49 protein-coding genes and 3 tRNA genes (1 of these 52 running past the window's edge) are annotated in these 57,671 nt (G+C 39.0%); 4 read left to right on the forward strand and 48 right to left on the reverse strand.

Going from position 1 to position 57,671, the window contains the following annotated elements:
- Positions 1 to 277 precede the first annotated feature (277 nt).
- The 15 genes from ACLRYO_RS03395 to ACLRYO_RS03465 all read right to left on the reverse strand — a co-directional run bounded on the left by ACLRYO_RS03395 (position 278) and on the right by ACLRYO_RS03465 (position 13,313).
- Positions 278 to 353 (reverse strand) — tRNA-Lys (locus ACLRYO_RS03395).
- Positions 354 to 357: 4 nt separating this feature from the next.
- Positions 358 to 432: transfer RNA gene (locus tag ACLRYO_RS03400), tRNA-Gln, on the reverse strand.
- 24 nt (positions 433 to 456) lie between these two features.
- Positions 457 to 532, reverse strand: a tRNA-His gene (locus ACLRYO_RS03405).
- A gap of 218 nt (positions 533 to 750) precedes the next feature.
- Positions 751 to 1,590 carry a polyamine aminopropyltransferase gene (gene speE, locus ACLRYO_RS03410; protein ID WP_004695340.1) on the reverse strand — a complete coding sequence of 280 codons (840 nt, stop codon included), beginning with the start codon at positions 1,588 to 1,590 and terminating at the stop codon, positions 751 to 753.
- 83 nt (positions 1,591 to 1,673) lie between these two features.
- Complete coding sequence (locus ACLRYO_RS03415) at positions 1,674 to 2,303, reverse strand: hypothetical protein (protein ID WP_004695338.1); 630 nt, start codon at positions 2,301 to 2,303, stop codon at positions 1,674 to 1,676.
- Positions 2,304 to 2,307: 4 nt separating this feature from the next.
- Positions 2,308 to 2,742 carry a peptidylprolyl isomerase gene (locus ACLRYO_RS03420; RefSeq protein WP_004695336.1) on the reverse strand — a complete coding sequence of 145 codons (435 nt, stop codon included), beginning with the start codon at positions 2,740 to 2,742 and terminating at the stop codon, positions 2,308 to 2,310.
- Positions 2,739 to 3,446 (reverse strand): ThiF family adenylyltransferase, encoded by a 708-nt coding sequence (locus tag ACLRYO_RS03425; RefSeq protein ID WP_060919884.1) that lies wholly within the window; start codon positions 3,444 to 3,446, stop codon positions 2,739 to 2,741. The genes ACLRYO_RS03420 and ACLRYO_RS03425 overlap by 4 nt, the downstream gene beginning before the upstream one ends.
- Positions 3,446 to 3,820: a VOC family protein gene (locus tag ACLRYO_RS03430; protein WP_004696890.1), complete on the reverse strand. Its 375-nt coding sequence runs from the start codon at positions 3,818 to 3,820 to the stop codon at positions 3,446 to 3,448. The genes ACLRYO_RS03425 and ACLRYO_RS03430 overlap by 1 nt, the downstream gene beginning before the upstream one ends.
- Before the next feature lie 92 nt (positions 3,821 to 3,912).
- Positions 3,913 to 6,996: an AAA family ATPase gene (locus tag ACLRYO_RS03435; RefSeq protein ID WP_156696940.1), complete on the reverse strand. Its 3,084-nt coding sequence runs from the start codon at positions 6,994 to 6,996 to the stop codon at positions 3,913 to 3,915.
- On the reverse strand, positions 6,997 to 8,229 hold the full coding sequence (locus ACLRYO_RS03440) for an exonuclease SbcCD subunit D (RefSeq protein WP_156696939.1): 1,233 nt from the start codon (positions 8,227 to 8,229) through the stop codon (positions 6,997 to 6,999).
- A gap of 265 nt (positions 8,230 to 8,494) precedes the next feature.
- Positions 8,495 to 9,331 carry a deoxyribonuclease IV gene (locus ACLRYO_RS03445; RefSeq protein ID WP_024061601.1) on the reverse strand — a complete coding sequence of 279 codons (837 nt, stop codon included), beginning with the start codon at positions 9,329 to 9,331 and terminating at the stop codon, positions 8,495 to 8,497.
- A 193-nt stretch (positions 9,332 to 9,524) separates the two neighbouring features.
- The gene (locus ACLRYO_RS03450; RefSeq protein WP_004695325.1) at positions 9,525 to 9,944 is read right to left on the reverse strand and encodes a Fur family transcriptional regulator; all 420 of its coding nucleotides are present in this window, start codon (positions 9,942 to 9,944) and stop codon (positions 9,525 to 9,527) included.
- 171 nt (positions 9,945 to 10,115) lie between these two features.
- On the reverse strand, positions 10,116 to 11,663 hold the full coding sequence (locus ACLRYO_RS03455) for a DEAD/DEAH box helicase (RefSeq protein ID WP_024061602.1): 1,548 nt from the start codon (positions 11,661 to 11,663) through the stop codon (positions 10,116 to 10,118).
- A gap of 97 nt (positions 11,664 to 11,760) precedes the next feature.
- Positions 11,761 to 12,189, reverse strand: a complete 429-nt coding sequence (locus ACLRYO_RS03460) for a phosphatase (protein ID WP_278457978.1) — start codon at positions 12,187 to 12,189, stop codon at positions 11,761 to 11,763.
- A 173-nt stretch (positions 12,190 to 12,362) separates the two neighbouring features.
- Positions 12,363 to 13,313 carry a hypothetical protein gene (locus ACLRYO_RS03465; protein WP_278457979.1) on the reverse strand — a complete coding sequence of 317 codons (951 nt, stop codon included), beginning with the start codon at positions 13,311 to 13,313 and terminating at the stop codon, positions 12,363 to 12,365.
- 305 nt (positions 13,314 to 13,618) lie between these two features.
- Between ACLRYO_RS03465 and ACLRYO_RS03470 the strand changes: the two genes are divergently transcribed.
- Positions 13,619 to 14,194 carry a hypothetical protein gene (locus ACLRYO_RS03470; RefSeq protein ID WP_278457980.1) on the forward strand — a complete coding sequence of 192 codons (576 nt, stop codon included), beginning with the start codon at positions 13,619 to 13,621 and terminating at the stop codon, positions 14,192 to 14,194.
- A gap of 63 nt (positions 14,195 to 14,257) precedes the next feature.
- Here ACLRYO_RS03470 and ACLRYO_RS03475 read toward each other — a convergent pair whose 3' ends face one another.
- The 5 genes from ACLRYO_RS03475 to recQ all read right to left on the reverse strand — a co-directional run bounded on the left by ACLRYO_RS03475 (position 14,258) and on the right by recQ (position 21,613).
- Positions 14,258 to 15,742, reverse strand: coding sequence for an aldehyde dehydrogenase family protein (locus tag ACLRYO_RS03475; protein ID WP_278457981.1), 1,485 nt, complete (start codon positions 15,740 to 15,742; stop codon positions 14,258 to 14,260).
- Positions 15,743 to 16,003: 261 nt separating this feature from the next.
- On the reverse strand, positions 16,004 to 18,316 hold the full coding sequence (locus ACLRYO_RS03480) for a Tex family protein (RefSeq protein ID WP_413084678.1): 2,313 nt from the start codon (positions 18,314 to 18,316) through the stop codon (positions 16,004 to 16,006).
- Positions 18,313 to 18,807, reverse strand: coding sequence for a dihydrofolate reductase (locus ACLRYO_RS03485; RefSeq protein ID WP_077707591.1), 495 nt, complete (start codon positions 18,805 to 18,807; stop codon positions 18,313 to 18,315). Before ACLRYO_RS03485 ends, ACLRYO_RS03480 begins: the two co-directional genes overlap by 4 nt.
- A 21-nt stretch (positions 18,808 to 18,828) precedes the next feature.
- Positions 18,829 to 19,620 (reverse strand): thymidylate synthase, encoded by a 792-nt coding sequence (locus ACLRYO_RS03490; protein WP_278618674.1) that lies wholly within the window; start codon positions 19,618 to 19,620, stop codon positions 18,829 to 18,831.
- A gap of 124 nt (positions 19,621 to 19,744) precedes the next feature.
- Positions 19,745 to 21,613, reverse strand: coding sequence for a DNA helicase RecQ (gene recQ / locus ACLRYO_RS03495; RefSeq protein WP_077707592.1), 1,869 nt, complete (start codon positions 21,611 to 21,613; stop codon positions 19,745 to 19,747).
- Between the two features lie 316 nt (positions 21,614 to 21,929).
- Here recQ and putP point away from each other — a divergent pair, with 316 nt between their 5' ends.
- Complete coding sequence (gene putP / locus ACLRYO_RS03500; RefSeq protein ID WP_105086975.1) at positions 21,930 to 23,417, forward strand: sodium/proline symporter PutP; 1,488 nt, start codon at positions 21,930 to 21,932, stop codon at positions 23,415 to 23,417.
- Between the two features lie 47 nt (positions 23,418 to 23,464).
- On the opposite strand, the gene ACLRYO_RS03505 is transcribed toward putP, so the two are convergent.
- The 3 genes from ACLRYO_RS03505 to nifJ form a co-directional block, all read right to left on the reverse strand.
- On the reverse strand, positions 23,465 to 24,493 hold the full coding sequence (locus ACLRYO_RS03505) for a helix-turn-helix transcriptional regulator (RefSeq protein ID WP_077707594.1): 1,029 nt from the start codon (positions 24,491 to 24,493) through the stop codon (positions 23,465 to 23,467).
- A 360-nt stretch (positions 24,494 to 24,853) separates the two neighbouring features.
- A complete protein-coding gene (locus ACLRYO_RS03510) occupies positions 24,854 to 26,470 on the reverse strand; it encodes a methyltransferase regulatory domain-containing protein (RefSeq protein WP_413084679.1) in 1,617 nt (538 codons plus the stop codon).
- 196 nt (positions 26,471 to 26,666) lie between these two features.
- Entirely contained in the window at positions 26,667 to 30,203 is a 3,537-nt protein-coding gene (gene nifJ, locus ACLRYO_RS03515) for a pyruvate:ferredoxin (flavodoxin) oxidoreductase (RefSeq protein ID WP_004696929.1), read from the reverse strand.
- Between the two features lie 386 nt (positions 30,204 to 30,589).
- Here nifJ and ACLRYO_RS03520 point away from each other — a divergent pair, with 386 nt between their 5' ends.
- The gene (locus tag ACLRYO_RS03520) at positions 30,590 to 31,513 is read left to right on the forward strand and encodes a LysR family transcriptional regulator (RefSeq protein ID WP_008602616.1); all 924 of its coding nucleotides are present in this window, start codon (positions 30,590 to 30,592) and stop codon (positions 31,511 to 31,513) included.
- Positions 31,513 to 31,941, forward strand: a complete 429-nt coding sequence (locus tag ACLRYO_RS03525) for a hypothetical protein (protein WP_038125714.1) — start codon at positions 31,513 to 31,515, stop codon at positions 31,939 to 31,941. Before ACLRYO_RS03520 ends, ACLRYO_RS03525 begins: the two co-directional genes overlap by 1 nt.
- Before the next feature lie 152 nt (positions 31,942 to 32,093).
- Here the strand turns inward: ACLRYO_RS03525 and ACLRYO_RS03530 are convergent, their stop codons facing one another.
- The 25 genes from ACLRYO_RS03530 to cobA all read right to left on the reverse strand — a co-directional run.
- Positions 32,094 to 32,711, reverse strand: coding sequence for an SAP domain-containing protein (locus ACLRYO_RS03530; protein ID WP_120055969.1), 618 nt, complete (start codon positions 32,709 to 32,711; stop codon positions 32,094 to 32,096).
- A 145-nt stretch (positions 32,712 to 32,856) separates the two neighbouring features.
- Positions 32,857 to 34,170 carry an MFS transporter gene (locus ACLRYO_RS03535; RefSeq protein ID WP_120055971.1) on the reverse strand — a complete coding sequence of 438 codons (1,314 nt, stop codon included), beginning with the start codon at positions 34,168 to 34,170 and terminating at the stop codon, positions 32,857 to 32,859.
- Positions 34,171 to 34,411: 241 nt separating this feature from the next.
- Positions 34,412 to 34,768, reverse strand: a complete 357-nt coding sequence (locus ACLRYO_RS03540; RefSeq protein WP_024066296.1) for a cupin domain-containing protein — start codon at positions 34,766 to 34,768, stop codon at positions 34,412 to 34,414.
- A 28-nt stretch (positions 34,769 to 34,796) separates the two neighbouring features.
- On the reverse strand, positions 34,797 to 35,672 hold the full coding sequence (locus ACLRYO_RS03545; protein WP_278618681.1) for a DUF4261 domain-containing protein: 876 nt from the start codon (positions 35,670 to 35,672) through the stop codon (positions 34,797 to 34,799).
- A 159-nt stretch (positions 35,673 to 35,831) separates the two neighbouring features.
- Positions 35,832 to 36,338, reverse strand: coding sequence for a hypothetical protein (locus ACLRYO_RS03550; RefSeq protein WP_278605153.1), 507 nt, complete (start codon positions 36,336 to 36,338; stop codon positions 35,832 to 35,834).
- Between the two features lie 249 nt (positions 36,339 to 36,587).
- Positions 36,588 to 38,135 (reverse strand): citrate lyase subunit alpha, encoded by a 1,548-nt coding sequence (gene citF / locus ACLRYO_RS03555; RefSeq protein ID WP_024061618.1) that lies wholly within the window; start codon positions 38,133 to 38,135, stop codon positions 36,588 to 36,590.
- Positions 38,125 to 39,090, reverse strand: coding sequence for an HpcH/HpaI aldolase/citrate lyase family protein (locus ACLRYO_RS03560; protein WP_004695279.1), 966 nt, complete (start codon positions 39,088 to 39,090; stop codon positions 38,125 to 38,127). The genes citF and ACLRYO_RS03560 overlap by 11 nt, the downstream gene beginning before the upstream one ends.
- Positions 39,090 to 39,359, reverse strand: a complete 270-nt coding sequence (gene citD / locus ACLRYO_RS03565) for a citrate lyase acyl carrier protein (RefSeq protein WP_008715023.1) — start codon at positions 39,357 to 39,359, stop codon at positions 39,090 to 39,092. The genes ACLRYO_RS03560 and citD overlap by 1 nt, the downstream gene beginning before the upstream one ends.
- Positions 39,360 to 39,481: 122 nt before the next feature.
- Positions 39,482 to 40,885, reverse strand: coding sequence for an anion permease (locus ACLRYO_RS03570; RefSeq protein WP_413084680.1), 1,404 nt, complete (start codon positions 40,883 to 40,885; stop codon positions 39,482 to 39,484).
- Positions 40,886 to 41,270: 385 nt separating this feature from the next.
- A complete protein-coding gene (locus tag ACLRYO_RS03575) occupies positions 41,271 to 42,182 on the reverse strand; it encodes a LysR family transcriptional regulator (protein ID WP_060919687.1) in 912 nt (303 codons plus the stop codon).
- Between the two features lie 13 nt (positions 42,183 to 42,195).
- On the reverse strand, positions 42,196 to 42,939 hold the full coding sequence (locus tag ACLRYO_RS03580; protein ID WP_004695271.1) for a Bax inhibitor-1 family protein: 744 nt from the start codon (positions 42,937 to 42,939) through the stop codon (positions 42,196 to 42,198).
- A 35-nt stretch (positions 42,940 to 42,974) separates the two neighbouring features.
- Positions 42,975 to 44,723: a pyruvate kinase gene (gene pyk / locus ACLRYO_RS03585; protein ID WP_008715016.1), complete on the reverse strand. Its 1,749-nt coding sequence runs from the start codon at positions 44,721 to 44,723 to the stop codon at positions 42,975 to 42,977.
- A gap of 93 nt (positions 44,724 to 44,816) precedes the next feature.
- Entirely contained in the window at positions 44,817 to 48,224 is a 3,408-nt protein-coding gene (locus ACLRYO_RS03590; protein ID WP_195213287.1) for a DNA polymerase III subunit alpha, read from the reverse strand.
- Positions 48,225 to 48,236: 12 nt separating this feature from the next.
- Positions 48,237 to 49,004: a M48 family metallopeptidase gene (locus ACLRYO_RS03595; RefSeq protein ID WP_077707603.1), complete on the reverse strand. Its 768-nt coding sequence runs from the start codon at positions 49,002 to 49,004 to the stop codon at positions 48,237 to 48,239.
- A 234-nt stretch (positions 49,005 to 49,238) separates the two neighbouring features.
- A complete protein-coding gene (locus ACLRYO_RS03600; protein ID WP_077707604.1) occupies positions 49,239 to 49,718 on the reverse strand; it encodes a hypothetical protein in 480 nt (159 codons plus the stop codon).
- Positions 49,719 to 49,741: 23 nt separating this feature from the next.
- Positions 49,742 to 50,086, reverse strand: coding sequence for a hypothetical protein (locus tag ACLRYO_RS03605; protein ID WP_229039603.1), 345 nt, complete (start codon positions 50,084 to 50,086; stop codon positions 49,742 to 49,744).
- A gap of 181 nt (positions 50,087 to 50,267) precedes the next feature.
- Positions 50,268 to 50,735: a hypothetical protein gene (locus ACLRYO_RS03610; RefSeq protein ID WP_077707605.1), complete on the reverse strand. Its 468-nt coding sequence runs from the start codon at positions 50,733 to 50,735 to the stop codon at positions 50,268 to 50,270.
- 274 nt (positions 50,736 to 51,009) lie between these two features.
- Complete coding sequence (locus tag ACLRYO_RS03615) at positions 51,010 to 51,894, reverse strand: immunity protein YezG family protein (protein ID WP_077707606.1); 885 nt, start codon at positions 51,892 to 51,894, stop codon at positions 51,010 to 51,012.
- A gap of 270 nt (positions 51,895 to 52,164) precedes the next feature.
- Positions 52,165 to 52,929, reverse strand: coding sequence for a DUF3969 family protein (locus tag ACLRYO_RS03620; RefSeq protein ID WP_077707607.1), 765 nt, complete (start codon positions 52,927 to 52,929; stop codon positions 52,165 to 52,167).
- Between the two features lie 75 nt (positions 52,930 to 53,004).
- Positions 53,005 to 53,253, reverse strand: a complete 249-nt coding sequence (locus ACLRYO_RS03625) for a hypothetical protein (protein ID WP_012864733.1) — start codon at positions 53,251 to 53,253, stop codon at positions 53,005 to 53,007.
- Positions 53,254 to 53,408: 155 nt separating this feature from the next.
- A complete protein-coding gene (locus ACLRYO_RS03630; RefSeq protein WP_012864734.1) occupies positions 53,409 to 54,161 on the reverse strand; it encodes a hypothetical protein in 753 nt (250 codons plus the stop codon).
- Between the two features lie 301 nt (positions 54,162 to 54,462).
- Positions 54,463 to 54,924 carry a helix-turn-helix domain-containing protein gene (locus tag ACLRYO_RS03635; RefSeq protein ID WP_077707608.1) on the reverse strand — a complete coding sequence of 154 codons (462 nt, stop codon included), beginning with the start codon at positions 54,922 to 54,924 and terminating at the stop codon, positions 54,463 to 54,465.
- 46 nt (positions 54,925 to 54,970) lie between these two features.
- Positions 54,971 to 56,275, reverse strand: a complete 1,305-nt coding sequence (gene hemL / locus ACLRYO_RS03640) for a glutamate-1-semialdehyde 2,1-aminomutase (protein ID WP_278618686.1) — start codon at positions 56,273 to 56,275, stop codon at positions 54,971 to 54,973.
- A gap of 9 nt (positions 56,276 to 56,284) precedes the next feature.
- Positions 56,285 to 57,259, reverse strand: a complete 975-nt coding sequence (hemB, locus tag ACLRYO_RS03645; protein WP_077707610.1) for a porphobilinogen synthase — start codon at positions 57,257 to 57,259, stop codon at positions 56,285 to 56,287.
- 9 nt (positions 57,260 to 57,268) lie between these two features.
- On the reverse strand, positions 57,269 to 57,671 hold the 3' end of the coding sequence (gene cobA / locus ACLRYO_RS03650; RefSeq protein ID WP_413084681.1) for a uroporphyrinogen-III C-methyltransferase. 1,106 nt of this gene lie beyond the right edge of the window; 403 of the gene's 1,509 nt are visible here — the last part of the coding sequence; its start codon lies off the right edge, out of view; its stop codon occupies positions 57,269 to 57,271.

Consider the following 57,671-nt stretch of genomic DNA (forward strand, 5'->3'; position numbering starts at 1 on the left):
GAATTATGGTTGGTTTTGACTTTGTCAAAACCCGCACTCTGGCATATGTTCAATCGTTTTGATTGATTACCTATCATTGTTCAGTTTTCAAAGATCTGTTACGTTAGTTCTGCGCCCTAACGACTTGTATAGTATATCAATCTAACCTTAAATCGTCAACCTCTTTTCCAAAGATTTTTTCAACCGATTTTTGATTAAATTTATACTCACAATCATAACCAAAATCTCTAAAAATAGAGATAGAAAACTCACAAACCGAAGTTTGTGAGTTTTAATTTGGTGACTCACCCGCGACTCGAACGCGGGACACCCTGATTAAAAGTCAGGTGCTCTGCCAACTGAGCTAGTGAGTCATGTTGGCAGGGGTGGCTGGGATCGAACCAGCGCATAACGGAGTCAAAGTCCGTTGCCTTACCACTTGGCGACACCCCTACAGTGATTACGATGTGTAGGTTATGGGGTGAGTAGTGGGGATCGAACCCACGCGTAACGGAGCCACAATCCGCCGTGTTAACCGCTTCACCATACCCACCACCTTGTAGGTATCGAAGACATTGTCTTCGTAACAAAGAGAATTATATCTTTTCTAGAGATTTGTGTCAACACCTTTTTCTCAATTTCATTAATTTTTACAAACGAAACTTTTAATTGTGTTATCTCTAATATAAGCCCTTTAATCCCCATATAAATAAGGAAGCACTATCGGAAACTTTCGTTTCACAAATGGTGCTTCCCCATTATACATATTATTTACTTAGTTGGCAAATAATTTTTTACAAAATTTGGCAATGCAAAAGCAGCTTTTTGAATATCTGCATTATAATACTTAGTTTCAAAGTTTTGTTCACGGTTTGGAGTCCATGTTAGAGGATCAAATGTTTTGGAACCCAATGTAAAACAATGCATTCCTGCAGGATAGATTGGAATAAAAGCTGTATATAAGCGAGCAATTGGGAAATGGCTATTAACGTAACCAAAAACTTTTTCCACTAATGGTTGATGTAACATCGGAGATTCTGTTTGTTGTACAAACAAGCCATCAGCTTTCAAAGCTTTTAATGTATTCTTATAGAATTCTTCTGTAAATAAGCCTTCACCAGGACCGATTGGATCGGAACAATCCACGATAATTACATCATAGTAATCTTCTGCTTCTGCCATGAAACCAATACCATCACCAATTTTTACAGTCAATTTAGGGTGGTTTTCAATCATAGCTTTAGCAATAGTTGGTAGATATTGTTTTGCCAACTCTACAACCTTACCATCGATTTCAACCATTGTTACTTCTTTTACACAATCATGACGTACACATTCTCTAGCTACGCCACCATCACCACCACCGATAATCAAAACGCGCTCAGGATTAGGATGTAAGAACAAAGGGATATGGCTCATCATTTCATGATAGATAAACTCTTCACGCTCAGATGTTTGGAACACGCCATCTAAAGCGAGCATCATACCATACTCTTTTGATTTAAAAACCTCAATTTTCTGGAACTCAGATTCCCCAGAGTAAAGCACTTCTTCCGCTTCAGCGCTTAGACGTAAGTGAGGTGTTTGTTCCTCAGTAATCCATTGACTCATGTAGTACCTCCTACTATTTATACTACAATACGCATCGCAAATCACTGCGATGCGTATGTATATTACTTTAATTGCTCTATTACTTACTCTTTGCGACTAATGTAACAGAATCCACCACCTAAAATAGTGTCTTTCATCCAATTCGCCAAAGAGAAATCACGAATTTCACCTTCATCAAAGATGCCACAGCGGATATCATCGCCGTCCATAAACATCTTGTGAATCGGAACCCAATGCCAGGTATAGAGAGCCTTCTCTTTTCCTTTATGACGATTTAAAAATGCTACAGGCACATCCTGTGCCAATGCATCATGTATAAACTGAGCTGCAGCCTCCACCTCTACGCGTGATGCACAGAACGGAGATACATTCAACATATGTACATCATAAGATAGGCTTTTATCCTCGAGTAAGCGAGTAAGACCACGTTCCATCCATTGAGTTTTATAAACACCACCACCAAAACGTGGCTTTACATATTTCCAAACTAAGTTCATCCGTTCTAAAGCAAGCGTTTGGTCGGATGTGGTTTCTAGATCTAATAAGCCATCCCTAAATAGCGAATAGCCCAATACTTGTGATGCCGATGTAGGCCCACAACCAGACAAGCGTTGCCACTCATCAGTGAACCACTCTTGGTCATACCCATATGATGTTTTACCATTTACATCGATATATAGCCATTCTGGATGTTTAATAGATACTTCATTCATGAGATTAACCTTCGATTACTTCTACAGTTTCCATGATAGCACCTTGTTGGATACCATCAACTACATCCATACCTTCAATGACTTTACCAAATACAGTATGTACACCATCTAAATGAGGTTGTGGCTCATATACAATAAAGAACTGACTACCACCAGTATTAGGGCCACGGTGAGCCATAGATAAAGCACCGCGCTCATGTTTATGCGGATTGCCAACTAATTCATCTTTAATTGTATAGCCAGGACCACCTGTACCGTTGCCATTAGGACAACCACCTTGTGCTACGAAACCAGGAATTACACGGTGAAAACGAAGGCCATTGTAGAAGCCTTTGTTAATCAAGTCGATAAAGTTTTGTACTGTGCCAGGCGCTTCTTTTTCAAATAATTCAATTACGATATCGCCGCCGTCAGCCATATGGATTTTCGCTTTTTTCATTGTTCAGGTACCTCCAAAATTGTACGCAACACATGTGCTGCTAATATAAAACCTGCCACTGGTGGCACAAAACTACATGTCCCAGGACTTGTGGCATCACCACGGAACTGTGGTTTTGTCGGTTTTTCAGTAGAAAATAAAACTAATTGTTTTTTTATACCCCGTTTTTTGAGTTCCCGACGCATAACGCGTGCCAAAGGACATGTATGAGACTTATTGATATCTGCAATCATAAGTTTTTCTGGGTAAAAGCGATTACCTCCGCCCATACAAGAAATAACAGGGATGCTTTCACGTTGACAAACCTCAATGATATTAAGTTTCGCCGTTACCATATCGATGGCGTCAATAACATAATCAACGTTCAAGCTTTGAATAAATCCAGGATAGATTTCCTCAGTATACATAATATCATGGGTTTCTATCACCACATCAGGATTAATGGAAAGAGCTCGCGCCTTTGCCACCTCTACCTTACGTGCCCCAATCGTATCATGAGTCGTAATCATTTGGCGGTTCAAATTGCTAGGCGCTACGGAGTCACCATCAATAATGACGATGCGCCCCACACCAGCTCGCACTAACGCCTCAAGGGCACCACCACCTACGCCACCGACACCAAAGAGTGCAATAGACGTGTCCTTTAATGTTTGGATTTTATTGGGACCAACCAACCACTCTAAACGAGTTAACATATATTCCATTAATATTTCCCCGTCGGAATGATTTCGGTCCAATATCCATCTGGATCCGCTATGAAATAAATGCCCATATCAGCATTTTCATAAGCAACAACGCCCATTTCTTTATGCTTTTTAAGAGCCGCTTCATAGTCATCTACATAGAATGCTAAGTGGAATTCATTATCCCCTAAATTATAAGGGCGATCCCAGTCACGCAACCATGTAAGTTCTAATTCATGTGCTGTATAAGGACTTTTTAAATACACGAGAGTGAAAGCACCGCTTGGGTCTTCCAAACGACGAGACTCCTCGAGCAATAACGCCTCTTTATAGAATGCTAGACTTTTATCAAGGTCTTTAACATTTATATTATTATGAGCAAACGAAAACTTCATAGAACCCCCTTCGTAAATACAGGATGTTTTTGTAGGAATTCTCCTCTTTTTATAGTAACACATTTGGCAAATCTATATCTAGTTAATGATATCTAGTTAATAACAAATTTTGCCGTACTACCATCGTCACCGCGAATAACTTCTAAATGAGCAGGTATGCGCGATTTTAACTCAGGTACATGGGAAATCATACCGATAAGGCGCCCAGAAGATTGCAATTGTACCAATGTTTCCATAGCTAGTTCCAATGTATCTGGGTCAAGCGTGCCAAAGCCTTCATCGATGAACATCGTATCCATATGGATACCACCAGCATAGCTTTGAATAACATCCGCTAATCCCAAGGCAAGCGCCATAGAGGCCAAGAATGTTTCGCCACCCGACAAGGTATTTGCCGGTCTAGATTGCCCCGTGAAAGCATCCATAACTGCCAAATCAAGGCCTTGCTTGCCACGACCACCACCTGTATAGTCAGATCTTTCCAAGGAATATCTGTTGCGACTCATCTTCTGAAGTCGTAAATTGGCTGCATATACGACCTCATCTAAGATAGCCCCCAATACATAACGCTCAAAGGTAACATTTTTAAAGCCTTGCTCCCCACCATTAGCGAGATCATTTAATCGGCTTAAGAACTTCACCTTTTCCCGAGCCTCGCCCATAGCAGTTTCAAGTGTTTCTAATGAGGTGAGCGTAGTTTCGATATGCTTTGTTTCTTTATCCCATGCCGCAAGATTACCTACTAGTGTATCTCGATGCGCTACTGCTGTAGCATAGATTTCATCGGAAACAGTCTCACTTGGCTTAACCACAGTTTCTGCTACCTTTAACGCTGCATCATATACAGCTTGTGCTTTATTAAAGGCTTCATCCAAAGCATGCAGCTGTGTTCTATAGGTCTCTATCTCTTTAATATCACGTAAAGCCTCTACAAAATCATCCTCTCCTAAAGAAATGGCTTGTAATGACTTTGTATAGTTCTCATACATCAAATTAAGATTTTTTGTTTCTTCTTTTACTTGAGAGGACAAAGTTTCTAAGCGTCCGCGTTTGGCATTCAACTGTTCTCGAGCAGCATCTAAATTAGTTTTACCAACTTTCACCTGCTCATCGTAAACCGTAATCTCACTATCTAACGACTCTAGCTGTTTTTGCCACGCAGCTATATCCGTGGTTGGTAAAGTTTTAGATAGAGCATCAATGTTAGCCTGTACTGAGCTAATCCGAATCTCTAGATCGTGTAGATTTTTAAGTAATTCATTATGGGCAAGCTCTAAAGTTGCTAACTTATCTCTAGCTACTTTTAACTTATGCTCCTTGTCAGCTATAGTTTTACTTAACAATTCAGTCTCACCACGTAAAGCTGTGAGTTGATCCATTTTAGCCAACAAATCCTGTTGAACAGATGCAAAGTTTTTCTCAGAAAAACCGTCCATAGATAACTTTAGCGTAGAAACTTGTGCCTCTACTTGCTTAGTTAACTCATCAAGACGAGTAACTAAGGTTTTCTGTTGTCCCACTTCGCTAGCTTGCTTTTGTAGTGCTACGTCACGGGCTTTACGAGCCTCTTCAATTTCATCCTTAGTCGGATAAATCTCTGGCTTCGCCGCTAACTGTGGATGATCTGTAGAGCCACAGACCGGACAAGGCTCATTAGCTACAACTAGATGAACTAGCTCAAAGGCACGCCCTTCTTGCATTAGATGCTCTAATCGTTCAAGATGTACCTTTACAACCTGCACTGTTTCACCTAAAGACGCTAACGTTTGACCTTTATCATCGATTTCTTTTTGTACCTTACTAATTTCCTCTATTAATTCAGAATATCTATGTAAATCATTTAGTTGCCCTTGAATAACAGTAATATTCTCTAAGGATTTGTTATTATCTTGTAACTGTTTACGCAAACTTCCTAAGTCGTTTTCTAAAGTTTTTACAAGCTCCCGTTGTTTAGCTAAGGCATCTTCGCTTTTTTTACTATCTAATTCTTCTAAACTACTATGCAGTGTAGAGAATTTCTTTTTCAATACATCTAACTCGTCAAACTTCTCTGCTTGTTGTTGAAATTGAGCTAAGGTAGTTCTCTTAGCTTGTATACTTTCAGATTGACCTTCTAAGCCACTGTAAACCTCTAAACATTTAGCCTCATGTTGAGTTGCTAGTTCCACATGTTTTTTCGCATCTGAAAGGGCCTGTTCTAAAGTTTTTAATATAGCTTGTTTCTCAATATATTGTTTATATAATTCATGAGTTGGTGCCAAAGAGTTAAGGAACTGGACCTTTTCGCTTAGATTTACACGCTCAGTTTCCCTTGCTTTCATGAGTTCAAGTTTCGAAGTAGCCTCAGCAAGAGATTGTTGAGCCTGATTATATAACGACCATTGATTTCGGAGCACATTAAACTGTTCTACCACGGTTACTGCCTCATCTCGATCTATAGCAAGAGCTTCTCGATGTGGGCCCCGATTTGCTAGTAACTCACGCACATGCTCAATGGTTACCATTGGAGTTGCTCCATCATGAGGGATGGACTGTATGAAGGCAGTTTGCTTTGTTAGATTTTCTTCAATACCTGCCTTTGCTTCATCATAGGCAGTCTTGAGTGCTTCTTGTAATTTCCTATATAGTTCCGTTCTAAAGAGTGTATGTAGTAATTCCTCACGTTCACTCGTAGAGGCCACTAGTAACTTTCGGAATTCCCCTTGAGGTAATAGCACAACTTGTAAGAACTGATCCTTGCGAAAGCCTATAATTTGCTGAATGGTATCGCGAATGGCGGCAGCCGAGGTGGCAATAACCTTCCACTCACCATCTTTCTTTTCATATACAGTAGCGCTAGCATTCTGCTCACGCATCCCTGTACCACGTTTCTTTGCTACCATCTGTTTCGGTAACCGTTCAACACGATATTGTGCATCGCCAATAGCAAAGGAGAAATCAACACGAGTCATTCGATGAGGTTCTGCAAAGTCACTGCGAATAGCATCTATTTTACGTACTTCCCCACTCGGCTCACCATACAAGGCATACACCATGGCATCTAAGATTGATGTTTTCCCTGCCCCTGTAGGGCCAGCGATGAGAAACATGGAATGGTCTTGGAGCTCGTTAAAGTCCAATGTGACCGAATCACGATACGGACCAAAGGCTTCTATAGTTAATGATATAGGCTTCATTTAGTCCTCCTTAAGAATTCGGTCCCATACAGAGTTGATATATTGCTGTTCTTGCTCTGTTAAAGGTTCCTTCCACACAGTTTCTGCAAATTGATTAAATAGATCCCGTTCATTTAATTCTTTGAAAATTGCCTCACCCATATCTGCTATAGGCCCTGCCATGCGACCAACTAGATCAATGGTCATACAACGATGATATACCTGGCGCAGTTTAGCCATTCCATCCATAATCGGCATCGTATCAAGTAAACGAGCTTGCACATAATCATCCCTATGTTTAGCCTGTAATACTTTATCATTTAACAGGTCTTCAAAATATCCTTCCAAAATGACTACATCTCGCTTCACCTCTACAGGAATTGTACTAATATCTACGGTCCCCTTTGTATCCATATCAATGATGGTGAAAGACTTCTTTTGCATATGTTCATCAAAGGAATACTTTAATGGAGAGCCACTATAGCGAATACAATCTGCACCCATTCGTTGAGACCCATGCAAATGTCCCAAGGCAGTATAGTGAAAATCTTTAAAGGCTTGAGGATTTACCTGTTCACTGCCACCTACAGACAAGGTACGCTCTGAGCCCCCTACTTCACCGCCCATAACAAAGGCATGGCTAATGGCGATACTGCGCATCCCCTTAGGCACTTGTTTATACAAGTAATTACTCCAAGCCTGATACATTTGGTCATAATTGTGCAGATTCAAAGCGCTTTCGCAATTTTGTTCATAACACGGTGTTACTATGTCAGCAATTTCAATATTGGCAGTTTCTGTATTAGTAGACTCTACATCAGCAAATAAAGCCTCCCCTATGCGCCGGGGTTCACTAAAAGGCATAGGACAAATTGCCACCTTGCCATCTGTCCCTTCAAATTCAAAAGGCTTCAACGCGTGATGAGGAGAGCCCCAAATATGGATACCCGATTGGCCCAACATAGAGCGCCCCACTTCAAGACGTTCTGCCCCATCGTGATTACCGCTCACCACAAAGAGAGGCACCTTGTAGTCCATAGCTAGACGAGTGATGATGGAGTCCCACAATTCGATAGCTTCAATGGGTGGCACCGCTCTATCAAAAATATCCCCTGCAAGCAATATGCCATCGATGTTTTCATCTTTCAAAATATTAAAAAACTGATGTTCCAACACATGAGCTTGGTCCCCTGTTAAGTACTGGCCATAAAAAATACGCCCTAAATGCCAATCGGCAGTATGTAAAAAACGCATTTTGTCCCCCTTTCCAGTTCTCCCTATACCTTACACAATGTATGTATTCAAATGCCAAAACGATCTCTTAGTCCCATAAGTTTATGGAAATTCAATAACTTTATATAACTTTATATAGCTTTATATAACTTTATATAGCTTTATATAGCTTTAATAGCTTTAACAGCTTTAATAGTTTTAATAACTTTATGAGTTTGCAATAACTAGTATAGCATCAGGTATTCTACATATTTATTATATAACTAAATTAACATCTGTATTTTAATTATTTATTTTCTACGATAGAGCGTAGCATAGCAATTTCCTTTGCGTAACCGTCCAATTCATTTGGTGTTTCCAAGTAGAATGGCAAGTTCGTCAATTTAGGATGTGTTACAACGCGAGCAATAGCATCGATACCAATATGTCCTTCCCCAATTTTTTCATGACGATCTTTATGGGCCCCCATAGGATTTTTAGAGTCATTCAAATGAATGGCTTTCAAACGATCAAGACCTACAATTCGATCGAACTCGTCAATAACGCCATCGAGATTATTTACGATATCATAACCCCCTTCGTGAATATGGCAAGTATCAACGCACACACCCATGTACTCTTTTAGTTTTACGCCATCGATGATGCGTGCAATTTCTTCAAAACGAGAGCCAATTTCTGTACCCTTACCAGCCATTACTTCCAAGAGGACTGTTGTCTTCATACCTGGAAATAAGATTTCATTCAAACACTCTACAATGTATTCAATACCTTGATCTACGCCTTGCTTCACATGGCTACCAGGGTGAAAGTTATACATTTGACCTGGCAAATATTCCATACGCTCTAAATCTTCCATCATAGATTGCTTCGCAAAAGCGCGTAAATCCTCTTTGGCGGCACATGGGTTATAAGTATACGGTGCATGGGCCAACAAGGTACCAAAGTTGTGTTCTTTCATATATACACTAAGGTTATTCATATCCTCAACATCGAGAGCTCGCATGCTACCACCGCGAGGGTTGCGCGTAAAGTATTGGAACGTATTTCCCCCAATTTTAGTCGCTTCCTTGCCCATATGTAAATAACCTTTGCTAATTGATAAGTGACTGCCTATTACAAACATAATACTCCTCTATATATGACTATACGATTTCTACAATTTTATAATTATAAAACGCCTAACTCTAATATCTATTGTATTATGCTTATAGCTATTTTTGTTACTATAGCTATTCTATAACACTAATAGATAAAGATATATGATAACTAATATAACCCCTGCCGTGAAGGAGCCCTTCAACAACAGGGGTTATCTATTAATGACTTTCTTTTTTTGCACACTCAGGGCAAACACCTTCAAAGGTAATATGTTGACCTGTGATTTGATATTCACTACCTTGATCAGCAATCGTTTTGATAGCTTTCAAATCAATGCCCATCATATCCTCTACCTTATTACAACGAATGCAACGGATATGGGAATGAGCTTGTGTGTCCCAGTCGTAATGAGCGCGCTCATCACCAACTTCTAGAATTTTAACAAGACCGATTTTTTCAAAAATCTCCATCGTCTTGTACACTGTAGCCAAGCTCATGCTTGGATGTTCTGGGCGCAACGTATGATACAACATCTCTGCTGTTGGATGATCATGATGACCACGCAAAGCATCATAAATCGCAATACGTTGTGGGGTTACTTTAAACCCCTGACTACGCAAAATTTGTGCGATATCCATAATAATCTACCTTTCTCCACTTGGAAATCTATAAGGCATAGGCCATTATCGACCGTTTACAAGAAATAATTATTATTTATTATATCAAAATTCTCAACACTTATCAAGATAAATAGTATTAACTATTAAGTAATAAAAAATGTGGATTGCCCAGAAGCAATCCACATCCTATTAGTCTTTAAAGTAAGGCTTAAAACCTTCACTTTGATGGCGAGTTTTTTTCTCTCCACGCGGACGATCAGATTTACGATCATCTCTGCGACGGTCACCTTTACGGTCATTGCGACGATCACTTCTACGATCATCGCGACTGCGACGTGGGCGGTCATCTCGACGACGATCACCATCACGACGGCGACGATCACTACGACCACTTTCACGACGACGGCGTACACGCAATGGTTTTTCTTCTGTAATATTTACAGGAGTAGTATCTGGTTCTTTTGTTAACAATTTAAGAGCTGCCGCCAAAAGTGTTACGGAATCTGTATCATTCAACAATTCCTCAGCACTAGATTTGAAAGGCGCCAAGGCTTCTAGATTATCTGTCATTTCAACGAGGCTTTCAATTGCCAAACGTTGTTGACCTTCAAGAACTTCACCTAATGAAGGTGCACGACGACGTGCAATTTTACGTTTTGTTAAACGCTCGATAGCATGTAAATGCTCCATTTCACGAGGGATAACGAACGTGAAAGCTTGACCTGCTTTACCGGCACGACCTGTACGACCTACGCGGTGTGTGTAGCTTTCAGGATCTTGAGGCATATCATAATTATATACGTGAGATACGCCAGAAATATCAAGACCACGAGCTGCCACATCTGTAGCCACGAGAATATCAATGGTACCTTCGCGGAATTGGCGAATTACGCTGTCCCGTTTTTGTTGAGACAAATCGCCATGGATGCCTTCCGCCATGTAACCACGTTTCTTAAGACCTTCTGTCACTTCATCAACACGACGTTTCGTACGCGTGAAAATAATAGCAAGTTCAGGTGTTTGGATATCAAACAAACGACAAAGAACATCGAATTTTTGACGGTCTTGCACTTCGATATAGTATTGTTCGATCAAGTCCATCGTAACTTGAGTCGGTTTCATGCGAATCAATGTTGGCTCTGTCAAATATGTTTCAGCTAATTGTTGGATAGCTTTAGGCATCGTAGCAGAGAACAACAATGTTTGATGGTCTTCTGGGATAGCACCCAAGATTTTATTGATATCATCAACAAAGCCCATATTTAACATTTCGTCGGCTTCGTCCAATACCACAACTTTCACATGGTCAAATTTAATAGAACCACGATCCATATGATCCATCAATCGGCCAGGAGTGGCAACGATGATTTGAGGGTTCTTTTTCAAGGCACGGAACTGACGATTAATATCTTGACCACCGTAGATTGGTAGTGCTGTGATATTCGTGTACTGAGCCATTTTGTTAAGCTCTTCAGCTACTTGAATAGCTAATTCTCGTGTAGGGGATAAAATAACTACTTGAACGTGACGCTCATTCCCGTCTACGCGTTCCAATACAGGCAAGCCAAATGCTGCTGTCTTACCAGTACCTGTTTGAGCTTGACCGATCATGTCCTTACCGCTCATGGCAACTGGGATAGCTTCCTGTTGAATTGGCGTAGGCTCTTCAAAGCCCATATCGTTTAACGCTCTTAGAACAGGTTCGCTAATCATTAATTGTTCAAATTTTTCTAACATCTAAATGTGTTTCCTCCTATCGCGCACGAACTATGCGCATTTAAGTAGTATATCATATTTCGAGGGCGAGCGCTATAAAAGTAATTCTGAATCTAAGCTAAATAGGATTTCTTTTCCCCTTAAAATGTTCAATCAACACAATTCCACCTGATACACATAACAAAACAAGATATGACAAATAAATAGGCATATACAAGCATTCAACAAGAACAACCCATATAATTAATAGTAATTTAGAAATCCATTTTGTTGTTATTCTATCCGCTATCATAAATATAGATAAATTGATAATTACTTTAATAATTATCGCAGAGATAATAACTACTGACGTAAATTCTTCTCTATAATCTGTCAATTCATATAAGGGATATAATAAATAACTTAATAAAACGCTAAGTATTATTAAAAACCAAATATTGAGTCCCTTTAAAAGTTTAGATTTACTATAGTAAAATACGCCAACCAAAAGAAAAAGCAAAACACTAAGCAATATTCCTATAATTAATAGATAATCAAAATGAATCATAGTTTATCCTGTCCTTTGACCATTTTCTAAATAGAAATTCTTGTAAATCATTTATGTTTAACATTTTACTTATTTGAAACAGATCCATGAAATGCTCCTCAACTATACTTTACGGATAAGTTTATTACGCATTACTTTCATTCAGTACATATACGCTTCACTATGTATGTATTCTATTTACTTAAGTATTGCTGTAGGGTTTGATTTTCTAACGGCCCTAATTGTAAAGCCTTTCGATTTTTAATCGCATCAATGGTTAATGCTTCAAAGGTAATTTTATCAAAATCAGAAAACTCGTTAAAGGAATTAAACACGATGAATCGTTGATTTAGTAAATTAGTTAATACCTCTATGTCTTTCGTTCTTACTTTATTTAACTCATTTCGTGCATAAGATTCATATCTCTCATCACCTGCATTATTCTTGCTAAACCGACCTATATCAAGATTATCAGAATAATAGCTATATATAGCCTTCTGATAGAAATCAATTTTAGTCAATTTCCCGAATTCAAAGTTATAATAAGCATTATTTCTTAAAATATGCTCACATCCATACTCACCAATAATAGTCCCTGTAGAAAGATCTACTATATCATTATGCTTAATCAAGTCTTCCTTTCTATACGATACATAGAAAGGTAACTTTATAGTATATCCAGCGTTTGGACCTGTATATCGTTTCTCACTATCATAAAAGATCTCATGCCATATATCTCTATCACTTTCATCAAGACTAGAAATATTAGGGTATAACTGATCAAGACTTACATTAAATTGTGTTTCTTTAGAATCTATCCGAGGAATGAAAGTATTATATTTATTAAGATTTTTATTCCAAGCATCTAGTAAACTTACATTTTCATCAAAAATACCAATACCGTCTAACGTTATGTAATAAAGTTTATTATCCACCTCATGAACAGCAACTACATTATCAGCAATCTTACGGTTTTCATTGCCATAATATAATCCACTCTCTTTAAGATCACTTAAATAAATCAAACTATTTTTAAAGTCACCACTTGCCAAGAAATATATCAATACTCCCAATATGAGTATATAAAGCACTACTATTATGCCAACAATATATCCAATCCATTTAATTACTCTCTTTAAATTCATAATAGCCCTCTATAAATAACACGATTTTATATGGCTACAATTATAACATACACTATACTTTTACATATAATAGACTATTGTTAAGTACAAAAAAGACACCTCTTTCGGGCTACTTCTTTATTATGATTTATTGAGAGGTGTGTGGTATTAAATCAGCTATATGAGTAAACATTTAATTTAGATATAATATAATTAAAATAATGTACTCCAAAATGTACTCCAAAATTCCGCCAATAAATTAAACAATACCTGTTAAGCAATTACGATTTACTAAACTTCCTAAAGTAGTATAAAAGGAATATACAATGAAATCTTTTACCCTAAAACGATTTATATTATTACCACTGATTATACTATCCCTCATACTAACAACGGGTTGTCATCTTCTCTCACATTATAGTAAAGATGAAGTACAACAATATATAAATGAGGATTATCCTAATCTAACATATCACTTGGAATCTCATAGGAACAATAGATGGCAAGTCACCTTTGACAAATATCCACAAATGCCCATTGAAATATCTGAAGCCTTGCATACCTCTGCACCTGTTGTACCACAAGTTGATCGAATGTTGATAACCAACATTCCGCTGATAACTGCATTCCCATTAATGAAAAACTATCTAACATCAGAGGAGTTATCCTATGGAACATATGATACATCTTCTTTGTATATTGAAATGCCTATCCCCTATTCGGCTATACAAAATCAAGATGTAATAAACTTTTACAATCGTATGGATCAATTCTGCAAAGAATATGCTGCAACATATCCAGATTTCAAAGAAGATATATATATTAGAGTTATTATAAAACCTTCTGATGGTTCTGATGCACCAAAAGAGTATAGAAAAATATTCCGTCTATCTCAATATTAGTAAAAGAGGCACCTCATTCGAGGTGCCCCTTTATTATAGTTCATCGGAGAAGTTTATATGTTATTAATCTAAATCGTAAAAACCAGATGGTTTATCGCTCAAGTTTACGATGATGTTTTTCATTTGAGTGTAGTGCTCAAGGATAACTTTATGAGTTTCACGTCCGATACCGGATTGTTTATAACCGCCAAATGGAGCGCCTGCAGGGATAGAGTTATATGTATTTACCCACATACGACCTGTTTCGATACCGCGAGCTACGCGGATAGCACGGTTGATGTTTTGAGTAAATACGCCACCGCCAAGGCCGTATAAGCTGTCATTTGCTTGTTCTATAACTTCTTCTTCGCTGTGGAATTTGATGACAACGGCTACAGGACCAAAGATTTCTTCGCGAGCTACGCGCATATCATTTGTAGCATCTGCGATTAGTGTAGGTCTTACAAAGCAACCTTTACCAAGTTCACCATCAGTAACACGCACACCACCGGCTACAATGCGAGCACCTTCTTCTTTTGCAAGGTCTACATAGCTAAGTACTTTTTCAACTTGTGCTTCGTAAATCAAAGAACCAAGTTGAGTGGATGGATCCCAAGGCAAACCAACTTTCACCTTATCAAATAGTGCAGCTAGTTCAGCTACGAATTTATCGTAAATTGTATCTTGTACGAAGATACGGGAACCTGCACAGCATACTTGGCCTTGGTTGAAGAGGATGCCGAGCATTGCCCCATCAAGAGCTTGTTTCCAGTTCGCATCTTCAAAGAAGATATTCGCAGATTTACCACCTAATTCCAATGTGGCAGGAATCAAGCGTTCAGATGCTGCTTTATATACATCTAGACCTACCTCTGTAGATCCTGTGAAAGCAAGTTTGCTAAAACCAGGATGATCAAGGATATATTGACCGGATTTAGAACCTTTACCTGTTACGATATTTACAACGCCTGGAGGCAAGATTTCTTTCAAAATGTCGCCTAGTTCCAAAAGGCTAAGAGATGTATGGCTAGAAGGTTTGATTACAACTGTACAACCTGCTGCAAGAGCTGGCGCCAATTTCCAAGCGGCCATTAGGAATGGGAAGTTCCAAGGTACTACCTGGCCTACAACCCCAATTGGTTCACGAACGATAAGGCTCAATGTATTTTCGTCAAATACTTGTGCAGAGCCTTCTTCGGAACGAAGCACGCCTGCAAAGTAACGGAAATGGTCCGCCCCAAGTGGAATATCCACGTTCAATGTTTCACGGATTGGCTTACCATTGTCGTATGTTTCAACTTGTGCCAAATGTTCTTTGTGAGCATCGATAGCATCCGCAATTTTCAATAAATAGTCAGCACGTTCTACTTGAGAAACGTTTTTCCACGTTTTGAAAGCTTCTGTTGCAGCCTCTACAGCTTTATCAACATCGCCATATGTAGCCTCTGCACAGATAGCGAGTTGTTCGCCATTAGCAGGGTTATATACATTGAATTCAGCACCGTCAGATGCCTTTACCCATTCATTATTAATTAAAAGTCCATATCTTTCTTTAAGGTTCAAGCTCATTGCATTACCTCCTCTTTAGGAATATGATTTAGGAATTTCCCCTCTGTGATTACATCATACTCCTTATATCTAAAATTTTCAATTAGATATACCATTTTCGATATATCTGTTCTGCATTAATATGCATAGATTTTAGTTATATAGAAAAACCGCACCCTCTAAAACCATAGAGGGTGCGGTTTTTCGTATAATGACTTTTAGTCAAGAATGAGTTTCATTTAAAATCTATTAATATAGATTAACTAGCCTTCTAAGAAATTATCAGTTTCGACGATTCCCATTATTACGAGAGCCATTATTGTGATTATCATTTTGACGTCCGCCATTATTACGGTTGTTATTTCGGTTATCATTATTTCGACGCTGACCGTTGTTATTTCTATTATGGTTATTATCGTTATTCTTCGACTTTTCCGGTTGCAATGCTTTTACAGATAAACCGATACGATTGCGTTTTACATCAACAGAAATAATTTGCGCTTCGATAATATCACCTACCGCAAGTACATCAGATGGATGTTGACGGCTATTGCAAAGCTCGCTGCGATGTAATAGACCATTCGTTTTAAGCCCAAAGTCTACAAAAGCTCCGAAATCAACTACGTTATGAACAGTACCTTTTACAACGGTACCGACCTTGATATCTTCAAGGCTCACTACGTGTTTTCTGGTCAATGGAGCCGGTAAATCTTCCCGAGGGTCGCGACCTGGTTTAGCAAGAGCCGCCAAGATATCCCGAACAGTCGGCACGCCCGCATCAAGCTTGGCAGCCATTTTATCGGCATCCACAAGAGGTAATTTTACTTGCAATGCTTCTAATTGAGATTTATCTTGTAAATCTTTTAAGGTAAAGCCTAATTCACCAATGATGCGCTCTGCCAATTCATAAGACTCTGGATGAACGGATGTATTATCGAGTGGATTTTTACCGTGTTGTAAGCGCAAGAAACCAGCACATTGTGTAAAGGCTGCAGGGCCTAAACGAGGCACTTTTAACAATTCCTTACGGCTTTTAAACACACCATTCTCTTGACGGTATGCAACAATATTTTTAGCCACCGCACTAGAAATACCAGCAACATGCTGCAAGATAGCTGGAGATGCAGTATTTAGCTCTACTCCAACGTGATTTACTACAGTTTCAACTACTTGATCCAAGGTATGAGTCAATTGTTTTTGGTTTACGTCATGTTGATATTGACCTACGCCAATAGATTTAGGATCGATTTTAACAGATTCAGCCAATGGGTCTTGCACACGGCGTGCAATAGATACAGCACCTCGAATAGTTACATCTAAATCTGGTAACTCATCGATAGCTAATTTAGATGCAGAGTATACAGATGCGCCTGCTTCATTAGTAATGATATAGTGGCAATCTAATTTTTCCTCTTCAATCATAGTAGACGCAAATTGCTCTGTTTCATAGGATGCAGTACCATTACCGATAGATAAAAGAGTAACCTTAAACTTACGGATTTTATCAGCCAATACCTTTTGAGCTTCCTTGCGAAGCTTTTCACTATTTGTTAAATAGTACGCACCGTAATCGAGCACATTGCCTTGTTGATCGATAATCGCCATTTTACAGCCAGTACGGTAACCAGGGTCAAGGCCCATGATAACATGTCCGGCCAATGGTGGTTGTAACAATAGATTTTTGAGATTTACACCAAACACCTTGATAGCTTGCTCATCGGCTTTTTCCGTCAATTCATTGCGGATTTCACGCTCTAAAGCTGGGAAAATAAGACGTTTGTACGCATCAGCTACAGCAGCCGCTTTATACTCTGCGAAGATAGACTTCGGATTTTTCTCTAACTTTTGTAACATATAAGCAACATAGGTGTCACCTGGTACAGTTAGAGCTAATTTCAAAGCACCTAATTTTTCGCCGCGATTAACCGCCAAAATACGATGGGACGACATTTGACGTACAGGCTCAGCATATTCAGCGTATTGCAAGAATTGTTGTTGTTCTTCCTCTTCACCGCTCAATTCAGCTTGAATAAAGCCTTCATTCCACATCTTCTTACGCAAGTACGCCCGGAAGTCTGCACTATCACTGACGATTTCCGCTACAATATCAGAAGCACCTTGTATGGCATCCTCTGGCATAGGAACCTCTTCTGTTATGTATTCTTTTGCAATCTCTAACGGATCTCCAGAGGTAACCGTATCGTTGATAATCATATCAGCCAATGGTTCTAAACCACGTTCGCGGGCAATCATAGCACGCGTACGTTTCTTTGGACGATATGGCAAGTACAGGTCTTCTAACTCTTGTAGCTTTGTAGCAGCTTCCAAAGACTTCATCAACTCGTCTGTCATCTTTTCTTGCTCTGTAATAGAAGCAATGATTTCTTGGCGACGTGTTTCTAAGTTGCGCAAGTATTTAATGCGTTCTTCAATGGTGCGCAATTGCTCATCTTGCAATTCGCCCGTTACCTCTTTACGATACCGCGCAATAAATGGCACCGTATTGCCTTCGTCCAACAATTCTACGGCAGCTTGCACCTGCTTTGGCTTAACATTTAATTCACTGCCAATAATGGCAAACATTCTTTCACTCATTTAGATGCCTTTCTGCGATAGGTTACAAAACGATGAGGATATTTGTTCTTTTCATCCACCGCGCCATCTACTACGGATTCGATGGTGAAAGCATCCTCTGAGAATTCAGGGAAAAATGCATCCCCATCAAATTCGTGGTCCACTTCAGTGATATACATAGTATCTACATAAGGTAGAAAAGCTTCGTATACTTGAGCGCCACCAATAACGTAGGCCCCATCAAGAGCACGTGCTGCTTCAGCAGCCGCCTCAGGGTTATGGAAAATCTTAACACCTTCTGGTGCATCAAAGCCTTTATCACGAGTAATTACCCAATGCTCACGATTTGGCAACAAAAACGGTAAGCTTTCAAAGGTCTTACGGCCCATGATAATAACATGTCCTATTGTTTTTTCCTTAAAGAATTTCAAATCATTTGGCAAATGCCAAATCAAAGTATTATCTTTACCGATTACACGATTATGTGCTACGGCTACGATTAATGCTAACATACTGCCCTCTTTCGGTTAATACTATACGGCAACAGTCATGGATAATTTACCTAAATGTTCATATCCATCTAAGGTAATGTCCTCTGGTGTGAAGTCATAGAAGTCTTTTACCTCAGGATTCACGATAATTTTTGGAGCAGGCAACGCTTGATTGCGACGTGCTAATTGCTCACGCAATGCATCTACGTGATTTTCATAGATGTGGGCATTGTTGATGACATGTGTAAATTTACCTGGCTTTAAACCTGTTACTTGAGCAATCATACATTGTAATGCCGCATATTGAGCCGTGTTAAACGGAACGCCAAGCCCCATGTCGCCACTGCGTTGGATGAGCATGCAGTTCAAGTAACCATCCCCTACATCCCATAAGGTTTCATACGCACATGGTTGCAACGCCATATCATCTAAATCTTCAATATTCCAAAGGGTTACTATCATTCGGCGGCTATCAGGATCTTCTTTAATAGTTTTGATGAGCTTGTCTAATTGCTTATACTTCGCAATTTGGTATCCATAGGCCTTACCGATAGTACCATCTTCACGCATCCACTCATCCCATACGTGCACATTCATTTCTTGTAATTTGCGCACGTCATTGGACTGCATTTGCCAAATCCACAATAATTCTTTTACAGCTGTTTTGAAAGCTACAAATTTAGTGGTTAAAATTGGAAATTCCTCTTGCAAGTCAAATTGCATAATTTGTTGAGGCAATTTGTACGTTGCGATTCCTGTGCGATTTTGACCATAAATGCCTTGATCTAAAATATTTTCAATAATACCGAGGTATTGTGTATCTGCTAAGCTCATTTATCCCCCTAGATCTATTTATAATAAGCAAAAATACTAACGTATATCTTGATAATCTTACTAAAATATATAGTACTATCATACTAAAAAATATATGGTACTACCATATATACAGTAAAATTTATCATCCCTTATATTCTGCAATGGCCTGCAAAAAGGTAAGTCCATATTTTTTCAATTTTGCTTCCCCTACGCCTTTAACATTGCCAAACTCACCTAATGTAGTAGGTCGTAAATTTGCCAAATCTATGAGTACTGTATCAGGGAAGATAAGATATGGTCTAAGGCCCGCTTCTTCAGCCAAGCGCTTGCGATGTTGCCGCAAATGTTCAAATAAACCGCCCGATGTAGGACTGGATTTTCCTCGTGCCACAGAGGCAGCAGACTTACTAGTGCGAGAAGGCACAGACACATGTTGTCTGATTTCCTCTACCTCTTTACGACCTGCTAACACTTCTTCGGCACCAGCCGTTAAGGATAACACAGGATATTTTCCCGTTGAACTGCGCAAGTAGCCAGATGCTACAAACTGCTGAATAAGACCTTTAATAGATTTTTCATCTACATTGCTCAGTAAGCCAAAGACAAGCAATGCATCATGGCCAGCACGCATAATCCGGTCCGTTCGCTCACCACGGACGATAGAGGTTATCATTGATGCCCCATATCGCTCATCGGTGCCCATGATGGCACGGAAAATAGCTTTTGCTTCTTTCGTAACATTGACCTTATCAGCAGAACCCTTACAAGAGCTACAATTATCACAAGTAGTCCAAACGGTGCTTTCACCAAAGTAATTAAGCATATATTTACGCAAGCAATTACTGCAGAAACAGTAATCAATCATGGACTGCAATTTGCGTAACTCCACATCTTGTCGCTCAGGCGTTTCGATGGACTGTTCAATTAAATACTTATGAACCTGCACATCCTGCCCACTATAAAGCAAGATACATTCAGCAGGTGCCCCATCACGGCCAGCTCGTCCTGCCTCCTGATAATAGGACTCCATATTACGCGGCATTTGATAATGTAGTACATAGCGTACATTGCTTTTATCAATACCCATACCAAAGGCATTCGTCGCCACCATAACCTGCAATTTATCGTCTGCGTAGGCATTCTGCATTTCACGGCGCACCTCATCGTTGAGTCCTCCGTGGTAATGTCCCACCTTGATGCCCGCACGGGTTAAATTTTCATACACACGATCTACATCCTTGCGCGTTGCACAGTAGATAATGCCATTTTCATTGGCGTGCTGACGCACATAATGAACAACGTAATCCATCCGCTTTGGTGTGCGGATAACAGAGAAGGATAAATTAGGCCGATCAAAACCCGTCACGTATACATTAGCCTTATCTAGGCCTAATAATTTTTTTATATCGTTTTCTACATATTTCGTCGCCGTCGCTGTGAAAGCCCCCACGATAGGTCTCTTTGGCAATGAATTGAGCCACTCACCGATAAGGCGATAAGACGGTCTAAAATCATGACCCCACTCAGAGATACAATGAGCCTCGTCCACAATGACTTGAGCAATCGGTAACGCTCGCAGTACATTACAGAAAAAATTAGAGCTCAACCGCTCTGGTGCAATATATAAGAGTTTAATCTTACCACTACGTACTTCGTACATGGTCTTATTAAACTCAGATTGTGTAAGTGTACTATTGATGAGCGCTGCTGGTATATTCTGCACCAAGAGACCATCCACTTGGTCTTTCATAAGAGAAATGAGAGGAGAAAACACAATAGTCAAGCCCGCCTTACAGAGCGCAGGTATCTGGAAACAGATAGACTTCCCAGCCCCTGTCGGCATGATTCCAATTACATCTTCATTCCGCAACAAGGATGCAATAGGAGCCTCTTGAGCTGGTCTAAAGGAGGTATACCCAAAGTAGGTCTCCAACATGCGCAATGCTTGTTGTTTCGTCACAACTTGATGTTGTCTAGATACATCTTGTTTTCCGCCTACCTGTTGTTCCATAGGGTCCTCCTTTCACGTTCCAGAAATATAAGTATTAATTTCGATTACTACTGACAAATATTTCGTACACTCAATACGAAATATCGTTTTTTCATTCTTTTATTTTATCATATTTCATTCGGTATGGGGCTTATTAATATATGATTTCATAAGTAATCAGCTAATGCGTATCTCTAAAATATATAGCCTAAATTAATATAGGAATCTTATTGATATCACCAATTTTTTACCCTCTAAAGTACTAATATGTGGTACAATAAAAATTATTTACTATACTATAGAATATAACTAGAACCTAAGGAGGTCTTATATAGGCATGACACAAGACAACTTAATGATTATTATCGCCTTTGCCTTATATCTAGGACTCATGATGTATATCGGGGTCTACTATTATCGTAAATCGAACAGCATTGGTGATTACATCCTCGGTGGCCGACAATTAGGACCATGGATTACAGCACTTAGTGCGGAAGCATCAGATATGAGTGGTTGGATGCTCATGGGTGTGCCGGGCCTAGCGTATACTACGGGGATTTCTGGTGTGTGGATTGCCGTAGGCCTCACATTAGGCACATGGGCCAACTGGAAATTCGTTTCTAGACGCCTGCGCAACCATACCGAGGTAGCCAGTGACAGTTTGACCTTACCGGATTATTTAAAGAATCGTTTCCACGATCAGTCTCATTCGGTAGCTGTCATTTCCGCCTTATTTATCTTGATTTTCTTCTTGATTTATACATCATCAGGCTTCGTGGCAGGGGGCAAATTGTTCAATACTATCTTCGGTCTTGATTACACCGTATCCCTCTTTATCACAGCTGGTATCGTCGTATTCTATACCTTCCTTGGCGGATTCCTCGCCGTATCTTGGACAGACTGTATTCAAGGCGCATTAATGTTCTTTGCCATCTTGGCAGTACCAATTACAGCAGCCATGTACATGGGTGGCCTTATAGAAACATTCCAGCTCATCCAACATGAGTTCCCACAAGGACTTAGCTTGTTTGGTAATCCGTCTGATTGGTTTACTTGGGCTATCGGCCTAATTTCTTCTCTTGGTTGGGGTCTTGGCTACTTCGGTCAACCACACATTTTAGTGCGCTTCATGGCTATCTCTGATGCGAAAGAACTTAAAAAATCTACGAACATCGCCATGGTATGGGTTATCTTATCCCTTATGGCAGCTATTGCAGTAGGTCTCATCGGTCATGTTTACATGCTGCCAGATAAGTTAGTAGGCACTGATGCGGAAACAATATTTCTCATCATGACTGAACGGCTCTTTACTCCATTTGTAGCAGGCCTTATCTGGTCTGCTGTATTGGCCGCTATTATGAGTACCGCATCTGCTCAATTATTAGTAACAGCCTCTGCTATTTCTAATGACTTCTATGCTAATATCATCCATCCAAAAGCAAGCGATAAAGAGCTTGTATTAGTAAGCCGTATCGTAGTACTTCTAGTGGCATTGATTGCCATCTATATGGCAATGGACCCAGACAGCTATATTTTGACAATGGTAGCCTATGCTTGGGCAGGCTTCGGCGCAGCCTTCGGTCCGGCCATCTTGTTCTCTTTGTTCTGGAAGCGCATGACGCGTCACGGCTGTATCGCTGGTATTGTTGTAGGTGGTTTGACAGTACTCATTTGGAAACAATTTGGATTCTTTGGCCTATACGAAATTGTGCCAGGCTTCATCTTCTCTTCTATCGCAATCTATATTGTGAGCCTCATGGGTAAATTGCCTCCACGTCCGGTTCTAAAAGACTATAGAGAAGCAGAAAAAATGCACGTTCTATAAGGAAATATAAAAAAGCTAGTTGATTCATCGATCAACTAGCTTTTTATTTATGAGTATTGGTGTAAACCTTCCTCAATTGCGGCTTTTACCTCTGTCACTAAAGAGGCTGGAGTAAGCACTTTTACACTTTGCATATATTGGAGCGCCCAATATTTAAAGGCGTCATGATTAACACGTACACGACATACAACATTATCGGCTGTTATATTCGTAAACTCTACATTGCCATCAAACCAATCTAAAATTTGATTTACGATGGACCGTTTAGCTTTAAACGTAACAGTAATAGATTCACCGCCGAACATATAAATATGTTCCTTTACGTATTGTGACACGTTAAAGGTACGTTGTTGTTGGTATCCCTTTATCTCCCGTAAAGGTTTTCTACGTTCATTTAGCACCGTAATATGTGCAATTCGATCGACACGTAATGTAGACATGTCATCATAATTTTCGTGATTCCCCACCAAGTAATAATGTCCCCGATTCATTACTAGTTGGAATGGGTTAAATACATACTTCCGTTCCTTATGATCTGGCCCAAGATTAATGTGTAATCGCTTATCCACATCTGGTTGGCAATAGGCCAACGAAATTTTTCTACCCTTTTGTATTGCTTCTTCTATGAGATCAATATTAAGAAATAAATCTTGGCTTCTATGAAGGTACTCCGTATTACTTTCAATATCAATACCATGAGGCTTAAAATAGGAGCTCCCCAATTTTGCAACACGCCCGATTAAATCTTTACGTTGAGATGCAGTAATATGGCGAGATGCCAATATACCATCAATCAATAACCGCAATTCAGAATCTTCAAAGGTATGAATCATATAGAAATCAGTACGTCGAATGGTGCCATCTGCTCCCACAGCAGACTCTTCACATTGAATACCAAAATCTCCAGATTCATATAAATCATTTAAATGACGGCCTAAGGTTTTCCGATCGACGGATACCTCGTACCGTTCGGCTAATATACTGCGAATCTCCTCTTGAGATAACGTATGATTAGCATCTGTTTCGTCTTTCAGGATTTCTAGTATGTATACTAGAACTGCCTTTTTAGATGCCATAAAAGACTCCTTTTACAAATAATACAATTAATACAACTTTATCAACTAATACAATTTATAGAATCATCCACAACACATCGGATGATATTTACAAAATACCCAAACACATTATACCATACTTTCATGAACGGTTCATTTTTTCCTCATTAAAATTATCGATTTACTATACTTTTTCAGCAATATAAAATAACTAAAAGTAATAAATATAAAATAAAAGTAAATTTAATTATATAAAACAAAACCCGTTAACACTTAATACATATATATGTTATAAGTGTAACGGGTTTCTATTTTAGCTATAAAATCAGCAGAATATAATACAGCCCCATAGCAACAGAATCAAATAAAGGGAGCTATCACTTAGGAAATACTACCTGTTTTCTTACTTCTAATAAAGCCTAATTGTTCCATACGCGTTGTTAATTCATTATAAAAAGCTTCAGCCATGGCATTTTGATGCTTTGTAGTTTGAGACTGATCTGCACTAAAGAGAGCCTCTTTAATCTTTTTAATTACCGTAGATTTCGCTTTTGGTTTGTTCAACAACTCCATAAATAATAAATCCTCTTCAGAAATATCACCAATAGCATCATTGAACATATCTGCTCCATACATATATTCACTGCCACCATGAACAATAGCTTTTACAAAGTTTGTAAAACGGGCAGGTATATAAGATAAGCCCTCCATATACTCTTCTTTTACAGGGAATGTTTTATAAAAGCGAATACCACCACGTACCATATGCTCTACTACAGCACGATACAAGCTACATACAGCAGGTTCTAATCCATCATCAGATGCATGAGCTGCCTCATGAGCTGCTTTTAAAATAGCTAGAGCCTCGATCATATTGAACGTACCACCATCTTTAATAAGCGCTTGGAAGGTATCTCTTACGAGTACATTTTCAAACATTTCTAGTGCTTCCTCATCAAAGAGAATTTGGAAAACAAAGCTATTTACAATAGTACGTACAGGAATTGTATTCACTTCAGCCGGATTTGCAACAGCAAAGTTGATATCTTTGGCAACGCTAGCTTTACAAATAATCGACTTGCGGAATGTCGTATCTAGTATAAAATCTAAATATTGTTCTTGATCCACTTGACTATTAGGTGCCAATTGCTCAAGTTTAGCTGCAATACTTTCATCATAGGTACGAACCATAGATAGTGTAAGGTCTGCATCGCATACATACGCAAGATCATGCGCTTTCAAATGATCATTGAATTGATAGAAATAGCATGGATCATTATGAGGCTCTAGATGATCATGACCTACATAATAGTCATCCTTTTGCATGACAGAGCGCAATGCACCTAGAAATTTACTATTTCGTTCTTTAAGATTATCATAGTTAAGAATCTGAGCACCCACAAGACTGCCTACGGTCTTACCGCGCAACACCTTTTCCTTATGGGTCAACTTATCTTGGCCACGATTAGCAAACAGCATGAGCTGACGTACTTCTTCCATGGTATGCCAACCTGGATACGTATTGTAAGACACATAGGCAATACCATTATCCACCAAATGATTAGAAATAATATTGAGCAGCTTATCCTTCATTTCATCATTGATCCAAGAGTAGAATCCATGTGCAATAATATAATCGAAAGTCCCCATAGATTCGTCAAAATTCAAAATATCTCCTTGCACCAAGGATACATTCTCTAATTTTACATCACAAATAATTTGATTGCCCTTCTCTACTTGGTCTTGTGAAAGTTCAATGCCTACAAAGGTCGCCTCTGGGTTAAATACAGCTTGAGAAATAATATTACCGCCATAAGTAGCGCCTAGTTCAAGAACACGAGCTGTCTTCGCAGGTGGAGTATTTAGCCCTACAAGAGCACCATATGCTTCTAAATAGGCCGGCGTTGTAAAAGGAAATGGATAGGATTTATAGCCTAACTCTTTATATATCGTTTGTTGCATGTCTTCCATTGCTATTTGTGAATTATCCTTAGCCATATGTACCTCTATGTTTAACTTTATGAAATATACATTGTTATTTATCATTATACCAAATTACTAGTATATTACCTACGTTTAAAGCAGTTATTACCTAAATAATATGATATTAACACATTTAGCTATATAGTATTACATACAAAAGAGGCACCCTTGAAAGGGTGCCTCATATAGTTCTCAGTCGTTAAATAACGAATTATTTTACGTCTTCAAAACCTTTTTGCAAGCGAACATAGCTTAAGCGACGTTCTTTAGCGTCTTTTTCAGTTTTAGCGAATAATTCTTCTGCAACGTCTGGAGCTGCTTTAGCCAAGGAAGCGTAACGTACTTCACCTTTAAGGAAGTCTTGGAAGCTTTCAGTTGGTTCTTTGGAATCCAAGGAGAATGGATTTTTACCTTCTTCTTTAAGTTGAGGGTTGTATCTGTAAAGATCCCAGTAACCAGCTGCAACTGCTTTACGTTGTTCTTCTTGAGCTTTACCCATACCAGCTTTGATACCATGGTTGATACATGGGCTGTAAGCGATAATCAAGGATGGACCTGGATATGCTTCAGCTTCTGTAACAGCTTTCATCAATTGGTTTTTGTCTGCACCCATAGCTACTTGTGCTACGTATACATAACCATAAGACATAGCCATCATGCCAAGGTCTTTCTTCTTAGTACGTTTACCAGAAGCTGCGAATTGAGCAACTGCTGCTACGTTAGTGGATTTAGATGCTTGACCACCAGTGTTGGAGTATACTTCAGTATCGAATACGAAGATGTTTACGTCTTCGCCAGAAGCTAATACATGGTCAACACCGCCGAAGCCGATGTCGTATGCCCAGCCGTCACCACCGAAGATCCAGTGAGAACGTTTGATCAAGAATTGTTTTTTCTCAAGAATTTCTTTCAATTCAGGAGTTGTAGCGCCTTCAGCTTCGATAGCTGCTACTAAACGTTCGGAACGTTGACGAGTAGCTGCACCAAGGTTAGCAAATTCAATCCATTGTTCTAAAGCATCTTTCAATTCGCCAGTAGCAGTTTCAACTGCTTTAGCAGCCAATTCTACTAATTGTTGACGGATTTTCTTAACGCCGATGTACATACCATAACCATACTCAGCATTATCTTCGAACAAGGAGTTTGCCCAAGAAGGACCATGACCTTGTTGGTTAGTTGTGTATGGAGATGCAGGCATGGAAGCACCCCAGATGGAGGAACAACCAGTTGCATTGGCAATCATCATACGGTCACCGAACAATTGAGTTAACAATTTAGCATAAGGAGTTTCACCACAACCTGCGCAAGCACCGGAGAATTCGAACAATGGTTGTTCAAATTGGGAACCTTTAACAGTTTCCTTCTTCATAGGATTTTCTTTTACAGGAAGGTTAACACCATAGTTCCAAGCTTCAGCTTGTTCGATTTCAGTATCGATGGATGTCATTACAATAGCTTTGCCTTTAGGAGCTGGACAGATATCAACACAGTTACCGCAACCCAAGCAATCTAATGGGGATACAGCGATACGGAATTGAAGATCTTTAGCACCCAATGCAGGGATTGTATCGAAATGTTCTGGAGCTGCAGCCACTTCTGCTTCAGTTGCCAAAATTGGACGAATTGTAGCATGTGGACATACGAAGGAACATTGGTTACATTGAATACAGTTTTCAGGCAACCATTTTGGAACGAACAATGCAGGACCGCGTTTTTCGAATTTAGCAGTACCAGCAGGTAATGTACCATCTTCATAGCCAGAGAATTTGGATACAGGAAGATCATAACCAGCTTGTGCATTGATTGGTTGTGCAATATTTTGAACGAAGGATGGGCAAGATTCGCAACCAGGTTTAACTGCATGATTGCCATCATCTACTGCATCTTTCCAGCTAGCAGGAACATCTACTTTTACCAAAGCGTTAACACCTTGATCGATAGCAGCATTGTTCATGTCAACGATATTTTGACCTTTTTTACCGTAAGAAGTTACTACGGATTCTTTAAGGTATTTAACAGCATCATCTACAGGGATGATTTCAGTCAATTTGAAGAATGCAGCTTGCGTTACCATGTTGATACGACCGCCCAAACCGATTTCGGAAGCGATTTTCGCAGCATTGATGATGTAGAAGTTCAATTCTTTTTCTGCGATTTGACGACGTAATTTAGCAGGTAAATGTTCATCCAATTCTTCAGGAGACCAAGTACAGTTCAATAAGAATGTACCGCCTTTTTTGATGCCGCGAATCAAGTCGTATTCATGTACATAAGATTGACGGTGACATGCTACGAATTGAGGTTCAGTAATCAAGTAAGGCAAGTTGATTGGATTTTTACCAAAACGAAGGTGAGACATTGTTACGCCACCAGATTTTTTGGAGTCGTAGTCAAAGTATGCTTGAGCATACATATCAGTGTGGTCACCGATGATTTTGATAGCGGATTTATTCGCACCTACAGTACCGTCAGAACCGAAGCCCCAGAATTTACATTCAGTCAAACCAGGAGTTTCAACTTCTACGCCTTCAGCACGATCTAAGGACAAGAATGTAACATCATCATTGATACCCAATGTGAAGAATTTCTTACCATTTTCAGCAGCTAAATTATCGAATACAGCAACGATGTCTGCAGGGATAACGTCTTTGGAGCTCAAACCATAACGACCAGCGATAACTTTTACATTACGGCCACCGTCAACTACAGCTGCTTGTACGTCTAAGAACAATGGTTCAGCCAAAGCACCTGGTTCTTTAGTACGGTCAAGAACTGCAATGCGTTCTACAGTTTTAGGAAGAGCTTTCAACAAACGATCTGTTGCGAATGGGCGGAACAAATGAACGTTGATAAAACCAACTTTGCGACCCAATTTGTTGAGGTAATCCACAGTGGATTCTACAACTTGAGCGGAAGAACCCATAGTTACAACAACATCAGTAGCATCAGGAGCACCATGATAGTTGAACAATTGGTAGTTAGTACCTGCCAATTTGTTAACTTCGTTCATGTAGTGTTCTACAACGTCAGGAACGTTCAAGTAGAATTTGTTGGATGCTTCACGATGTTGGAAGTAAACGTCAGGGTTTTCTGCAGTACCACGAGTTACAGGAGCATCTGGATTTAAAGCATTTTTACGGAAAGCTTTAACAGCATCCATGTCAACCAATGGTTTTAAATCTTCATAGTCCCAGATTTGAATTTTTTGAATTTCGTGGGATGTACGGAAACCGTCAAAGAAGTTGATGAAAGGTACACGAGTTTTAATAGCTGTCAAGTGAGCTACAGCGGACAAGTCCATTACTTCTTGTACAGAGGATTCAGCTAACATAGCACAGCCAGCTGCACGAGCAGCCATTACGTCTTGGTGGTCACCAAAGATAGCCAAAGCATGTGCAGCCAATGCACGAGCAGCTACTTGGAATACACCTGGAAGTAATTCACCTGCTACTTTATATAAGTTAGGAAGCATCAATAACAAACCTTGGGAAGATGTGAAAGTTGTTGTTAATGCACCAGCTTGTAAAGAACCGTGGGTTGCAGCAGCAGCACCTGCTTCAGATTGCATTTCTACAACTTGAACAGTGTTGCCGAAGATGTTTTTTCGACCAGATGCAGCCCATTCATCAATGTGTTCTGGCATTGGAGAAGATGGAGTGATTGGATAAATCGCAGCAACTTCTGTAAAACCATAAGAAACGTGAGCAGCCGCTTGGTTGCCGTCCATAGTTTTAAATTTACGACTCATGTGATTATTGCCTCCTTAAGCATTTAGCAAAAATAGAACACTTGCTTAATCTATCATTATGTTTAGGAATAACAACCATTACAAACTTGCGCACATGAAAAAATAATGCAATAATATATATGTTATATATAATATGGCATTATGTGTGAGCATACTTTTTTGTGATGGGCACAACCATAATTCCTAATATCATAACTTGATATAGCCCTATATGCTAATTATAACGTGCTGGGCCCTATCAACGCAACACATACAGTGACTGTCGCTTTGCCAATATTGCTATCCATGCTTTACATAAAGTAATAGCTAATTGCATTACAGTAATAACTATTCTCATTTAGTTAGGTCACGTCCTATAACCAAGTTTTATTTTTAGGGGGTTAATTATGGATTTTCATCATTTGAAATACTTCGTTGAAGTAGCTGATCAAAAAAGCTTTAGTAAGGCTGCAAGGAATTTACACATCTCCCAATCTGCAATCAGCCGTACAATTAAAGCTTTAGAAGACGAACTTGGTGTTGTTCTCTTCATGCGTAATGCTAAATCTGTAGAACTTACTGATGGGGGTACCATCTTCTTAACCCACGCTAAACGCGTTGTGTTTATGTTTGAACATCTAAAAACTGATTTTGAAAACGAGTTTCGTTTGGAGCAAGGTTCCATCAGAATTGGTATTCCACCAATTACTGATGCTCCCATTTTTGCCCAGTTATTAGGTGAATTTAAAAAAGTATATCCACAAATCGAATTGGAACTCTACGAACAAGGTTCTAAAAAGGTTGAGATCAGCGTTCAGGAAGGTTTAATTGATATTGGCATCATCTGTACTAAACCAAACCCTAAAGAATTTGAATCTTTCTACCTTACGAGTGACCCACTGTCCGTTATCATTCCAAAATCTAGCCCTTTAGCAAAAGAAAAAGAAATTCGCCTAGAAATGCTAGCTGATGAATCCTTTGTATTGCATAAAGACGATTTCAACTTACATGATGAAATCATCAAAGCTTGTAAACACACCGGCTTCCAACCGCATATCGTGTTTGAAACGAGCCAACGTGATCTCATGTTACAAACGGTTAGTGCAAACCTTGCTATCGCATTATTACCATCTCGTCTCTGCCCTGAGGTAGGTGAAAATACGGAGGTTGGTTCTAAGGTTGTCGTAAGACCTCTCGTACCTGAAATTATTCATACCCTTTATGTAATTTGGAAAAAAGGTCATTACCTCTCCCACGCTTCTCGCTTGTGGTTAGACTTTGTAAACTCCAAATTACCATTACCTGGATTACAACTCGAGGATCGTCAATAATGAACAAACCATCTGGGCTCGCATCTAAATTGCGAGCCCTTTTGAAAGCTAAAGAAGCTCCCATGTGGGGCGTTATCATTGTGCTGGTTATCGTTATCATATTCCAGCAAATACAAATCTCTGAATTACAATGGCGTGTCGATGAAGACCACGATGGCTCTACCATCGACAGTGTAGCAGGTCGTCTTTACATTCTTGAAGGGATGGCTAATAAGCATAGTGATCAACTAGACGAAATCCTAAAAGATATTCGTCAACTACAAAATGACGGTGCCAAGTACGACTGGGAACTAAAACAACTGCAATGGTTGCATCCAGAGCTCAAAGTACAACCACCAGAGGCAAACCCACGCCCATTCAAATCCACAGATCTAAACCTCGATATGAATCCTGGGAAAGTGCCTGATGTAACAAAACAAAATCAATAAAGAAATCAGGAATAAATAAAAGCACCTTACATACCTACAAAAGTCATCACAAATGACTCTTCTTATAGGATATAAGGTGCTTTTTTCATTATTTTATTATAGATTTAATTGCTAACTTTCCCATAATACGTCTCCGCAATGACAAGTTGCTTCTACTTGCGATACGCTTCTAATTTATATGCATATTCACTTAAAAGCTCCTTTGAATAAATTTTTTCATTTTTTGAATCTCTAACTTCTTTCCAAATAATAGATGCTACTTTTAATTTATTCGAATAATTGCCACTACATTCGTCTGCACAAAAATCCTTAAAAAATTGATTCCATTGACAAACCGAATTGTCATACTTTGCATAATCTGATTCACCATAATATACTTTCAGCAAATCTCCAATTGTAAAGCTTGTATTTTTTTCACTTTTTACTTTTCTCCAGGCAGTAGCCATATCAGCATTAAATTTAAATCGTGAAACACCTATTAAAGCAGAGAAATATTCTCTAAACTTCGTATTAAAGGAAAAATTACATTCAAGTAATGGTGTATCTAAAGTAATACTTTCCACTTGCCTTCTTCTATTTTTTATTGATGATTTTTTAATTAAATCGCCTTTAAAGTACTGCTCAATAATATAATTGAGTTCTTGTTTTGTTCCCCTATATTCTAATCCTAATGATTTACATATTTGTGAAAGTTCATCACGATACCAATAATATTTATTAAATTCATCAAATGATGTAATTTCATCAAACTTAGGTCTACACTCTTTCAATATTTGTCTCCTCAAGTTTAAATAATACTATTTTGTAAATTGTAACATAAAATTGAATAGTATCCAAAATCACACCATTGAAGCATTCGTTAAATATTTTCCTATTAAGTTGTCTATAATCTAGTTATCTATAATATAGCTCTACTTAATCCTCTTTATGTTCCATAGATTTTGGAAGTGTCAAAATTAATAGACCAGCAAGGAACATACAAGCCCCCATTACATAGTAACCATAAGCAAAGCTACCAGTGTGACCATTGATGAATCCAAGCATATAAGGACCTACCCAGCCCCCCATATTACCTGAAGAGTTAATGAGTCCCATCGCCCCCGCTGCAGCAGCGCCAGATAAGAAGGTTGTTGGCATGGTCCACCATACACCCATACCACCGTAAACACCTACTGCAGTTAAGCATATAAAGAATAAGCTAACTTCTGGAGATGGACTGTGTGGTGTTGCTAAGAAACCAATAGTACCAATGAACAATGTAGTAGCAACGTGCCAACGTTTTTCATTGCGCTTTTCAGAAGAGTAACCACAGTATATTTGTACAAGTAAGGCTGCTGTCATTGGAATAGCAATAGACCACGCTACCACGCTTGGTGGCCATCCAGATAAGCTTTTAAGAACTTGAGGCATCCAAAAACTAAAGCCCCAGAAACCAATAACCCACAAGAAATAGATTAACGCTAAACGCAATACTTTTGGGTCTTTTAACGCTTGCCAAATAGTATATTTCTTTGCGGCTTGCTTTTGTTGCTCTTCTTTTTCAAGCTCGGCTTTAATATATACCTTTTCTACATCAGTTACCCAAGATGCATGTTCAGGACGCTCTTTCATCCAGAATGCGAAAATGAACGCAAAGATCACAGCAGGAATAGCTTCAACGATAAAGAGTGTACGCCAACCATGTAGACCAAAGAACGTTGTATCCAATAAAATACCTGCCAATGGCCCACCAATGATGTTAGAGAACAATAAAGATGTCAACATCAAGGAGATTGCCTTCGCTCGCTCCTTTGGCAAGAACCAATTTGGAATGAGTAATGAATAAATTACAGGATATAAAGAAGCCTCACATAGACCAAGTAAAAATCGATAAACATAAAATTCCAACTCAGTGGTCATCGTCGTCATAAGAATACATACGAGCCCCCAACTAAACATGATACGCGCCACCCAATGCATAGCATTACAACGAGCTGCAATTAAAGATGCAGGCACTTCAAACAAAACATAACCAATAAAGAAAATGCCTGCCCCCATACCAAATACTTCTGGCGTCAACCATGGTAAATTCTCCTTCATAGTCAAGCCTGCATAAGCAATGTTAACGCGATCCAGGAAGGCAATAATAGAAACAATAAACAATGGTAAGACTACGTGAAGCATACGACGTTTCGTAAAATCTCTGAAATTGATATCCCCACTTTGAGGCTCTAGTGTAGATGAGTTCATATAATTCCTTTCTACTTATTAAAATATTACATACTTTACCATCTTAAAAGAACAAACGTCCTCTGTCAATGGAATTTTATAGAGTATAGAAATAACAAATAGGAATAGTAAAACCAAAATAATGACATATAAAATAGAAAAGGTATATTCGCTAGAAATGACTGTATAAAATAAAAAAGCACTTTATAGTATGAATATATCTCTATCACAAGAGAAGAAAATACTATAAAGTGCTTTCATATTAATTAGTCTTAACAGGATCATAATCAGCAGGCACTGGAGCAACGATACTCACAAAGACAATATCTTCCGTTCCAGTATTTTTTGCACCATGACATTCACCCTTTTTAGATACTATAACTTGCCCCTTTGTAAAAGGCACCTCTGTATTAGGCGTTGGATAAAATACACCCTTGCCTTGCAATATAACCCATATATCATCAGAGTGATGATGATAATGTTTTGGTAAGATTTGACCAGGTTTAATAACCCATACTGAACCACCTGTGGAATCAGTTTGATAAAATGGCGTCCTAACAGCGTTCTCCAAACTTTCAACTTTCACAAGTTCCATATCAAAAACACGTTGATCACTCATAATGCTCACCCCTTTCATTGATTAACAACTACCGAGTTCCAGATGCGTATTCACCCATATTAATATCTAGAACCTCTCGAACGGGCTGGATTAAAGAATCCTCGTATTGAACCTTCCACTGAATATCCTGATTCATCTCGCCATTTTGTAACCCCGCAATGGTTTCCCCATCACCTATTATATTACCATGTTCGAAAATATAATTCAACACATTATAAGCATGAAATACTACATGATTAGGATCTACACCGTGAAAGTGATACTGTAAATCAGGTAAAAATAATGTACTCATACCCACAGAATCTACCATCATATCATTGGTACCTTGAATACTAAAATAACGCACATTTACAGCATAATACATGAAACGAGTCACCTCTTTATCAGGATGATTTTCAATCGATTCTCGACTTAAGAACTTACGAGATGGTCCAAATACAACGGCTTTACAAGAGGGATATAATTCTAGTAATGCATCTACATACTTTACAAGCATATCTGCACGTTCTTTGGCCGCTAAACCAGAGGCTAACATATCCGTAGCAAACACCCTGTATTGGCACTCTGCTAATAACTCATCCACATTTGGACAATCCCATACCTGACTACGATCAAAATCATCTAATACAGGCTTATCGATTTTCTCACAATTCGTCACCATCAAGGTCGGTGGAATATCTGCATCAGTATCCTCGTAATGCACCTTATAATTCTGAGGTGCAAAACCAGCAGATTCAGCTCCATAACTAAAGCAATCAATAAGGCCCAAATGCTTTGTGAATACCTCTACCATTGCATCGCGAGTAGGCATATCACACTGCTTAGGCATTAATAACTCAACGAAAAACAAACCACCAGGACGAACAGAGTTATCTGTTAGATCTTGCTTAAATACTTGACTCATAGTCACTCTCCTAATTTTTAACTATTTTTTGATGAATGTATCAGTTTATACCATTTTACAATACCCTCAGGGATTAAAAAGCTATTACCCTCTATTTTTTCTTTCGCCCAACTATAAAGTTCATCCGGAGAAATAATATGTATATTATCTATATGAGCATCAACTAAATTTCACATAATATACATCCTTTACTTTATAGTATATCGGATGTTTATAAGTACTACAATTACGTAACCAATGTTTTATAAATAATATAAAGTCTATATTTTGACTACAGGTTAGAGTAATTTCTATATACTGTGACATGACGTTTATATGATTTAAACATAAGGATTCATATTCAGGTTCAAGCTGTTTACTATTCTCTAATGTTTGTAGAAATTTTGCATATAAATAATCAATACTTTCATAACGATTACCGACCTTACAACTTCCCATATCAAATAGGTTACGATAAGAAATATCTCCAGGTAATACAGATATCCAGTTTAAGGCATACTCTGATACGCCAAACACCGTATTTTCTGGATTAGGTCCATCTAAATCATCCTGTAACCAAGCTGATATTATTTGGTACATACTTAGCATTTCATATTCGTCTAGCTCACTATAAAACTCACCTAACCCATCTAGATCAATCTCTAAATTGGCAATACAACGATACATAAAAACTACCTCCTAAAGGTCTCCAATCTTCTTATAGTAAAAGTATAACTATAATCATGTACCATATTTGCCACATTAGACTTTATTTCTATCTTTGAAGTTAATAATAAAACAACGCATAAATTCAAAAAGACCCGCTTCATGGTCCTCGAACTCATGGAGCGGGTCTTTGTATTAACTTACTAGCATGGGATGGTGAGTTGACAGCGAAACCCAAACGGACTCTACCGGACTCCAACCCCTACTCAATTATAGAGGTTTACGAACCACGTCAAGGATAGAACCATCGCGGTATTCTACGATTGCCACGATGTCTTCGTCTTTGTCGGATACAGGGATATCTTGTGGTTTACCTACCAAGTCGAATGCTAATTGTTGTAATTCTTCAATTGTGTAGATAGGCAAGTTGCTATCTTTGAAGCGTTCAATCAAATCAGTACGAGCTGGGTTGATTGCAATACCGTATTCAGTAACAAGTACATCAACGGAGGAGCCTGGTGTAATTACAGTTGCAACTTTGTCACGGATCATTGGCAAACGACCACGGATCAATGGACAAGTAATAACTGTACATTTAGCACCTGCTGCTGTATCGGAGTGACCGCCAGAAGCGCCCATCAATACACCGTTAGAGTCAGTCATTACGTTTACGTTGAAATCAAGGTCGATTTCAGTAGCACCAAGGAATACTACGTCTAGGTAGTTTGTAGTGCAGTCAGTCCATGGGTTAGCATACATGGAAGCGGACATTTCGATGTGTGCAGGGTTTTTATCTAAAGAAGCTGCTGCAGTTGTATCGAATGTTTGAGTATCGTAAATTGCACGAATCAAGCCTTCTTCAAGCATACCAGTTAAGATACCAGTAGCACCACCGATAGCGAAGCCACCTACTTCACCGCGTTTGCGAAGTTTTTCAGCGATGAATTTTGCAACTGTCAATGGAGCACCACCAGCGCCCAATTGGAATACGAAACCATCTTTAATGATGCCAGCTTGATCAAGGAATTCACCAGCTAGTTCAGCAATTTTAATTTGGATAGGGTTTTTAGTGAAACCTACCGCACCAGAAGCGATACCTTCTGGATCACCAATGCTTTCAACCTCAACAACATAATCTACGTCAGTTTGAGGGATTGCATAGTTGTGTACGTAATCAACCAAATTATCAGTGATGATAACAGTTGTGTCTGCATAGTGGGAGTCAACTTTAGCATAGCCAAGTGCACCACATGCGGATTTACCCATACGACCAGTAGCATTACCACGTGGATCAGCTGTAGGAGCACCCATGAAAGCTACGTCGATATGAACTTCACCAGATTCGATAGCACGAGCACGGCCACCGTGGGAACGAATCACTACAGGGCGTTTCAATACGCCAGGGTTTTGAGTTAAGAATTTACCAAGACGATCGCGCAAGCCAGATGTTTCAATAGCTGTTACAGTGCCGTCTTGAATCATTTCTACCAAGAACTCATGGCATGGTGACAAGGAAGAAGATGCGATAGTAATATCTTTGATACCTTTTGCTTGTACGCGTTCCATAACCATTTTCATTACATAGTCGCCATTGCGCAAGTGATGATGGAAGGACAATGTCATACCATCTTTTACGCCAGCTTTTTCGATTGCTTCATCGATGGAAGCAAGAACTTTATTTGTACCAACACGGCTCATGTGTACAGGTTTACCTGCACGATGAACTTTAGGTTCAATAGCGAATTCACCTTGATATACTTCGCGGCCTTCTAGTGCTGGGATATTTGTTGGGATATCGCGACCTACTTTATTTAACATCGTATTCTGCTCCTTCCTCTAATTCAACTTTAATGCCTGCTGCACGTGCTTTATCAACTACGCGTTGTGCACGAACTACGATAGGACCATCGATCATTTTACCATCTACGGAGATTACGCCTTTATTGTTGCGCAATGCATCTGCATAGCTGTTCAATACCTTAACGGAATGAGCGATTTCTTTTTCGTCAGGAGTGAATACTTCGTGGATAATTTTGATTTGGCTTGGGTGGATACAAGATTTGCCATCATAACCCAAAGCTTTAATGAATTCAACTTCTTCACGGAAACCTTGAGGGTCTTTCACATCGGAGAATACAGTATCGATTACTCGGATACCTGCTTCACGTGCTGCATGAAGGATTGTTTGACGAGCGAACAACAATTCAACAGCTGGTTTATGTTTACCTGTGCGAAGGTCTGCACGATAGTCTTCAGCGCCAAGAGCGATAGCAACTACGCGAGGGCCGTGGCAGATTTCACGAACATTGTATAAGCCACGAACGGATTCGATAGCTACGATAATATTGATTGTACCTTCTGGCCAGCCGTTAGCTTTTTCTACTTCTTCAATTTTCTTCGCTACGATTTCAACTTCAGAAACATCTTCAGTTTTAGGTAAACGAATCATATCAGGTTTAGCTGGAACGATAACATCAAGATCGTCATAGCCATAAGGAGTTTGTGTAGGATGGTTGATACGAACAACTGTTTCTGCACGGAATTTACGGGATTTCAATGCTTCTGCAGTTAAAAGACGAGCTGTGTCTTTTTCTGTAATTGGCACGGAATCTTCGATATCGATCATGATGGAGTCAGCACCGTGAATATCTGCACTGTTAATCATTTTAGGTGTATTACCTGGTACGAACATCATGGAACGAGACAAACGTTTTTTAGCAGCCTCTGTTAATGGGTTTGTTTTAACTTCTGGGAATGTTTTATCGTTAGCCATTATGCTTTGCTCCCCCTTTCCAATGCGCCCAACACGCGAGCTTTAATCGTGTAATCCCAAGCGTTTTTATCTTGTACGGTTACTTTTACGCCATCATAACCGGCTTCTTTCACTGTGTTCAAGATAACAGATTTAATTTGGTCGCCATATTGACGCATAACTTTGGATGTTAATTCGATTTCGATACCGCTAGCAATCGGTTCAACCGTTACTAATGCATCATTTTTTTCGTCGAAGCCAGCTTGTGCAGCTTTTACTAATTGTGCCATGTTGCATCCTTTCCTTGTGAAACATTTATAAAACTCAAGTCTGTACAGGCTCGTCGCGAGAGCCTATACAGACATTGAATACTAACAATTAAATTCTAACACTCCATAGTAATGATTTCTAATTACATGAAACCAGCGATTTTCCACCAAGGGATACCGATTACGTAGTTCAATACTAAACATACAACAGCGGAGATAAGACCAACTGTCCACCAGTCTTCTACATTGTTGTAACCAGCGGAGAAGATGATTGGACCAGGAGCCGCACCGTAGTGAGTTACGGAACCGCCATAGGAATTTGTACCAATTAAGATGAACGCTAATAATGTAGGATCGATTCCTGCGTTAATACCAACGATCAAGAATACTGGAAGCATTGCAGAAATGTATGCTGTACCTGATGCGAAGAAGTAACGAACCGCAACGGAGATTACAGAGATAAGGATAAGCATCATGAATGGATCTAAACCAAAGTTCATGTGAGTTTCTAAGAACTTAGCCAACCATTCGAAGAATTTTCCTTTGGTCAATGCAGAAGATAAGCCCAAGATGCCACCAAACCAAATCAATGTGTTCCAAGCTGCTTTAGTTTTGAGCAAATCATCCCAAGTAATAATGCCACATACAAATGTAGCAATCATCGCTACGATAGCCACTGCTGTAGCATCAATTTTAATACCAAATGTTGGAAGGATCCAACCTGTGATTGCAAGTAGTGCGATGGCGATAAGGCCTTTTTCAGACGCTTTCATAGGACCTAATTCTGCTAAACCATCAGCCGCAATTTTCTTGTTATCAATTTCTTTGACGGATGGACGTTCATACATATAGCCGATGAACGGAATACACATTAACATAATGAAGCCAGGTACGAACATAGCTAATGCCCATTGTCCCCAGTTCAAGGATACACCAGTCAATTTAGTAATGAAGTCTAATGCCAATAAGTTTGGCGCCATTGCTGTAGCGAATAAGAAGGATGTTACCTTTGTTGCAAAGTAACCATTCTGTAAAAGGTACGCACCTGCTTTTTTTGCAGTCTCACCAGGGTAAGAACCAACAGCTTCAGCGATGGACAAGTTGATAGGATATACGATACCTGCTGCACGAGCTGTGTTGGATGGAGTTGCTGGAGACAAGATCAAGTCAAGGAATGCCGTTACATAACCAAGACGAAGTGTTGTACTACCAAAAGCACGAACCAAGTAGTATGCGATACGATGACCAAGGCCAGTTTTACCAAATGCAACAGATAATGCAAAAGCTGCAAAGATTAACCATAATGCTGTATTGCTGTAACCAGCTAATACATCTTTAGTGTTGCTCAATAAGATAGAAGATGTAGCAACACCTAATAATACCGTAATAGGAACTGGGAATGGTTTTAATACCAAGCCCACGATAGTTGCTAAATAAATACCAAATAATTGCCATACTTGCGGTTTGAGACCATCTGGTGTGCCACCAAACCATGTGATTGCGACGATAGCAGCCATAACGCCAACGCGCCATAATTTGTCTTTCATGTGTGTCTTTCCCTTTCTGAATTAATTTAGGCATACATAAAATCATCTAGTCTTCAACAACATAATCGCTCGCGACGTCGATTACATTGATTAAGTCTACACTCATTATATATGTTTAAAAGAAATATGAATAATAGATTACCTTTATAGGGGTTATAAAAACTTTTATATCTACTAATCATACTTTTTATGCATTTTAAGCATAGAATTATAGTCCCAAATGAAAAAAATGCATGTATACCTCCTCAAAAGGATATACATGCACTTACATGGTACTATATTAATCTTAATCTATATTATGAGTTATTATATCGAAAAAGTCCAATACTGAAATAGCATGGATAAACAGTTAGAAAACCTCATAGATATGCTCTATTGATAATTCCTAGGACTTATATTCTCTAAGTATACTATTATCTACAACGGTGTGTTCCTTGTAATAATTACGGACATATTCAATAAAGGTTTTAACAACGATTAAATTTTCCGAATCTTTTGTGTACACCATATTGGTATCACGGGTGATATATTCACCATTTTTACTGCGTAATGGACTCACATAGATATCTTTGTCCTTACAGGATCCAAGTCCCATATACGTCAAGATAGACCATCCTAGACCTGCGCGCACAAAGTGACGACACGTACTCATAGAATTTACGTCCATCGCCACACTTGGAGGCTCGTCAAAATGTTCTGCACACCAAGTTTCAATAATATTTGCCACCGATGCATCTGTTTGGTATTTAATGAACGGTACCTTTACTAAGGATTCAGGCGGCACTAATTCTTTATATACAAGACAATATGGCTCTGCTAGTAACAGTTCAGACTTACCAGACACGTCATAGCCACCACGAGCAAAGGCGACCATACAGTCACCAGTATTAAACATTTTTACCACTTGATGGCTGAAAGCAGTCTTCACTTGGATATGAACATCAGGATATTGTTCGCGGAAAGCTCTCAATAAAGCCGGTAGTTCATAATCTGCAAAGTTGATAGATGATGCGATTTTCAAGGTCCCTTGAATCTTGCCAGAAGCGGAGTTCATAGCGTGCTCCAAAGCCTCTTCTTCTTGCATCATTCGCTTACAGTAATCATAGAAAATTTCGCCTTGTGCCGTGAGGGCAATCCCCTCAGCAGTCCGCAACAACAGAGAATGGCCCAAGGCTTTTTCCATATGGCGCAACCGATAACTCAACGCTGGTTGCGATAAAAATAATTTTTCTGCAGCCCTTGTAATATTGCCTTCATCGACAACAGTAACAAAGGTTTGCCATTCTCTATCGTCCATACAAACTCCTTTATTATCGCTTATTACCAAAGATGCGTAATAAGGATAAGAATAAGTTAATGAAATCTAGGTATAGGCTCAAAGCGCCTGTGATTTCAATGCGGTCTAAAATTGTTTCATCCTCCATGAGCGCCACTTGTGTCACATTATTCTTAATGCGGTTCACATCGATAGCTGTAAAGATAGAGAATACTACAACACCTACATAACCTAGAACTAAACTAACAGTATCACTAAAGCCACTGAGTACAGTCCAGTTAAAGAAGCGGGCCCCCATCATCACCAAGGATACGATGATCATGCCGAACAATGCCGCCATCACATATGGTGTAAGGGATGATAAATTACGTTTAGTTGTAGCCCCTACCACTGCAAAGCCAATGAAGAAAGCAAGCGTACCTATTAACGCCGGAATAACAACATCAAACACATTGTATCGCAATGATACCAAAGTCAATGTGAGACCATTCAAAGCACTATAGAGGAAGAACATACCTCGTAACGTCATTACATTAGCAGAATATGCACGAGCACTAAAAAGGAATACCACACCTAGCTCTACTAATAAGATAATATTAAAATTTTGGTACGCAAAGCGTAACCAATTTGGATTCACTAATGCAGCAAAGCCAACACCAATAGTTGTAAGTAAGCCTACAACCATCCATAAAAAAGAGCCTTTTAATCGTTGGGATACGATACTTTCAACCTGTGCAACCTCAGCTGCAGTAGGTCCTGTTACATTATATGGATTCATACTATCCCTCCTTATTTAATTATCACTTATAGAGATTATCGAGCATTGGCAATGCCCGCAAACACCTTACCACGTTCGCCATCGATAGTCACTTCTTGACCTTCAAGAAGCACTTCATGAGCATTTTTAGCGCCTAAGATAACAGGAATACCATAGGTAATGCCCGCAATAGCGCTGTCCGATGTATAACCATCTTCTACGGCAATAATGCCACCTGCTCGTTTTGCAATAGCCATCAATTCAGGCTCAATTGTGCCTACCACAAGGATATCACCATCTTTGAAACTTTCATAATTACCCTTATGATTAGCCGCAATGTATACATTACCTGTAACGGATTTACGTAAAATACCATTGCCAGACAAGAGTACTCGACCTGCAATGTGAACGCGAATCATGTTTGTAGTACCGGTTGCACCGGATGGCACACCAGCGGTAACAACTACAAGGTCACCAGACTCGATAGCCCCAGTACCAAGCGCACCAGTAATGGCTTGTTTTACCATTTCATCGGAGTTGATAATTTCATGTCCCTTAATAGCCTCTACGCCCCAGCATAATTGCATGCGACGAATAGTTTCCTCATGAGGTGTGACAGCGATGATTTTACAATCTGGACGATGACGCGCCACGCTAAGTGCGGTGTGGCCAGATTCAGTACATGTCAAAATAGCAGCGGCCCCGAGATTTTGAGCTACGCGCACACTAGCCAAGCATACGGCGCTTGTAGTAGTCATTTCTTCATCCTCACGAGCGCGGCTATAGCTATCGTAAATAGCAGCCTTTTCCGTTACCTCTGCAATGCGAGTCATGGTCGCAACAGCTTCTATAGGATAGGAACCATTGGCTGTTTCACCAGATAACATAATCGCATCGGTACCATCCAAAATGGCGTTAGCTACGTCACTTGCTTCCGCACGTGTTGGACGTGGATTTTGAATCATAGACTCAAGCATTTGTGTCGCCGTAATAACGGGTTTACCCAAGTTATTGCATTTTTCAATCATCATCTTTTGAAGTACTGGCACTTCTTCTGCAGGGATTTCTACACCGAGATCGCCACGCGCAACCATGAGGCCATCAGCTACTTCCAAGATTTCATCGATATTTTTAACGCCTTCTGCATTTTCGATTTTCGCGATAATCTTGATATCTTTTTTCTCAGACTCAAGAATGCGGCGAATAGCCACAATGTCTTTACCGCGTTGCATGAAGGATGCGGCCACAAAGTCTACCCCTTGTTGACAGCCAAAGCGCAAGTCCGCTTCATCCTGTTCAGATACAGGTGGCAAGCTTAGTGCTACACCTGGTACGGCTACACGCTTGCGGTTGCCGATTTCCCCGCTATTTTGAACAGTTGTAATGATATTATTGCCTTCGATAGCATCGATGGTAAGTGTTACAAGCCCATCAGCCAATAGAATTTTATCCCCTACGGACACATCACCTGTAAGACCTTTGTGGTTCACGGAGCTAAGCTCTTTTGTGCCTTCCACATCATCTGTAGTCAACGTAAATGGTTGACCAGCTTCGAGGAATACCTTGCCTTCTTTAAATAGACCGAGACGAACCTCAGGGCCTTTTGTGTCGAGCAATAATGCGATCGGTTTATTCACAATCATCGCTGCATCGCGCACCATTTGCATGCGTTCTGCTTGCTCTTCATGGGATCCGTGAGAGAAGTTAAAACGAGCTACGTTCATGCCCGCCCGCATCATATCTTCTAAGATACCAAATTTATCCGTTCCCGGACCTACAGTACATACTATCTTTGTACGTTTCATCTTTCCTCCTATGAAAGCACATCCAAGATTGGATCTTTCATTTCTTATTATATCAATGTTGGTGAAAGCTATCTGTGCCTCACACAACATATGTTATTGCACCTCTACGGAGCCTTCACCTAAAATAGATTCAATAGCCCTGATGGATTCATCACTAGGGTCAAAGCACATATTTGGTGGCAGATTAATCCGTTTTCGTTGACGGTGTAAATATAATGACGTTGGCACAGAGCCAGCAGTGCTAGTCAACACGCGTTTTAAGGCTTCGCTATTTTCTGGTGTATCATATTGGCTATAAATGTGGATTGCCACCTGTTTTGCCTGCCCATAGTTTACCTTTAATGGCGTAATACGGTCTGCAATGATTTGCACACCTTTTTCATCCGCATCAACCCGGCCTTTTACCTTAACAATCATATCGACTGCAATGAATTGCTGGCTTTGACTAAAGACCTTAGGGAATGCCACTACATTAGCCGCACCAGAATAATCTTCAATGCGAAGAATGGACATAACCTCATTGCGCTTCGTCATGCGGTCTGATTTATTTTCGATGAGACCGCCAAAGGTAATGGTTTGACCATCGTATTGCTCTGGATTTTCTACGAGAGCGCCCAGTTCAAAGAGGCCCTCCAACTCCTTCGCATATCCTTGCAATGGATGCCCCGTAATGTAAAAGCCGGTATATTCCTTTTCATCCTTTAACTTATCGTCTTCCGATAAATCCTCCACATTGGGAACAGGGATAAAATCGACAGATTCTTCCATATCGCCAAAGAGGTTCATAGTGCCCATAGCGGCATCCTTTTGCTCTTTAGCACCAACGGCTTGTGCGCTTTCATACATGTGCAACAATTGGTTACGATTTTCCTTGAAACCATCCATGGCACCACAACGAATGAGACTTTCAAGCAATCGTTTATTAACGACCTTATTATCCACCCGTTTGCAGAAGTCCACGATATCCGTATATAGACCATGCTCATTGCGCTCAGTAATCAAGCGATCGATGGCATTGTCCCCTACGTTCTTGATACCGCCAAGCCCGAAACGAATAGCATCGTCTTGTACGGCAAAGCTGCGCTCAGAATAGTTAATATCTGGACCTAAAACCTTAACATTGTGCTTCTTGCAGGAGTTGATGTAATACGTCAACTTTTGCATGTTCTGCATGAAGCTCGTCATGGTAGCCGCCATGAATTCAGGGAAATAATGGGCTTTCAAGTACGCCGTTTGGTACGCGATATACGCATAAGCCGCACTATGTGATTTATTAAAGCCGTAACCAGCGAAGTATACGAGCAAATCGAATACTTCATTCGCAACGGACTCGGTAATACCGTTCGCTACAGAGCCTTGAATAAAGGACTCCCGTTGTGCCTTTAGAACAGATTCCTTTTTCTTGCCCATAGCACGGCGCATCAAGTCCGCTTGACCAAGGGAGAAACCACCCATGGCGGACGCAATCTGCATAACCTGTTCTTGGTATAAGATTACACCAAAGGTATCTTTTAAAATCGGTTCTAAAATTGGATGTAAATAGGTAACCTCTTTTTTACCGTGACGGCGGTCGATAAAGTCCGCCACCATCCCAGAGCCTAGTGGGCCTGGACGATACAAGGCTACCAATGGAATTAAATCTTCAAAATGCTCAGGCTTAAGGTCCATTACAAGCTTTGTAATACCTTCCGACTCAAGCTGGAATACACCAGAGGTGTCGCCTTTTGTGAGAATGTCACACGCCGCCTTATCATCAAGCGGAATGGCATCTAAGTCTAGGTCAATACCACGGTTCGCCTTGATGAGCTTTAAGGCATCCCCCATAACCGTCAAGGTACGGAGGCCCAAGAAGTCCATTTTTAAAAGCCCTAATTCCTCGATGTTATCCTTATCGTACTGCGTTACAAAGCCTTCATCGTTGGCATTTTGTACTGGTACGTGGTCATCTAGAGGGTCCGCAGAAATTACGACGCCCGCCGCATGCGTGGACGAATTTCGCGCTATGCCTTCTAGCTTTTTACCAAAATCAAATAATTCTTTAACGTTTGGATCAGCTTCGTATAAAGCCTTTAACTCTTTACCTTGTAAAGCCTTATCCAAGGTAATCCCTAGTTCGTTGGGAATCATCTTAGCGATGCGGTTCACTTCAGCCAGTGGTAAGTCCAGCACGCGACCTACGTCACGAATTACGGCACGCGCTGCCTCTGTACCAAAGGTAATAATCTGGGATACGCGCTCCTGTCCGTATTTTCGCGTTACATATTCGATAGCTTGACCACGTTTTTCATAGCAGAAGTCAATATCGATATCGGGCATACTGACACGTTCCGGATTGAGGAACCGTTCAAAGAGCAAATCGTATTTTAATGGATCAAGACCTGTAATACCTAATAGATAGGCTACTACAGAACCAGCTGCAGAACCACGACCTGGACCTACTAAGATATCGTGCTCACGGGCATATCGTACATAGTCCCATACGATGAGGAAGTAATCCTCAAAACCCATCGTACCGATAACATCTAACTCGTAGTCGAGACGCTTTTGTAACTCTTCAGACGTTTCACCATAAAGGCGTGGAATTTCTTGTTCACAAACCTTACGTAAATACGTTTTAGACGTTTCCCCTTCTGGCACATCAAAGTGAGGCAAGTGATGTTCGTCGAAGTTGAATTCTACGTTACAGCGCTCTGCAATTTTTAATGTGTTTTCAATGGCCCCAGGAATATGAGAGAACAACTGCGCCATCTCATCCCCGGATTTCAAATAGAACTCATCATTAGGGAACTTTAAGCGGTCCACTTCGGCACGGCGGCGGCCTGTAGAAATACAAACCTTAATATCCTGAGCGTCTGCATCCTCTTTTAAGACATAGTGGAAGTCATTAGACGCTACGATGCCAAGACCGTATTCCTTGCTGAGCTTAATGAGCTCCTCTTGTGCCTTTGCTTCTTCTGGTAACCCGTGATTTTGGATTTCCAAGAAGAAATTGTCTTTCCCGTACGTCTCAATATACCATTCGATGGAACGCTTCGCGCCCTCCATATTATCTTGCAAGATATACTGAGGGATTTCTCCTTGAATACAAGCACTAAGGGCAATTATACCCTTGCTGTATTGGCGCAATAAATCACGATCTGCACGAGGACGATACAACATACCTTCTGTAGATGCTTTAGATACGATTTTAACGAGATTACGATACCCTTCCATGGTCTCAGCCAACAAGATAAGATGTTTTAGTCTTTCACGGCTGCGACCTTCTGGACGATCGAATCGGCTATTTTCCGTTACATATACTTCACAACCAATGATAGGCTTAATGCCTTGGGCCATACACTCTTTATAGAAATAAATGGCGGCGTACATATTGCCGTGGTCTGTAATGGCAAGGGCCGGCTGATTTAACTCCTTCGCACGACGTACCATGTCAGGCAAACGACTGATGCCGTCCAGCAAACTAAATTCTGTATGACTATGTAAATGTACAAATGGCTGCATGGTACACCTCCTTTAAGGGCGATGAGCAAAATACACGTTCAATGACTTCTTGCGGACCTTCCAATCTGGCAAAAACTGTGCCACGAGATTGTGAAAGTTCTTGGAATGGTCTAAATATTTAAAATGGGCAAACTCATGAACCATAACGTATTCAATATACGCCTGTGGCCCCTCTAATAAGCGGGTATTCATCTTAATGAGCTGCTTTGCAGGCGTACAAGAACCCCAACGGCTCTTCATGCGCTGCTGCTTTATGGTTGGCATAGGTACATCAATACCTTGCTTGTGAAAGCGCTGATATACGACCTTCGCCCAGTGGACAAAGACCTTCTCCCCTAAATTACGCCAATAACTTTGCATTAATTTATGCTTTGCTTCAAAGGTCGTACCACGAGGTACTACCATGGTAAGGATGGCTTTTCCGTCAAAGCCGATATGAGGCTTTCCATCCTGCTCAACTAGGCGTAAGGTAACGAGAATACCAAGAATTGATAAGCTTTCACCATTCACATACTGCAACGCCTCAACGCACTTGGCATTCAATGCATCAATCTTGTAACGAGCCCGCTCAATGGAGGGCATATTTTCGATGACAAATTTATCCACCACATAATCCGGTATGTACCCATTCGCCGACACATGGATCACACCATCCCTGGTAATGCGCATGTTCATGTTCTTCACACGCTTGATGGTTAACTCATATTCAATTCTGTCGCCATTATAGGTAATAGACCTAGTTGTTGAAGTATTCATACCTTTTATTTTATCATAAAACACTCATAAAATCGTAAAATTCTAGTGATTTTAATAGAATGACTTAGATTTTAAGTAATTCTGATTTTTTACTATTTTGTAATATAAAAATGACACCTATACCAAGCCCTTATGGGTGGTATAGGTGTCATTAAAATAATCTGTAATATCAAATTATTTATTAGTATAGAAAAGTCTTAATAAATACATCACAAGCTTGTCTTACGAAGCATCCAAATCACCAAAATATTAAGCATATTATTTTACTTTAACAATAATAGAACGATTAGGATATCTCATCTTCTTATCTTTCAACCGATTATAAATATCCTGTTCCTCAGAAGTTAGGTCTGCCTTACTAGATAAAATATGTATGTGAATTGGTTTCTGTTCTTTTTCTAGCTCTTTTTTCTCTATCAAATAGTTGTTTAAAGTATATTTTTTATAATTTTCATCGGTTTCCTCATCAAATAAATAGTATATTTGATCTAAAATTAAATCAATTTTTAGAAAACCTGTTTTTCCATAACTATATAGATAGTTTAATTGTGATTCGTAAGAGTATCCATTATATTCTAATGTGGACCCAGTTTTATTATCCAATATATAATTTTCACCCTTGGAATATCCCAAAAAATAACGAGGTTCATATTTATATGAATTAGATTCACCAATATAGATTATTGAGCATACTGCTAAACTCAAAATACTTACCAAAATAATTAATATATATTTCATCTCTACTATGCTCTCACTTCAGCTTAAATAACAGTATCAATTTGAATTCCATATTTAAAAGGCTTTATAATTCTAGCTCTCTGTTCTAAATATGCAATATTAGCTGCAGCAATTAATGCACTCTCCTTTGATGCACTCATTACCATAGACCATAGTTTATCTATATACGCAGTAGAAAGCTCTGCCGGAGGAATAGATCCGATTTTATTATCGTAATCAGGAAGCCATTCAAAATTATATAAATCTTTTGCTTGCCCAACCACATGAACTTTATCTTCAGAAATTTTTGTCATTCTAACACCAATCTTTAATTTTCCGAATGCAGCTTTAGCATTACCAAATGCAGCATCTATTTTATCATAAGACACTCATAAAATCATAAAATTCCGGTAATTTTAATAGGACTTATTTAATATAAGTAACATAATACTCCTCTTTAATTAAGAAGTTTTATATTTAATGACTACCGCTTAAACTGATCAAAAAATAATAAAAGATTCCAAGTCCTAACTACGTTATTAGAACTTGGAATCTAAAATTATACTGCTATTAAAAAGAAATTCGGCTACCTTGTGATTGAAACCTTCCAGGCGCTTCTGACAATTTCTTATATATATCAAATGTTTCAGATGGACCTAAACTTTCAATCGGTTGTAATATCATATTATCACCGTAATACCATTGTTGTAATCTTGTAAAATTATTTATAATTTCAACATCTTCTGGATTTAAATAATATACAATAATTGTATTGCTCTCTTGATTAATAATAACATAGACATCATCATTCATCGCATAAATTTTATCATTAATAATATCCATCGAAATACCTTTATTAATGAGATATACACTGTTGGCCTTATCAAAAATTGTATTGTATCTGCTATCAACTACATACCGATACTGTAAATCATGATATAACCAACCCCCACCTATAAAGAGAAATAGACCAAATATACCTACCAATATCGTGGATAACTGCAGTAGACCTTTAATAAAAACAATTATTTTATTCATATTTGTATATTAGTAATATTTCTCCATAAACTCACGTCATCTTATACTCAATAATATCTCTATTATAAATAATAAATCTAGTTGTTGAGATATTCATATCTTTTATTTTATCATAAAACACTCATAAAAACTTAGAAATCTGGTGATTTTAATAGAACTACTTAGATTTTAAGTAATAATGATTTTTTATCATTTTGTAATATAAAAATGACACCTATACCAAGCCCTTGTTGGTGGTATAGGTGTCATTATAATAGTATGTAATACTAACCTACTAATCTGAGTAAGATAATTCTAAAGATACTTCACCATTAGCTGTTAATATAAATATTAATCCAGAGAACGGATTTTGATTATAGAATTTAAAAGTCTCAATCATTGATAAAATTTCATTCTTTAAATTATACATAACTTCCGAAATAATAGCCGGCTCTTCATCATTATTTTCTACATACTTTGTAATATATGAATCATCCTCAGTTTTATAAACCAAAAGCTCTACAGAGGAATTATTAACATTCATATCAAAGTGTAATTTAGCACGATGCCAATTTAGAGGCGTTAACTTGTATATACTTTTGGCTACTTTATTATAATGTTTTTCAAGTTCCGATTCTAAGCTTTTATGCTTTAACTTAAATGCCTTATCAATGGCAGTATAATTTTTTGCTAATACACGAGATTCCATATCTTCCAATAATAAAACACCTCGTGGACCTTTTAGCATTTCTTTATATACATCCGGATCAAATTCATCTTCATTTTCCAAAACACCAAAGTTTTTATATACCCACTTATATCTATTTTGGAGCCAGCAATCGTCAGTTACAGGGTCATTATGAAATTCACAATGTGGCTCATAATCATCGCGTGAAATATACATTGTTCCCCACGTCCATTGTTCTGTAGAGGCTTCATGAAGTAAACGTACATACGTTAAAATCTCACTAGTTCCAGCTTTTATAGATTTTACTTTTTCATCACTGCAATTATATAGCAAATCTCCATAACTAATGATTGAACCAGCCGGGGTTTTTACATAATAACAAGCCGAACTCATACCTGATTCTGTACATTCAAAAAACAAATAACACTTATACCAATGTATTGGCATACAATCAATAAGTATATCTCTTATTTTATTAATATATATATCCATATATCCTCACATTAATTATTAGGAATTTCGTCAGAAAATCTTCTATTCCTCTTACATCATCATTAGTAATGATTCGATGTTTATCTAAATCAAGAAATGTTAGGTCATAACCTAAATAATACCAGCGATTATTGTTAGTATTTAGCATCATGGTCTGAGTTCATTAGCATTTTTCTAACGTTATATAAAGCCTCTTTTGAAAAGTCTTCTAGCTTAGTTTTCTTAAATAATAATCATAAGTATATATACAACTTAAAAATCTTCTAGAATCTATAATCCTAAGTCTATAAACTCCCCTGAAACTTTAATCTGCCAAAACATCCCTTTAGTAGCTTTTAAATCAATGCCTGTTTTTAACTTGTCAAAACTCACATCATAAAATGGTAATAATATCTGTAATGATGCTAATTTTGCTTTCATAGTAATTAAATCTTTACTTAATTGCCCGGATATATTAGTATCCGCTATCTCCTGTAAATTGGAAATACATGCTTGAAGATCTTCATTCTGAATACGTTCACACGTATATATTTCAGACAAATAGGTCTGTTTAATACAACTTAAGATTGATTCAGAAATGAATTCAGGTTTTTGTAAGACTTCATACAATCCTAACAAAAACAACGCCCAAAATATCTCCTCTACATAATCGGTAAAGAAATAGATACCGAACTTCTTTTCATCATGTGTAGAAATCTTTAACACTTCAGATAAAGTATTACCCTCTAACTCCCGTTCTATTAAAGCAATCCAACTACTGCATTCAATATCATCTAACGTATCATTTAATGCTGGTATAGGGATTCTACGAGCCATCCACTCATCAACATCCTCTAAACTCATCCCATCACCAATTATATTTAACAGTTTATCGGACAGATGTGCTTTTCTACACATTAATCGAATTAACATACTAAATATGTAATATTCTAAAATGGTCAAGTCAATATAATTTCGTCTATATGCCTTAACAGCACCCAATATAAAGACCATTAAAAATGTATCTAAGCTTTTTTTACTTTTAAAATAGATCATATTTATACCTCTATCCACTAATTTATTCTAGCTTAAAATCTATACGTTCATCATTAACCCGTTTTACTTAGTGAATTATAATAGTCCATTATCCATCAGCAAACCCAACAAAGTAAATATTGCAAAAAATAAGAAGATACTCAAAATAATCCTTACTACACATCTCACTATAGGCTTAGCTGAAGTAAAAGATTCTATACTATCATGATTACCAATCAACTCAGGAATACAAATAAATGCAATTAAAAATCCTATAGCCTGAATTGTACCTTTAACCTCATAATTTGTATCATATAAATTCAAAAAAGAATCAAAGAACTCCATCGATCTACTAAATCTCCTTATAATTAAGATAATACATACTAAATAGAATATTTACATTCCTATCTTTTTCAAAACTAACAACTCCATCAAATCAACTCGTTAAAGTACTCTCAATTTTTACTACACAATATTATGAATATAAATATAATATATTACTACTTTTTATTAACATAATTATCTCTTAATTGTAACAAGATGGTCCGTTCGTCTTTCCCAATTTCATCAAGACTATTTAATATGGTTAGATAATCGCCATAGTTATATTTCAACATAGTAATTAAAGAGTCTCTAACCTTTTTACCAGCAATACTTTCATCAAAATATACTTGTATATTATTTGTTTCTTTATCAATGATAATAAAACCACTAACATTAAATATTAAGATTTTAGTAGGAGTCTCTTTTATTCCTCTTACGTCATTTGTAATAATTAGATGCTTATCTAAGTCGAGAAATGTGGCTTCATAGCCTGAATGATACCATCGTTTATTATAATATTTAGCACCACGTTCTGAGTTCATCAGCATTTTTTCAAAGTTATCTAAAGTCTCTTTTGAAAAAGCTTCTAACTTAGATTTCTTATTAACAATCATCTTAGATCTTGAATAATTAATTTTATGCTTGCCAGTCTCATCACCGTAAATTTCAAATTCTAGAACATCTAACATGTGATTTCTAATATCATATCGACCGATTCCATCATAGCCTAAATAATAATAGTAAGGCTCATCAAGATATACGGCTAAAATACGACTAGAGACGGTTTCTTTAATTGATGTATCTACTAATTCATGGGACTCATCCAGAATAACTATATTATTAGGAGAACCATCGTGATAATAATACTGATAAATAGTGGTACTAATAATTGCTATAACAATCAGTATTAAAGAACAAATTTTTTTCATACCAAACTACCTAAGCTATATAATCAAATAGCTTCATACAAAACACCAACATCTTTTAATAATATCAAATATCATATCTAATTAATAAATATTTATTCCCCTTCTATAATTCAATTATATGTTAAACTAGCGTATACCACCAACGAATATTTTGTTATGTTGCGGCAAAAAAAGTACCATCTATCAAGGGACGACTTATGTGTCGTTTAGCTCCCCAAATAGATGGTACTTTTTATAATTAAGTTAATTAAATTGTTCAAATAAACATGTCTCACTCAATCTACAATGTTAGTATATTAAACTACTTTATATTTCGTCGTGCCGCTAAACTACCCGCACTGCTAGCTAGGCCAGCCCGATTGATATGAGGGTTCCCATGTTTGTACGTCTTTGGCTTGCTGTCCTTATCTTCTACTTTTGATTTCTCAAATTTAGTAAACAGATTGTCGAGCTCGCGCAAGAGCGCACGTTTTTGTGAGTCTTTCAACTCGAATACTTCACCTTTATAGGCGATGTATTTATTTTTTAGTACAGGACTGAGATCATAGATGGGCTCGTGTTCTTCTCCATTTACATCCAACAGCTCATCCAAGGTCAATCCATAATAGCGAGACAGAGCACAGAGTGTATCTAAATCTGGTTCGCGATACCCTGTTTCGTAATTTGAAAGCGCCGCATTACTGATACCTACGGCCTTTGCTACTTCGATTTGGCTTTTGCCCATGCGCACGCGAGCACGCTTTAAGTTCTTGTAAAACTGCATGTTCATCACCTGTATCGATACATAAACAACTACAAACTATATACTTTTATAATAATGTATCACTGATTTTTTTGAAAGCTTCATCAGCAACGGCTAATGTGCGTTCCACTTCACCGCTCTTATGGCAGATAGATACGAAATTACTTTCATAAGGGCTTGGCGCATAGTAAATACCATGGCTCAAGTTATGATGGAAGAACATCTTAAATTGTTCTTCGTTGCACGCTGCAGCATCATCAAAGTTCTTAACTGGTTTGTCAGTAAAGAAGATGGTGAACATAGAGCCTACACGTTGTACTACAACAGGCACATTATATTGTGCCGCCAATCTTTCAAAGCCTTCACAAAGGCCAATCGTCGTATCTTCTACTTGTTTAAACACCGTTGGATCACGTTGCAGAATGGAAAGCGTTGCCAAACCAGAGGTAACGGCAATTGGGTTACCACTCAATGTACCAGCTTGGTAGATAGGACCAGCTGGTGCAATTTGGTTCATAATCTCGCGAGAGCCACCAAACACGGCAAGTGGCATGCCACCGCCAACGATTTTACCAAGGCATGTAAGATCTGGTTTAATCTTGTAACGTTTTTGAGCACCGCCACTACTAGCGCGGAAGCCACACATAACTTCGTCAAAAATCAGTACAGCACCGTGAGCCTTAGTTACTTCGCGCAAGGTTTCGAGGAAACTTGGTACTGGAGGCACACAGCCCATATTACCTGCTACAGGTTCCACGATGATAGCCGCAATAGTATCGCCGATCTCGTCAAATAATTTACGAACCGCATCAGAATCATTGTACGGCAATGTTATGGTATTCTCTGCTACGCCTTGAGGAACGCCAGGGCTATCCGGCACGCCAAAAGTAGCAAGGCCAGAGCCAGCTTTCACCAAGAGCGCATCACTATGACCATGGTAACAGCCTACAAATTTTACGATACGATCGCGACCAGTATAGCCACGAGCTACGCGCAAGGCACTCATGGTAGCCTCTGTACCAGAGTTTACGAGGCGGATAACCTCCATAGATGGCATGAAGGCTTGTATCTTTTTAGCCAATTCTGTTTCTAGTAGTGTAGGCGCACCATAGCTAGTACCACGAGGAATCGCCTCTTGCAAACTAGCAATAACTTCAGGATTCGCATGGCCCAAAATCATAGGACCCCAGCTCAACACATAGTCGATGTATTCGTTGTTATCGATATCATAAATGCGGCTGCCACTGGCGCTGCTAATAAACGGAGGGTTAGAGCCTACGCTGCGATAAGAGCGAACAGGGCTATTTACGCCGCCTGGCATATAACGTTTAGCCTCGTTAAAGGCCTTTTCAGATTTACCGAGTTGGAACATAGTTCCTCCTTATTGTTGTAACCATTTAGCAATATCTAAGGCATGGTACGTAATGATGATTTTAGCACCAGCACGCTTCATAGACAGCATTGTTTCCATAACGAGACGTTCTTCGTCGATGAGACCAGCCGTAGCAGCAGATTTAACCATCGCATATTCGCCGGATACATTGTATACCGCCACAGGCAATTCATAGCGGTCACGCGTTTCACGAACGATGTCCAAGTAGGACAAGGCCGGTTTAATCATGATAATATCTGCACCTTCAGCGATGTCGAGTTCGATTTCTCTGAAAGCTTCTAAACGATTAGCCGGGTCCATTTGATAAGATTTGCGGTCACCAAATTTTGGCGCAGAATTAACAGCTCCGCGGAACGGCCCATAGTAAGCAGATGCATATTTTGCTGCATAACTCATGATGGATACATTGGTATAACCTGCCGCATCAAGGGCTTCACGAATAGCACCTACGCGACCGTCCATCATATCGGATGGAGCCACCATATGTGCACCAGCTTCTGCTTGGCTTACCGCAACTTTACAAAGCAATGGTAATGTTTCGTCGTTCAAGATTTCATGGTCATCAATCATGCCACAGTGACCGGTAGAGGTATATTGGCACAAGCATACATCAGAAATAACCAAAAGATTTGGCACGGCTTCGCGGATGGCTTTGATGGCTTGTTGTACTGGTTGGGACATATCCCAAGCAGAGGAACCTTGCTCATCTTTATATGTAGGAATACCAAAGATTTCTACACCACGCACACCAAGATCATAAGCCTCTTGAGCTACTTTCACAGCCTCATCAACAGACAAGTGATATTGACCTGGCAATGTGTCGATTTCTTTTTTGATACCTTCACCAGGCACGATAAATAATGGATAAATCAAATCAGTTACGTCGAGTGTCGTTTCGCGTACCAAATCACGCATTTCTGGATTGATACGCAAGCGGCGAGGACGGTATGTTAAATCGTACATGTAATCCTCCTAAATGTCTTTTACAATAGCATTTACTAAGCCATCTGTTGTATATACATCGCTGATGATAGCCGGTTTAAGACCTGCACTCATAGCCGTAGCAGCCGTAATTGGACCGATGCAAGCCACTTTAGTTTTGCCTAATAGCTCTAGTGCATTGTCGCCCAATAATTGGATTGTATTTGTTACAGTAGAGGAGCTTGTGAAGGTAATATAATCTACATTGCCTTCTGTTAACGCTGTTACTAATGCTTCTTGTTGAGATGTATCTTGTGTAGTTTCGTATAAACGCAAGATATCTACATTCATATCGCGGTGACGCAAGCAACGTGGAATCACATCGCGTGCTACCTTTGGTTGAATCAACAGTACAGAATCCCCTGCATTGAGTTCTTCTTCAAGAGCCTCTACA

Origin of the sequence: Veillonella parvula, assembly GCF_047241225.1 — a bacterium.
In the GTDB taxonomy this organism is placed as follows: Bacteria; Bacillota; Negativicutes; order Veillonellales; family Veillonellaceae; genus Veillonella; species Veillonella parvula_O.

Bases quoted from the DNA above. Each gene is read 5' to 3' on its own strand.
- speE (WP_004695340.1), bottom strand. From the start codon at position 1,590: ATGAGTCAATGGATTACTGAGGAACAAACACCTCACTTACGTCTAAGC.
- ACLRYO_RS03415 (WP_004695338.1), bottom strand. From the start codon at position 2,303: ATGAATGAAGTATCTATTAAACATCCAGAATGGCTATATATCGATGTA.
- ACLRYO_RS03420 (WP_004695336.1), bottom strand. From the start codon at position 2,742: ATGAAAAAAGCGAAAATCCATATGGCTGACGGCGGCGATATCGTAATT.
- ACLRYO_RS03425 (WP_060919884.1), bottom strand. From the start codon at position 3,446: ATGGAATATATGTTAACTCGTTTAGAGTGGTTGGTTGGTCCCAATAAA.
- ACLRYO_RS03430 (WP_004696890.1), bottom strand. From the start codon at position 3,820: ATGAAGTTTTCGTTTGCTCATAATAATATAAATGTTAAAGACCTTGAT.
- ACLRYO_RS03435 (WP_156696940.1), bottom strand. From the start codon at position 6,996: ATGAAGCCTATATCATTAACTATAGAAGCCTTTGGTCCGTATCGTGAT.
- ACLRYO_RS03440 (WP_156696939.1), bottom strand. From the start codon at position 8,229: ATGCGTTTTTTACATACTGCCGATTGGCATTTAGGGCGTATTTTTTAT.
- ACLRYO_RS03445 (WP_024061601.1), bottom strand. From the start codon at position 9,331: ATGTTTGTAATAGGCAGTCACTTATCAATTAGCAAAGGTTATTTACAT.
- ACLRYO_RS03450 (WP_004695325.1), bottom strand. From the start codon at position 9,944: ATGGATATCGCACAAATTTTGCGTAGTCAGGGGTTTAAAGTAACCCCA.
- ACLRYO_RS03455 (WP_024061602.1), bottom strand. From the start codon at position 11,663: ATGTTAGAAAAATTTGAACAATTAATGATTAGCGAACCTGTTCTAAGA.
- ACLRYO_RS03460 (WP_278457978.1), bottom strand. From the start codon at position 12,189: ATGATTCATTTTGATTATCTATTAATTATAGGAATATTGCTTAGTGTT.
- ACLRYO_RS03465 (WP_278457979.1), bottom strand. From the start codon at position 13,313: ATGAATTTAAAGAGAGTAATTAAATGGATTGGATATATTGTTGGCATA.
- ACLRYO_RS03470 (WP_278457980.1), top strand. From the start codon at position 13,619: ATGAAATCTTTTACCCTAAAACGATTTATATTATTACCACTGATTATA.
- ACLRYO_RS03475 (WP_278457981.1), bottom strand. From the start codon at position 15,742: ATGAGCTTGAACCTTAAAGAAAGATATGGACTTTTAATTAATAATGAA.
- ACLRYO_RS03480 (WP_413084678.1), bottom strand. From the start codon at position 18,316: ATGAGTGAAAGAATGTTTGCCATTATTGGCAGTGAATTAAATGTTAAG.
- ACLRYO_RS03485 (WP_077707591.1), bottom strand. From the start codon at position 18,807: ATGTTAGCATTAATCGTAGCCGTAGCACATAATCGTGTAATCGGTAAA.
- ACLRYO_RS03490 (WP_278618674.1), bottom strand. From the start codon at position 19,620: ATGAGCTTAGCAGATACACAATACCTCGGTATTATTGAAAATATTTTA.
- recQ (WP_077707592.1), bottom strand. From the start codon at position 21,613: ATGGAACAACAGGTAGGCGGAAAACAAGATGTATCTAGACAACATCAA.
- putP (WP_105086975.1), top strand. From the start codon at position 21,930: ATGACACAAGACAACTTAATGATTATTATCGCCTTTGCCTTATATCTA.
- ACLRYO_RS03505 (WP_077707594.1), bottom strand. From the start codon at position 24,493: ATGGCATCTAAAAAGGCAGTTCTAGTATACATACTAGAAATCCTGAAA.
- ACLRYO_RS03510 (WP_413084679.1), bottom strand. From the start codon at position 26,470: ATGGCTAAGGATAATTCACAAATAGCAATGGAAGACATGCAACAAACG.
- nifJ (WP_004696929.1), bottom strand. From the start codon at position 30,203: ATGAGTCGTAAATTTAAAACTATGGACGGCAACCAAGCGGCTGCTCAC.
- ACLRYO_RS03520 (WP_008602616.1), top strand. From the start codon at position 30,590: ATGGATTTTCATCATTTGAAATACTTCGTTGAAGTAGCTGATCAAAAA.
- ACLRYO_RS03525 (WP_038125714.1), top strand. From the start codon at position 31,513: ATGAACAAACCATCTGGGCTCGCATCTAAATTGCGAGCCCTTTTGAAA.
- ACLRYO_RS03535 (WP_120055971.1), bottom strand. From the start codon at position 34,170: ATGAACTCATCTACACTAGAGCCTCAAAGTGGGGATATCAATTTCAGA.
- ACLRYO_RS03540 (WP_024066296.1), bottom strand. From the start codon at position 34,768: ATGAGTGATCAACGTGTTTTTGATATGGAACTTGTGAAAGTTGAAAGT.
- ACLRYO_RS03545 (WP_278618681.1), bottom strand. From the start codon at position 35,672: ATGAGTCAAGTATTTAAGCAAGATCTAACAGATAACTCTGTTCGTCCT.
- ACLRYO_RS03550 (WP_278605153.1), bottom strand. From the start codon at position 36,338: ATGTATCGTTGTATTGCCAATTTAGAGATTGATCTAGATGGGTTAGGT.
- citF (WP_024061618.1), bottom strand. From the start codon at position 38,135: ATGTTAAATAAAGTAGGTCGCGATATCCCAACAAATATCCCAGCACTA.
- ACLRYO_RS03560 (WP_004695279.1), bottom strand. From the start codon at position 39,090: ATGGCTAACGATAAAACATTCCCAGAAGTTAAAACAAACCCATTAACA.
- citD (WP_008715023.1), bottom strand. From the start codon at position 39,359: ATGGCACAATTAGTAAAAGCTGCACAAGCTGGCTTCGACGAAAAAAAT.
- ACLRYO_RS03570 (WP_413084680.1), bottom strand. From the start codon at position 40,885: ATGAAAGACAAATTATGGCGCGTTGGCGTTATGGCTGCTATCGTCGCA.
- ACLRYO_RS03575 (WP_060919687.1), bottom strand. From the start codon at position 42,182: ATGGACGATAGAGAATGGCAAACCTTTGTTACTGTTGTCGATGAAGGC.
- ACLRYO_RS03580 (WP_004695271.1), bottom strand. From the start codon at position 42,939: ATGAATCCATATAATGTAACAGGACCTACTGCAGCTGAGGTTGCACAG.
- pyk (WP_008715016.1), bottom strand. From the start codon at position 44,723: ATGAAACGTACAAAGATAGTATGTACTGTAGGTCCGGGAACGGATAAA.
- ACLRYO_RS03590 (WP_195213287.1), bottom strand. From the start codon at position 48,224: ATGCAGCCATTTGTACATTTACATAGTCATACAGAATTTAGTTTGCTG.
- ACLRYO_RS03600 (WP_077707604.1), bottom strand. From the start codon at position 49,718: ATGAAATATATATTAATTATTTTGGTAAGTATTTTGAGTTTAGCAGTA.
- ACLRYO_RS03610 (WP_077707605.1), bottom strand. From the start codon at position 50,735: ATGAATAAAATAATTGTTTTTATTAAAGGTCTACTGCAGTTATCCACG.
- ACLRYO_RS03615 (WP_077707606.1), bottom strand. From the start codon at position 51,894: ATGGATATATATATTAATAAAATAAGAGATATACTTATTGATTGTATG.
- ACLRYO_RS03620 (WP_077707607.1), bottom strand. From the start codon at position 52,929: ATGATCTATTTTAAAAGTAAAAAAAGCTTAGATACATTTTTAATGGTC.
- ACLRYO_RS03625 (WP_012864733.1), bottom strand. From the start codon at position 53,253: ATGGAGTTCTTTGATTCTTTTTTGAATTTATATGATACAAATTATGAG.
- ACLRYO_RS03630 (WP_012864734.1), bottom strand. From the start codon at position 54,161: ATGAAAAAAATTTGTTCTTTAATACTGATTGTTATAGCAATTATTAGT.
- ACLRYO_RS03635 (WP_077707608.1), bottom strand. From the start codon at position 54,924: ATGCAGTTTTACAAGAACTTAAAGCGTGCTCGCGTGCGCATGGGCAAA.
- hemL (WP_278618686.1), bottom strand. From the start codon at position 56,275: ATGTTCCAACTCGGTAAATCTGAAAAGGCCTTTAACGAGGCTAAACGT.
- hemB (WP_077707610.1), bottom strand. From the start codon at position 57,259: ATGTACGATTTAACATACCGTCCTCGCCGCTTGCGTATCAATCCAGAA.